53 protein-coding genes and 1 riboswitch (1 of these 54 running past the window's edge) are annotated in these 56,276 nt (G+C 72.2%); of the genes, 22 read left to right on the top strand and 31 right to left on the bottom strand.

All coding sequences use genetic code 11. The features are described 5' to 3' along the window. Positions 1-379: 379 nt before the first annotated feature. The 13 genes from cobC to IE97_RS0132980 all read right to left on the bottom strand — a co-directional run bounded on the left by cobC (position 380) and on the right by IE97_RS0132980 (position 17,773). Positions 380-1,435, bottom strand: a complete 1,056-nt coding sequence (gene cobC / locus IE97_RS0132920; RefSeq protein WP_030248722.1) for an Rv2231c family pyridoxal phosphate-dependent protein CobC — start codon at positions 1,433-1,435, stop codon at positions 380-382. Next, complete coding sequence (locus IE97_RS0132925) at positions 1,425-2,360, bottom strand: sirohydrochlorin chelatase (RefSeq protein ID WP_030248724.1); 936 nt, start codon at positions 2,358-2,360, stop codon at positions 1,425-1,427. The genes cobC and IE97_RS0132925 overlap by 11 nt, the downstream gene beginning before the upstream one ends. A 130-nt stretch (positions 2,361-2,490) precedes the next feature. Next, positions 2,491-4,173 carry a precorrin-3B C(17)-methyltransferase gene (gene cobJ / locus IE97_RS0132930; RefSeq protein ID WP_030248726.1) on the bottom strand — a complete coding sequence of 561 codons (1,683 nt, stop codon included), beginning with the start codon at positions 4,171-4,173 and terminating at the stop codon, positions 2,491-2,493. Then, on the bottom strand, positions 4,170-5,015 hold the full coding sequence (gene cobM / locus IE97_RS0132935) for a precorrin-4 C(11)-methyltransferase (RefSeq protein WP_030248728.1): 846 nt from the start codon (positions 5,013-5,015) through the stop codon (positions 4,170-4,172). Before cobM ends, cobJ begins: the two co-directional genes overlap by 4 nt. A gap of 47 nt (positions 5,016-5,062) precedes the next feature. Further along, entirely contained in the window at positions 5,063-5,794 is a 732-nt protein-coding gene (gene cobI / locus IE97_RS0132940) for a precorrin-2 C(20)-methyltransferase (protein ID WP_030248731.1), read from the bottom strand. After that, positions 5,791-7,203, bottom strand: a complete 1,413-nt coding sequence (locus IE97_RS0132945; protein WP_030248733.1) for a cobyrinate a,c-diamide synthase — start codon at positions 7,201-7,203, stop codon at positions 5,791-5,793. The genes cobI and IE97_RS0132945 overlap by 4 nt, the downstream gene beginning before the upstream one ends. Further along, positions 7,203-7,802, bottom strand: a complete 600-nt coding sequence (cobO, locus tag IE97_RS0132950; RefSeq protein WP_030248735.1) for a cob(I)yrinic acid a,c-diamide adenosyltransferase — start codon at positions 7,800-7,802, stop codon at positions 7,203-7,205. Before cobO ends, IE97_RS0132945 begins: the two co-directional genes overlap by 1 nt. Then, a complete protein-coding gene (locus IE97_RS0132955) occupies positions 7,802-9,823 on the bottom strand; it encodes a putative cobaltochelatase (protein ID WP_030248737.1) in 2,022 nt (673 codons plus the stop codon). The genes cobO and IE97_RS0132955 overlap by 1 nt, the downstream gene beginning before the upstream one ends. After that, entirely contained in the window at positions 9,820-13,476 is a 3,657-nt protein-coding gene (gene cobN, locus IE97_RS0132960; RefSeq protein WP_030248739.1) for a cobaltochelatase subunit CobN, read from the bottom strand. The genes IE97_RS0132955 and cobN overlap by 4 nt, the downstream gene beginning before the upstream one ends. Then, the gene (locus IE97_RS0132965; protein ID WP_030248741.1) at positions 13,473-14,984 is read right to left on the bottom strand and encodes a cobyric acid synthase; all 1,512 of its coding nucleotides are present in this window, start codon (positions 14,982-14,984) and stop codon (positions 13,473-13,475) included. The genes cobN and IE97_RS0132965 overlap by 4 nt, the downstream gene beginning before the upstream one ends. Further along, positions 14,981-15,922, bottom strand: a complete 942-nt coding sequence (locus IE97_RS0132970) for a cobalamin biosynthesis protein (RefSeq protein ID WP_030248744.1) — start codon at positions 15,920-15,922, stop codon at positions 14,981-14,983. Before IE97_RS0132970 ends, IE97_RS0132965 begins: the two co-directional genes overlap by 4 nt. Positions 15,923-16,024: 102 nt before the next feature. Further along, positions 16,025-16,165, bottom strand: a riboswitch (cobalamin riboswitch). Between the two features lie 106 nt (positions 16,166-16,271). Beyond that, a complete protein-coding gene (locus tag IE97_RS0132975) occupies positions 16,272-16,493 on the bottom strand; it encodes a hypothetical protein (protein WP_030248746.1) in 222 nt (73 codons plus the stop codon). A gap of 32 nt (positions 16,494-16,525) precedes the next feature. Beyond that, positions 16,526-17,773, bottom strand: coding sequence for an inorganic phosphate transporter (locus IE97_RS0132980; RefSeq protein WP_030248748.1), 1,248 nt, complete (start codon positions 17,771-17,773; stop codon positions 16,526-16,528). A 253-nt stretch (positions 17,774-18,026) separates the two neighbouring features. On the opposite strand from IE97_RS0132980, the gene IE97_RS0132985 reads away from it, so the two are divergent. The 3 genes from IE97_RS0132985 (at position 18,027) to IE97_RS0132995 (ending at position 21,799) form a co-directional block, all read left to right on the top strand. After that, entirely contained in the window at positions 18,027-18,758 is a 732-nt protein-coding gene (locus tag IE97_RS0132985) for a class II aldolase/adducin family protein (RefSeq protein ID WP_030248750.1), read from the top strand. A gap of 307 nt (positions 18,759-19,065) precedes the next feature. Continuing rightward, positions 19,066-20,193, top strand: coding sequence for an alpha/beta hydrolase (locus tag IE97_RS0132990; protein WP_030248752.1), 1,128 nt, complete (start codon positions 19,066-19,068; stop codon positions 20,191-20,193). A gap of 202 nt (positions 20,194-20,395) precedes the next feature. Then, positions 20,396-21,799, top strand: a complete 1,404-nt coding sequence (locus tag IE97_RS0132995) for a hypothetical protein (protein WP_199807122.1) — start codon at positions 20,396-20,398, stop codon at positions 21,797-21,799. Positions 21,800-21,833: 34 nt separating this feature from the next. Here IE97_RS0132995 and IE97_RS0133000 read toward each other — a convergent pair whose 3' ends face one another. Beyond that, positions 21,834-22,256: a VOC family protein gene (locus IE97_RS0133000; RefSeq protein WP_030248758.1), complete on the bottom strand. Its 423-nt coding sequence runs from the start codon at positions 22,254-22,256 to the stop codon at positions 21,834-21,836. Positions 22,257-22,480: 224 nt separating this feature from the next. Here IE97_RS0133000 and IE97_RS0133005 point away from each other — a divergent pair, with 224 nt between their 5' ends. From IE97_RS0133005 to IE97_RS0133015, 3 genes are all read left to right on the top strand, one after another. Continuing rightward, complete coding sequence (locus IE97_RS0133005; RefSeq protein WP_030248761.1) at positions 22,481-24,079, top strand: ABC-F family ATP-binding cassette domain-containing protein; 1,599 nt, start codon at positions 22,481-22,483, stop codon at positions 24,077-24,079. Positions 24,080-24,431: 352 nt separating this feature from the next. Then, complete coding sequence (locus tag IE97_RS0133010; RefSeq protein WP_010037790.1) at positions 24,432-24,650, top strand: helix-turn-helix domain-containing protein; 219 nt, start codon at positions 24,432-24,434, stop codon at positions 24,648-24,650. Positions 24,651-24,757: 107 nt separating this feature from the next. Next, positions 24,758-25,561 (top strand): enoyl-CoA hydratase/isomerase family protein, encoded by an 804-nt coding sequence (locus IE97_RS0133015; protein ID WP_030248765.1) that lies wholly within the window; start codon positions 24,758-24,760, stop codon positions 25,559-25,561. Between the two features lie 4 nt (positions 25,562-25,565). Here the strand turns inward: IE97_RS0133015 and IE97_RS0133020 are convergent, their stop codons facing one another. Further along, positions 25,566-26,285, bottom strand: coding sequence for a hypothetical protein (locus tag IE97_RS0133020; RefSeq protein WP_030248767.1), 720 nt, complete (start codon positions 26,283-26,285; stop codon positions 25,566-25,568). 87 nt (positions 26,286-26,372) lie between these two features. Here IE97_RS0133020 and IE97_RS0133025 point away from each other — a divergent pair, with 87 nt between their 5' ends. From IE97_RS0133025 to amaP, 5 genes are read left to right on the top strand one after another with little or no spacing between them, the layout of a single operon-like run. Continuing rightward, positions 26,373-26,846, top strand: a complete 474-nt coding sequence (locus IE97_RS0133025; protein ID WP_030248769.1) for an Asp23/Gls24 family envelope stress response protein — start codon at positions 26,373-26,375, stop codon at positions 26,844-26,846. A gap of 49 nt (positions 26,847-26,895) precedes the next feature. Further along, positions 26,896-27,078: a hypothetical protein gene (locus IE97_RS0133030; RefSeq protein ID WP_030248771.1), complete on the top strand. Its 183-nt coding sequence runs from the start codon at positions 26,896-26,898 to the stop codon at positions 27,076-27,078. Between the two features lie 5 nt (positions 27,079-27,083). Next, a complete protein-coding gene (locus tag IE97_RS0133035) occupies positions 27,084-27,458 on the top strand; it encodes a hypothetical protein (protein WP_420706160.1) in 375 nt (124 codons plus the stop codon). Further along, positions 27,455-28,123, top strand: coding sequence for a DUF6286 domain-containing protein (locus IE97_RS0133040; protein WP_030248776.1), 669 nt, complete (start codon positions 27,455-27,457; stop codon positions 28,121-28,123). The genes IE97_RS0133035 and IE97_RS0133040 overlap by 4 nt, the downstream gene beginning before the upstream one ends. A gap of 7 nt (positions 28,124-28,130) precedes the next feature. Beyond that, complete coding sequence (gene amaP / locus IE97_RS0133045) at positions 28,131-28,709, top strand: alkaline shock response membrane anchor protein AmaP (RefSeq protein ID WP_030248779.1); 579 nt, start codon at positions 28,131-28,133, stop codon at positions 28,707-28,709. A gap of 91 nt (positions 28,710-28,800) precedes the next feature. Here amaP and IE97_RS0133050 read toward each other — a convergent pair whose 3' ends face one another. Genes IE97_RS0133050 through IE97_RS0133070 form a run of 5 tightly spaced genes read right to left on the bottom strand, consistent with a single transcriptional unit; the run spans position 28,801 to position 33,864 of the window. After that, positions 28,801-29,556 (bottom strand): SDR family oxidoreductase, encoded by a 756-nt coding sequence (locus IE97_RS0133050; protein WP_030248782.1) that lies wholly within the window; start codon positions 29,554-29,556, stop codon positions 28,801-28,803. A 5-nt stretch (positions 29,557-29,561) separates the two neighbouring features. Then, complete coding sequence (locus IE97_RS0133055) at positions 29,562-31,355, bottom strand: glycoside hydrolase family 15 protein (RefSeq protein WP_030248785.1); 1,794 nt, start codon at positions 31,353-31,355, stop codon at positions 29,562-29,564. Between the two features lie 33 nt (positions 31,356-31,388). Beyond that, positions 31,389-31,721 carry a hypothetical protein gene (locus IE97_RS0133060; protein WP_030248787.1) on the bottom strand — a complete coding sequence of 111 codons (333 nt, stop codon included), beginning with the start codon at positions 31,719-31,721 and terminating at the stop codon, positions 31,389-31,391. After that, positions 31,718-32,305, bottom strand: a complete 588-nt coding sequence (locus IE97_RS0133065; protein ID WP_030248789.1) for a sigma-70 family RNA polymerase sigma factor — start codon at positions 32,303-32,305, stop codon at positions 31,718-31,720. Before IE97_RS0133065 ends, IE97_RS0133060 begins: the two co-directional genes overlap by 4 nt. Continuing rightward, the gene (locus IE97_RS0133070; protein ID WP_030248791.1) at positions 32,302-33,864 is read right to left on the bottom strand and encodes a sodium:solute symporter family protein; all 1,563 of its coding nucleotides are present in this window, start codon (positions 33,862-33,864) and stop codon (positions 32,302-32,304) included. Before IE97_RS0133070 ends, IE97_RS0133065 begins: the two co-directional genes overlap by 4 nt. Before the next feature lie 178 nt (positions 33,865-34,042). Between IE97_RS0133070 and IE97_RS0133075 the strand changes: the two genes are divergently transcribed. The 3 genes from IE97_RS0133075 to IE97_RS38855 all read left to right on the top strand — a co-directional run bounded on the left by IE97_RS0133075 (position 34,043) and on the right by IE97_RS38855 (position 36,719). Then, positions 34,043-34,267 (top strand): DUF3311 domain-containing protein, encoded by a 225-nt coding sequence (locus tag IE97_RS0133075; RefSeq protein ID WP_030248794.1) that lies wholly within the window; start codon positions 34,043-34,045, stop codon positions 34,265-34,267. Positions 34,268-34,359: 92 nt separating this feature from the next. Next, the gene (locus IE97_RS0133080) at positions 34,360-36,531 is read left to right on the top strand and encodes a carbon starvation CstA family protein (protein ID WP_030248797.1); all 2,172 of its coding nucleotides are present in this window, start codon (positions 34,360-34,362) and stop codon (positions 36,529-36,531) included. A 14-nt stretch (positions 36,532-36,545) separates the two neighbouring features. Next, entirely contained in the window at positions 36,546-36,719 is a 174-nt protein-coding gene (locus tag IE97_RS38855; protein WP_078603466.1) for a YbdD/YjiX family protein, read from the top strand. A gap of 309 nt (positions 36,720-37,028) precedes the next feature. Here the strand turns inward: IE97_RS38855 and IE97_RS0133090 are convergent, their stop codons facing one another. The 3 genes from IE97_RS0133090 to IE97_RS0133100 form a co-directional block, all read right to left on the bottom strand. Further along, a complete protein-coding gene (locus IE97_RS0133090; protein WP_030248800.1) occupies positions 37,029-37,826 on the bottom strand; it encodes an SURF1 family protein in 798 nt (265 codons plus the stop codon). A gap of 49 nt (positions 37,827-37,875) precedes the next feature. Beyond that, the gene (locus IE97_RS0133095; RefSeq protein ID WP_030248803.1) at positions 37,876-38,109 is read right to left on the bottom strand and encodes a hypothetical protein; all 234 of its coding nucleotides are present in this window, start codon (positions 38,107-38,109) and stop codon (positions 37,876-37,878) included. Positions 38,110-38,206: 97 nt separating this feature from the next. Then, positions 38,207-39,208, bottom strand: a complete 1,002-nt coding sequence (locus IE97_RS0133100) for a DEDDh family exonuclease (protein WP_030248806.1) — start codon at positions 39,206-39,208, stop codon at positions 38,207-38,209. A gap of 249 nt (positions 39,209-39,457) precedes the next feature. Between IE97_RS0133100 and IE97_RS0133105 the strand changes: the two genes are divergently transcribed. Continuing rightward, positions 39,458-40,390, top strand: coding sequence for a sterol desaturase family protein (locus IE97_RS0133105; protein ID WP_030248808.1), 933 nt, complete (start codon positions 39,458-39,460; stop codon positions 40,388-40,390). Then, the gene (locus tag IE97_RS0133110; RefSeq protein ID WP_078603464.1) at positions 40,387-41,160 is read left to right on the top strand and encodes a lysoplasmalogenase; all 774 of its coding nucleotides are present in this window, start codon (positions 40,387-40,389) and stop codon (positions 41,158-41,160) included. The genes IE97_RS0133105 and IE97_RS0133110 overlap by 4 nt, the downstream gene beginning before the upstream one ends. Positions 41,161-41,242: 82 nt before the next feature. Here IE97_RS0133110 and IE97_RS0133115 read toward each other — a convergent pair whose 3' ends face one another. The 3 genes from IE97_RS0133115 to IE97_RS0133125 form a co-directional block, all read right to left on the bottom strand. Next, positions 41,243-42,268 (bottom strand): CopD family protein, encoded by a 1,026-nt coding sequence (locus tag IE97_RS0133115; protein ID WP_030248813.1) that lies wholly within the window; start codon positions 42,266-42,268, stop codon positions 41,243-41,245. A 180-nt stretch (positions 42,269-42,448) separates the two neighbouring features. Beyond that, positions 42,449-43,969 (bottom strand): S8 family peptidase, encoded by a 1,521-nt coding sequence (locus IE97_RS0133120; protein ID WP_030248816.1) that lies wholly within the window; start codon positions 43,967-43,969, stop codon positions 42,449-42,451. Positions 43,970-44,033: 64 nt separating this feature from the next. Continuing rightward, positions 44,034-45,563 carry a S8 family peptidase gene (locus IE97_RS0133125; RefSeq protein ID WP_030248819.1) on the bottom strand — a complete coding sequence of 510 codons (1,530 nt, stop codon included), beginning with the start codon at positions 45,561-45,563 and terminating at the stop codon, positions 44,034-44,036. 255 nt (positions 45,564-45,818) lie between these two features. On the opposite strand from IE97_RS0133125, the gene IE97_RS0133130 reads away from it, so the two are divergent. The 3 genes from IE97_RS0133130 (at position 45,819) to moaA (ending at position 48,956) form a co-directional block, all read left to right on the top strand. Beyond that, positions 45,819-46,175, top strand: coding sequence for a DUF485 domain-containing protein (locus IE97_RS0133130; RefSeq protein WP_030248822.1), 357 nt, complete (start codon positions 45,819-45,821; stop codon positions 46,173-46,175). After that, positions 46,172-47,797 carry a cation acetate symporter gene (locus IE97_RS0133135; protein ID WP_030248824.1) on the top strand — a complete coding sequence of 542 codons (1,626 nt, stop codon included), beginning with the start codon at positions 46,172-46,174 and terminating at the stop codon, positions 47,795-47,797. The genes IE97_RS0133130 and IE97_RS0133135 overlap by 4 nt, the downstream gene beginning before the upstream one ends. Before the next feature lie 169 nt (positions 47,798-47,966). Then, positions 47,967-48,956 carry a GTP 3',8-cyclase MoaA gene (gene moaA, locus IE97_RS0133140; RefSeq protein WP_030248826.1) on the top strand — a complete coding sequence of 330 codons (990 nt, stop codon included), beginning with the start codon at positions 47,967-47,969 and terminating at the stop codon, positions 48,954-48,956. A gap of 4 nt (positions 48,957-48,960) precedes the next feature. Here the strand turns inward: moaA and IE97_RS0133145 are convergent, their stop codons facing one another. Both IE97_RS0133145 and IE97_RS0133150 read right to left on the bottom strand, forming a co-directional pair. Beyond that, the gene (locus IE97_RS0133145) at positions 48,961-49,179 is read right to left on the bottom strand and encodes a hypothetical protein (RefSeq protein WP_030248829.1); all 219 of its coding nucleotides are present in this window, start codon (positions 49,177-49,179) and stop codon (positions 48,961-48,963) included. Between the two features lie 216 nt (positions 49,180-49,395). Next, entirely contained in the window at positions 49,396-49,791 is a 396-nt protein-coding gene (locus IE97_RS0133150) for a DUF3099 domain-containing protein (protein ID WP_030248831.1), read from the bottom strand. A 243-nt stretch (positions 49,792-50,034) separates the two neighbouring features. Here IE97_RS0133150 and IE97_RS0133155 point away from each other — a divergent pair, with 243 nt between their 5' ends. Next, entirely contained in the window at positions 50,035-50,310 is a 276-nt protein-coding gene (locus tag IE97_RS0133155) for a GlsB/YeaQ/YmgE family stress response membrane protein (protein ID WP_030248833.1), read from the top strand. A gap of 60 nt (positions 50,311-50,370) precedes the next feature. On the opposite strand, the gene tyrS is transcribed toward IE97_RS0133155, so the two are convergent. From tyrS to IE97_RS0133170, 3 genes are read right to left on the bottom strand one after another with little or no spacing between them, the layout of a single operon-like run. Then, positions 50,371-51,639, bottom strand: coding sequence for a tyrosine--tRNA ligase (tyrS, locus tag IE97_RS0133160; protein WP_030248837.1), 1,269 nt, complete (start codon positions 51,637-51,639; stop codon positions 50,371-50,373). Between the two features lie 56 nt (positions 51,640-51,695). Beyond that, the gene (locus IE97_RS0133165; protein ID WP_030248840.1) at positions 51,696-53,090 is read right to left on the bottom strand and encodes a metallopeptidase TldD-related protein; all 1,395 of its coding nucleotides are present in this window, start codon (positions 53,088-53,090) and stop codon (positions 51,696-51,698) included. Then, entirely contained in the window at positions 53,087-54,643 is a 1,557-nt protein-coding gene (locus tag IE97_RS0133170) for a TldD/PmbA family protein (protein ID WP_030248842.1), read from the bottom strand. The genes IE97_RS0133165 and IE97_RS0133170 overlap by 4 nt, the downstream gene beginning before the upstream one ends. 242 nt (positions 54,644-54,885) lie before the next feature. On the opposite strand from IE97_RS0133170, the gene fabG reads away from it, so the two are divergent. Both fabG and fabI read left to right on the top strand, forming a co-directional pair. Further along, on the top strand, positions 54,886-55,605 hold the full coding sequence (gene fabG / locus IE97_RS0133175) for a 3-oxoacyl-[acyl-carrier-protein] reductase (RefSeq protein ID WP_030248845.1): 720 nt from the start codon (positions 54,886-54,888) through the stop codon (positions 55,603-55,605). A gap of 5 nt (positions 55,606-55,610) precedes the next feature. Then, positions 55,611-56,276 carry the 5' portion of an enoyl-ACP reductase FabI gene (fabI, locus tag IE97_RS0133180; protein WP_030248847.1) on the top strand. 102 nt of this gene lie beyond the right edge of the window, so the window shows 666 of its 768 coding nt (coding positions 1-666); its start codon is at positions 55,611-55,613; the stop codon falls past the right edge of the window.

The raw sequence follows: 56,276 nt of genomic DNA on the forward strand, positions 1-56,276 counted from the left end.
GGGCCGGGGCCGGGGCCGGGCGCCTGGTGCTGGCCCTGGCCTTGGGGGGGCCGGCGCATCAGCCGGCTGTGGCGGCCGTGGGGCAGCGTGGCCGTGTGGGGGTGTTCGGGTCGTGGCCTTGGGGTGGCGGTCCGGCGCATTCCGCTGGCTGTGGCGCCCGTCGGGCAGCGTGGTCGTGGTGGGGGTGCTCGGGTCGTGGCCTTGGGGGGGGCGGCGCATTCCGCTGGCTGTGGCGCCCGCGGAGCAGCGTGGTCGTGGTGGGGGTACCCGGATCCGGGCCTCGGGTTGGGCGGTCCGGCGTATCCCGCTCGCGGGCGGCACCCGCCGGCAGCGGTCGTGCCCGGGACCGGCCTCGAGCCGCCCTGCTGTGAGCCGGTGGTCAGTGCACGACCGCTCGGTCCAGCGCCCGCAGGAATCGGTCCACCGTCGTCCGGTCCCGTACCGCCAGCCGCAACCACTCCTCGTCCAGCCCGGGGAACGTGTCTCCGCGCCGCACGGCGAAGCCGAGGTCGCGCAGGCGCCGACGAACGGCAGCCGCGTGCGGCAGACGGACGAGGACGAACGGGCCCTCGGCCGGCTCCACCACCCGCAACCCCGCCGGGGCGAACCCGGCGAGGCCCGCCAGCAGGTGGGCCCGGTCCGCCGCGATGCGGTGGGCCGCGTGGGCCGCCTCGGCGACGGCCCGCGGCCCCACACACGCCCGGGCCGCGGCCAGCGCCGGCGTGGACACCGGCCACAGCGGCTGCGCACGCTCCAGGTCCTCGACGATCTCCGGCGCCGCCAGCACGTACCCGATCCGCAGCCCCGCCAGCCCCCACGTCTTGGTCAGGCTGCGCAGCACCACGAGTCCGGGCACGTCGACGCGGTCCGCCAGGCTCTCCCGCTCGCCCGGCACCGCGTCCATGAAGGCCTCGTCCACCACCAGAACCCGCCCGGGGCGGGCGAGCGAGGCGATCGCGTCCGCGGGGTGCAGTACCGACGTCGGATTGGTCGGATTCCCGATCACCACCAGGTCCGCGGCCTCCGGGACGTCCGCGGGGTCGAGCCGGAAGCCGTCCTCCTCCCGCAGCAGCAGCCGGTCGACCGTGTGCCCGGCGTCCCGGAGCGCCGCCTCCGGCTCCGTGAACTGGGGGTGCACGACGACCGGTCGCCGCGCCTTCAGCGCCCGCGCCAGGAGCACGAACGCCTCCGCCGCCCCCGCCGTCAGCAGCACCCTCTCCACCGGCAGCCCGTGCCGCGCCGCCACCGCCGCGCGCGCGGCCCGCCCGTCCGGGTAGGCCGCGAGCCCGGTCAGCGAGGCGGCTATGTGCTCCCGCAGCCACACCGGCGGGGTGTCCGCTCGGACGTTCACGGCGAGGTCGACGAGCGAACCGCCGTCGTCCCGGACCTCGGCGTCCCCGTGGTGGCGCAGATCGTGCCCGTGCTCAGTGGACATGCGAGTGCGTCCCGTGCTGGTGCCCGTGGCCATGCCCGTGCCCGTGGTGGTGGCCGTCGTCGTCCGGGTGGAAGTGCGGCTGCTGCGGCAGCCCCACCTTGTCCTCGAAGCCCGGCAGGGCGACGCGGTAGACGCAACTGTCGCAGTTCATCCGCAGATCACCCCGAAGGGCCTCCTCGTACCGCTCCCACACCAGGTCCAGCAGCTCCGGCTCCGGCCCGATCACATCGGCCGAGCGCACCTCGACCTCCGGGTGGGCCGCCGCCCAGCCCTCCGTCTGCATCCGGACCCGGTCCGGAAGGACGCCGGTGAACAGGAAGTAGGGGAGCACCACGATCCGGCGGGCGCCGAGCCGCACGCACCGGTCGAGTCCGCTCGGCACGTCGGGCGCCGCCAGGGACACGAACGCCGTCTCGACACCCGCGTACCCGCGCCCCTCCCACAGCAGCCGCGCCGCCTTGTGCACCTCGGCGTTGGCGTCCGGATCCGTCGACCCGCGCCCCACCAGCAGCACCGTCACATCGGCTCGGTCGCCCGGCGTACGCGCCGTACCCCCCAGCGCCTCGTCGAGCCGCCGCTCCAGCACGTTCAGCAGTGCCGGGTGCGGGCCCAGCGGGCGACCGTAGGTGTACGAGATGCCGGGGTGCCGTTCCTTCTCGCGGGCCAGCGCCGCCGGGATGTCCCCCTTGGCGTGCCCGGCGGACACCAGCATCAGCGGCACGGCGGCGAACCGCCGCACCCCCCGCTCCACCAGCTCGGTGACGGCCTCACCCAGCGGCGGCGGGGACAGCTCGATGAAGCCGCCCGCGACGGGCAGTTCGGGATGGCGGCGACCCAGCTCCCTTACGAAGTCGCGGAACGCCTCGGCTCCGGCGTCGTCACGGGTGCCGTGGCCGGCGATCAGCAGGGCGGGCGGCGTGGTCACGGTTTCTCCTCGGCGCGAGTGGGGTGGTACAGGGGGGCGTTGAGCGCGGGTGAGCGGTCCAGGGGAACAACACCCAGGGGAACACCCGGCCGCAGGCCGGGCCCGCACGCGAGCGGGTGGGCCGGGCGGTTCACTCCGCGCCCTCCTGCCAGCGGTAGCCGCGCGGCGTCACCATGCGGCCGGCGATCTCGCGGGTCGCCGTGTTGCCCACGGTCACGACCGTCATCATGTCGACCGTCGCCGGGTCGAGCCCGGCCAGCGTGGTGACGCGGGCGGACTCGTCGCCCCGCGAGGCGTTGCGCACCACACCGACCGGGGTCGTCGGCTCCCGGTGCCCGGCGAGGATCGCCAGCGCCTTGGGCAACTGCCAGTCGCGGCCCCGGCTGCGCGGGTTGTAGAACGTCACGACCAGGTCCGCCTCGGCCGCCGCGCGCACCCGCCGCTCGATGACCTCCCACGGCGTGTGCAGGTCGGACAGGCTGATCGACACGTGGTCGTGGCCTAGCGGCGCCCCCAGGATCGCGCCGGCCGCGAGCGCCGCCGTCACACCGGGCACGCCGACCACATCGAAGTCGTCGGAGGCTTCGGCGAGCGCGGGGGAGGCCATGGCGTACACGCCCGCGTCCCCGCTGCCGATGAGTGCGACGGCCTGCCCCTTGCGGGCCTCCTCGACGGCCGCGCGCGCCCGCTCCTCCTCGGCCCCCAGCCCCGATTCCAGGATCCGGGTGCCGGGCCGCAGCAGATCGCGGATCTGGTCGACGTACTGGTCAAGACCGACGAGTACGGAGGCCCGCCGGAGTTCGGCCTTCGCACGCGGCGTCAGCAGGTCCCGGGCGCCCGGCCCGAGCCCGACCACCGCGAGCCGCCCGCGCCCCGGCCGGCGTACGACGGCGCAGGTGGCCATGGCCGGGTTCGCGGCGGACTTCCGCTTGGGGACGAGGAGTTCGCCGCCCCGCAGCAGCGCCGAGGCCTCCGCGACGGAGGGCGTGCCGACGGCGGCCAGCGGGGCGCCGGACGGGTTGGGCACCTCGACACCGGCCAGTTCCCCGGCGGCGTACGTCACCAGCGGTACGCCCAGCCGCCGCGCGGCCTCGACGATGCCCGGCTCCCCGGCCTTGGCGTCGACGGTGGCCAGCTCGGCCACCGACGCGGCGGACAGCCCGGCCTCCCGCAGGGCGTCCTCGACCAGCCCGAGCACCTCCTCGGCGGGCGCGCCCCGCGACGCCCCGACCCCGACGACCAGGGTCGGCGGCCGCAGCAGCACCTCGCGCTCGGCCGGCTCGACCAGACGGTCGGTCAGCCGGATCGTGTACGCCCCCTCGGCCGCCACCGGCAGCGGCGGCAGCGGCCAGGCCACCTCGGCCCGCAGCGCCACCGCCTCGCCGTCCAGCAACGCCCGCGACACCACGGCGACATCGCCCTCCACCGGCAGGCCGAGGGTGTCCAGGCCGGGCAGCCCCACGGCATCCGTAGCCGTCGTCACCACCGGCTCGGCACCCAGCAACTCTCCGACCGCCACGGCGAGTTCATTGGCGCCGCCCGCGTGCCCGCCCACCAGGGACACCGCGAACCGGCCCGCCTCGTCGACACACACCACACCCGGATCGGATGCCTTGCCCGACAGCAGCGGCGCCACCAGGCGCACCACCGCGCCCGTCGCCAGGAAGCACACGAGCTGCTCGCACTGCGCGAACGCGGCCCGCACGGCGTCCCCGACGGGACCCTCGTACACCCGCGTCCGGTCCGGCCACGCGGCGGCCAGCCGGTCCCGCGCCGCCGCGCCCGCCGCGGTGGCGGAAATGAGGCCGATCACTGGGCGACTCCTTCTTCGGCGGATGTGCTGCCGGCTCCCCGGGCGCGCAGAGCCTTGCGGGCCTCGGGGTCGGCCTTGCGGTAGCCGTGGAAGTGACCCGGGTGGTAGAGGTGCGAGCGCGTGCCGTGCGCGTCGAGGGCCGGGCCGACCAGGAACAGGGTGTGCTTCCAGAGCTTGTGTTCCTTGACCGTCTCCTCCAGCGTGCCGACCGTGCACCGCACGATCAGCTCCTCCGGCCAGGTCGCCTGGTAGGCGACCACGACCGGGGTCGACGTCGGATAGCCGCCCTCCAGCAACTCCCGCACGAGCTGCCCGCTGCGGGCGGCGGACAGGAAGACCGCCATGGTGGTGCCGTGCCGGGCGAACTCGCGCACCTCCTCCCCGGGCGGCATGGGCGTCTTGCCACCGCCGAGCCGGGTGAGGACGACGGACTGCGCGACCTCCGGGATGGTCAGTTCGCGCTGGGCGAGGGCGGCGACGGCGGAGAACGAGGACACACCGGGCACGATCTCGGTGGCGATGCCGATCTCGGCGCACCGGTCGAGCTGCTCCTGGGTGCCGCCCCACAGGGCGGGGTCGCCGGAGTGGATCCGGGCGACGCGCAGCCCCTCCTCCCGCGCCCGCCGGTACACCGCCACGACGTCCTCAAGGGACAGGGGGGCCGAGTCGAGGATCTCCGCGTCCTGGCGCGCGTGTTGCAGGACTTCCTCCTGGACCAGGCTGGCCGCCCAGATCACGACGTCGGCCTCGGCGATGGCGCGCGCGGCGCGGAACGTCAGCAGGTCGGCGGCGCCGGGGCCGGCACCGACGAAGGTCACCTTGCCCGCTGGGGCGTCGGCCATGGGATGGGTCCTCTCGTACGGGGGTGTGACGGTGAAGTGCCGGCGGGTCAGAGCTTTCCGCCCCGCCCGCCGTCCCGCCGCGCGGGGGCGATGAGCGTCGACAGATAGGGCAGGGGAGCGCCGTCGAGTTCGGCGGCCGGCCGGATCGACTCGTCCGCCAGGCCCAGCGCCGACCCCCACACCGCGCCGCCGATCCGCCCGGTCTCGCGCAGCGCCTCGGCGACCTCGTGCGCCTGCCGCCCGAACTTGTAGGCCACGACGGTCCCGGGCCCGGCGAGCGCCTCCTTGAGCACGGTCGCGCCCGCGGTGACGGGCACGAGCGTGAGCGGCTCCGTCCCCTCGGTCAGCACGGCACCCGAGCGTGCCGCGAGATCCTGCATGGCGGTGATCCCGGGCACCGTCTCGACGACGGTCCCCGGCACCAGCTCGGCGATGGTCTGCGCCAGGTACGTGAACGTGGAGTACACGTTGGGGTCCCCGATGGTGGCGAAGGCGACGGCACCGTGCCCGCGCAGCAACTCGGCGACCCGCTGACCGGCCGCGTCCCAGGCGGCCTCACGCCGCGCCCGGTCGGTCCGCTCGTTCAGCGCGAACACGACCCGGACGACCTTCTCCTCGGGCACGTAGTGCAGCACGGTCGCCTCGGCCCGGCCGCGCTCCCCGCCCTCCATCACGGGCACGACGACGACATCCGCCTCCCGCAGGGCGTTGACGCCCTTCACGGTCACCAGCTCCGGATCACCCGGCCCGACCCCGACGCCGATCAACCTGCTGCTCATGACGTCCGGCACCTCTCCACGAACCGACGGGCGACACCGGGCTCGGCGGCCCAGTGCGTGTGCAGATAGCTGGCGTGCACACCGCGCTGTACGAAGCCTTCGACCCGCCGCCGCGGAGTCCGCAGGCCCCAGGCGGGGTCCGCTCCCGAGCCGGGCTCCACGACGGTCCGGTGGAACTCGTGGCCGCGCATCCGTGTCCCGGCCGCCGCGAGCACACTGTCGCCGACGGCGACGGCGTCCCGATAGCCCAGGGTCAGCCGCCCGGTCATCCGCGCCCCGGCATCCAGCACCCCGCACATCGGCTGCCCGTCCAGCTCGCGGCACAGATACAGCAGCCCCGCGCACTCGGCGGCGACGGGAGCGCCGCTGATCGCCAAGTCGGCGACGGCTTTGCGCAGGGTCTCGTTGGCCGACAGCTCGGAGGCATACACCTCCGGGAAGCCCCCTCCGATCACCAACCCGCTCGTCCCTTCGGGCAGTTCCTCGTCCCGCAGGGGATCGAAGGGCACGACGTCGGCACCGGCGGCGGTCAGTAGCTCGGCATGCTCGGCGTAGGAGAAGGTGAACGCGGACCCGCCGGCGACAGCGACCGTCGGCGCGGCTCCGGCGGCTCGGGCCTGTCGGCCCGGCCTCTCGTCCGACCGGGTCGGGTGGTGGGTGGGCAGGGAAACCGCCTCAGCCGCGTCCCAAGCCGCACACGACAACGCACCCGCACTCCGCGCCAGCCCCGCCAACGCGTCCAGATCACACCCGGCGGCCACCTGCGCGGCCATCGCCGCCACGGCCTCGACCGCCTCGGCCCGCCGCTCGGCAACCGGCACCAGCCCCAGATGCCGCGACGGCGTGTCGACCTGCGGAGCCCGGCGCAACACCCCGAGCACCGGCACCCCGACCTGCTCCAGGGCTTCCCGCAACAGCTCCTCGTGCCGATCCGAGGCGACCTTGTTCAGGATCACGCCCCCGACCCGCACCTCGGGATCCCAGGAGACGAACCCGTGCACCAGCGCCGCCACCGACCGCGACTGCGAGGACGCGTCCACGACCAGCACCACCGGCGCCCGCAACAGCTTCGCGACATGGGCCGTGGACGCCAGCTCACCCTCACCCGCGGCCCCGTCGTACATCCCCATGACGCCCTCGACCACGGCGATGTCACACCCCCGCGCCCCGTGCAGGAACAACGGCCCGACCAGCTCCGGCCCGCACAGGTACGCGTCGAGGTTCCGCCCCACCCGCCCGGTCGCGAGCGCGTGGTACCCGGGGTCGATGTAGTCCGGCCCGACCTTGTGCGGGGACACGGCGAGCCCCCGCGCGGCGAACGCGGCCATCAGCCCCGTGGCGACGGTGGTCTTGCCGCTCCGCGACGAGGGCGCGGCGATGACCAGCCGGGGAACGGACGAGGCGGACATCACCACTCGATGCCTCTCTGCCCCTTCTGCCCGGCGTCCATGGGGTGCTTCACCTTGGACATGTCGGTCACGAGGTCGGCGAAGTCCAGCAGCTTCTCGGGGGCGTTGCGCCCGGTGATCACCACATGCTGGGTACCGGGCCGGTTCCGCAGGACGTCCACGACCTCGTCCGTGTCGACCCATCCCCAGTGCATCGGGTAGGCGAACTCGTCCAGCACGTACAGCCGGTACGTCTCAGCCGCCAGATCCCGCTTGACCTGTTCCCAGCCCTCCCGGGCCTTCTCCTCGTTGTCCTGCTGCGCGTCGCGCTGCACCCAGGACCAGCCCTCGCCCATCTTGTGCCAGGCGACGGACCCGCCCTCGCCGGAGGCGCCGAGCACCCGCAGCGCGTTCTCCTCGCCGACCTTCCACTTCGCCGACTTGACGAACTGGAACACCCCGATCGGCCACCCCTGGTTCCAGGCGCGCAGCGCGAGCCCGAAAGCGGCGGTCGACTTGCCCTTGCCGACGCCCGTGTGCACCACGACGAGCGGCCGGTTCCGGCGCTGTCGGGTCGTCAGCCCGTCGTCCGGAACGACACTCGGCTGTCCCTGCGGCATTACGCGGCCCTCCTCGAAGTCCCCTGCACATCCTTGACCAGCCCGGCGATCGAGTCGGCCCGCAGCTCGTCCAGCGTCACGGCGGTGCCGCCCAGCTCACCGGCGAGCTGCCCGGCGAGCCCCAGCCGCACCGGCCCCGACTCGCAGTCCACGACGACGGACGCGACGCCCTCGGCCGCGAACAGCCGTGCCGCCCGCCCGGCCAGGGCGACCGGCTCCGGGCCCCCGGTGGCCCGCCCGTCCGTCACCACCACGACCAGCGGACGCCGCGCCGGATCCCGCAGCCGCTCCACACGCAGCACGTCGTGTGCGCGCAGCAGCCCGGCGGCCAGAGGCGTACGCCCGCCCGTCGGCAGCGACTCCAGCCGGGCCGCCGCCGCGTCCACGGACGAGGTCGGGGGCAGCGCGACGTCCGCGTCCGACCCCCGGAAGGTCACCAGGCCCACCTTGTCCCGCCGCTGGTACGCGTCCAGCAGCAGCGACAGCACGGCCCCCTTCACGGCGCTCATCCGCTGCCGCGCCGCCATCGACCCGGAGGCGTCCACGACGAACAGCACGAGATTGCCCTCGCGCCCCTCGCGGGTGGCCTGCCGCAGGTCGTCCCGGCGCACGACGAGACCCGGCCCTGACCGTCCGCGCGCCCGCTGGTGCGGCGCCGCGGCCCGCACGGTCGCCGCCAGGTGCAACTTGGTGAGCGCGCCCTGCGGCCGCCGGGCCCCCGTGGTCCGCCCGTGCTCGGTCCGCGCCCGGGAACGCCGCCCGGCCGCGCCCTCCCCGAGCCCGGGCACACTCAGCACCTTGGTCCGGAACGGTTCGGCGGCCCGTACGGCCGACTGCTCGCCTGCCCCCGACGGCTGGGGCTGGGGCTGACCGTCCTCCCCGGCCTCGGGCCGGGCCTCGGCGTCGCCGCCCTGGGGCCCCTCGTCGGGCTCCGGCTGTCCACCGCCGCCACCGGGCCCGTCCGGCCCCTGGTCAGGGTCCGGGTCCGGGTCCGGGTCCTGACCGTCGTCCCCGGAGAACTCCTCCAGGGTCTCGTCCAGCTTGTCCTCGTCCAGCCCCGGCGCGTCGAACGGATTGCGCCGCCGCCGGTGCGGCAGCGCGAGCAGCGCCGCCTGCCGTACGTCCTCCGCGAGCACGTCCGTGCGGCCCGCCCAGGCCGCCAGCGCGGTGGCGGTGCGCGCCATCACGATGTCGGCGCGCATGCCGTCCACCTCGAACGCCGCGCAGGTCGCCGCGATCTGCCGCAGCGCCCCGTCGCCCAGCCGCACGGACGGCAGCAGTTCCCGCGCCGCCGCGATCCGGGCCCGCACGGCGGCCTCCTCGTCCGCCCACCGGGCCGCGAAGGCGGCCGGATCGGCGTCGTAGGCGAGGCGCCGCTTGACGACCTCCACCCGCTGATCCGGCTCCCGGGAGGCCGCGACCTCCACGGTCAGGCCGAACCGGTCGAGCAACTGCGGCCGCAGCTCGCCCTCTTCGGGGTTCATGGTGCCGACCAGCAGGAACCGTGCGGCGTGCCGTACGGAGACCCCCTCCCGCTCGACGTACGAGGCACCCATCGCGGCCGCGTCCAGCAGCAGGTCGACCAGGTGGTCGTGGAGGAGGTTGACCTCGTCGACGTAGAGGATCCCGCGGTGCGCGTCGGCGAGCAGCCCGGGCTCGAAGGCCTTCACGCCCTCGGCGAGCGCCCGCTCGATGTCCAGCGCGCCGACGAGCCGGTCCTCGGAGGCACCCACGGGCAGCTCGACCATCCGGGCCGGACGGGAGACGAACGCCCCCGGCTCGTGCGGCCCGTCCGGGCAGCCCGGGTCGGGCGCGCCGGGGTCGCAGGAGAAGCGGCACTCGGAGACGACGTCCACCTCCGGCATGAGCGCCGACAGCGCCCGTACGGCCGTCGACTTGGCCGTGCCCTTCTCACCGCGCACCAGCACACCGCCGACCGCTGGGCTCACCGCGTTCAGCAGCAGCGCGAGCCGTAGATCGTCCTGGCCGACCACGGCCGTGAACGGAAACGGGGTGGTCACTTCTCGTCACCCTCCAAGTCGCCTTCGAGTTCAAGGTAGGTGGCACGCAGCCGCTCGAGCGTCTCCGCGTCCGGCTCCGCCCACAGTCCGCGGTCTGCGGCCTCCAGCAGCCGCTCGGTGATACCGCGCAGCGCCCAGGGGTTGGACGTCTTCATGAAGTCCCGGTTCTCCGGGTCGAAGACGTACTCCGCGCTGAGCTTCTCGTACATCCAGTCGTCCACCACCCCGGCCGTGGCGTCGTAGCCGAACAGGTAGTCCACCGTCGCCGCCATCTCGAAGGCGCCCTTGTAGCCGTGCCGCCGCATGGCCGCCATCCAGCGCGGGTTGACCACCCGGGCCCGGAAGACCCGGTGGGTCTCCTCGCCGAGCGTGCGGGTCCTCACCTGGTCCGGGGTCGCCGAGTCACCCACGTACGCCTCGGGGCTGGCCCCCGTCAGGTGCCGCACCATGGCGACCATGCCGCCGTGGTACTGGAAGTAGTCGTCGGCGTCGACGAGGTCGTGCTCGCGGGTGTCGACGTTCTTCGCGGCGACCGCGATCCGCCGGAACGCCGTCTCCATGTCACCGCGCGCGGCCCGTCCGTCGAGCCCCCGCCCGTAGGCGTAGCCGCCCCACACCGCGTACACCTCGGCGAGGTCCGCGTCGGAGCGCCAGTTGCGGGCGTCGATCAGCGGCAGCAGACCCGCCCCGTACGCCCCCGGCTTGGAGCCGAAGATCCGGGCGGTCGCCCGGCGCCGGTCGCCGTGCTCGGCGGTGTCCGCGTCGGCGTGCGCCCGGACGTAGTTGGACTCCGCCGGTTCGTCCAGCTCGGCCACCTTGCGGACGGCGTCGTCGATCAACCCCACCACGTGCGGGAACGCGTCCCGGAAGAAGCCGGAGATACGCACCGTGACGTCGATGCGCGGCCGGCCCAGCTCCTCCAGGGAGATCACCTCGAACCCGGTCACCCGCCGCGAGGCGTCGTCCCACACCGGACGGCAGCCCAGCAGCGCCAGGATCTCGGCGATGTCGTCGCCCTGGGTGCGCATGGCCGAGGTGCCCCACACGGTCAGGCCGACGGACTTCGGGTAGGCGCCGGTGTCGCTCAGATACCGCTGCACCAGCGAGTCCGCGAGCGACTGCCCGACCTCCCAGCTCAGCCGGGACGGGATCGCCTTGGGGTCGACGGAGTAGAAGTTGCGGCCCGTCGGCAGGACGTTGACGAGCCCGCGGGTCGGTGAACCGGAAGGGCCGGCCGGGACGTAACCGCCGTCCAGCGCCTTCAGGATGTGCCCGATCTCGTCGGTGGTCCGGGCCAGCCGCGGCACGACTTCCGTGCAGGCGAACTCCAGCACCGCCACGGCGTCGGGCAGTTCGGTGCCGAGCACCTCCCGGACCAGCGCCGGGCTCTCGGCGACCGCCCAGCCGCGCTCCTCCATGCCCTCCGCGAGCCGCCGGCACAGCTGCTCCAGCAGGTCGATCGCGTCGGCTCCGGTGCGCGCCGGGCCCCGCACCAGCTCCGTCAGCTCCACCGGCACCTTCACCGGAGCGCCCGGCTCGGCCAGCAGCTCCTTCTCCACCAGCCCGAAGTGCTCCGCGAGCGACGCCCTCAGCCCCGGCAGCGCGTTCGCCTGCCCGCCCCACACCTGCGAGGCGCGCAGCACGGCCAGCACCAGGTTGACGCGCGGCTCACCGACCGGGCCGCCGCCCAGGATGTGCAGGCCGTCCCGGATCTGCACGTCCTTGATCTCGCACAGATAGCCGTCGATGTGCATGACGAACTCGTCGAACGCGTCGTCGTCCGGCTGCTCGTCGACGTGCAGGTCGTGGTGGAGCTCGGCGGACTTGACCAGCGTCCAGATCTGCGCGCGCACCGCCGGGGCCTTCGCCGGGTCCAGGTCGGAGACGAGCGCGTACTCGTCGAGCAGCTGCTCCAGCTTGGCCAGGTCGCCGTAGGTGTCGGCGCGGGCCATCGGCGGCACCAGGTGGTCGACGACGGTGGCGTGCCCGCGGCGCTTGGCCTGGGTGCCCTCGCCGGGGTCGTTGACGATGAACGGGTAGATCAGCGGCAGATCCCCGAGCACGGCGTCCGGGGCGCAGCCGGCGCTGAGCCCGAGGCCCTTGCCGGGCAGCCACTCCATCGTGCCGTGCTTGCCCATGTGCACGATCGCGTCCGCGCCGAAACTGTTCTCCAGCCAGCGGTACGCCGCCAGGTAGTGGTGGGACGGTGGCATGTCCGGGTCGTGGTAGATCGCGATCGGGTTCTCGCCGAAGCCGCGCGGCGGCTGGATCATGACGACGACGTTCCCGAACCGCAGCGACGCCAGCACGATGTCGTCGCCGTCCACGTACAGGCCGCCCGGCGGCTCGCCCCACGCCTCCGTCATGGCGTCCCTGAGCCCGGGATCGAGCGTGTCGAACCAGGCCCGGTAGTCGGCCAGCGGCACCCGCGCCGGCGCGGCGGACAACTGCTCCTCCGTCAGCCACTCCACGTCGTGCCCCCCGGCCTCGATGAGCCGGTGGATCAGCTCGTCGCCGCCCGCGGGGTACCCCTCGACCACGTATCCGGCGTCCCGCAGGGCGTCCAGCACCCGCACCGCCGAGGCCGGGGTGTCCAGACCGACCGCGTTGCCGACCCGGGAGTGCTTGGTCGGGTACGCGGTGAAGACGAGGGCGAGCTTCTTCTCGGCGTTCGCCTTGTGCTTCAACCGCGCGTGCCGCACGGCGATCCCGGCGACCCGGGCGGCGCGCTCCGGGTCGGCCACGTACACGGGCACCTCGTCCGCGCCCTGCTCCTTGAAGGAGAACGGCACGGTGATCAGCCGCCCGTCGAACTCCGGGATGGCCACCTGCATCGCGGCGTCCATGGGGGAGAGGGCGGCGTCGGACTCCTCCCAGGCGCGCCGCGAGGACGTCAGGCACAGACCTTGCAGCACGGGGATGTTCAGCTCGGCGAGGGCGCCGATGTCCCAGGACTCCTCGTCGCCGCCCGCCGAGGCCTGCGAGGCGTGGGTGCCGCCGGCCGCGAGGACGGTGGCCACGAGGGCGTCCGCCCGCCCGAGGATCTCGTACAGCCCCTCGTCCGCCCCGCGCAGGGAACCGCAGTACACGGGAAGCGCGTTGGCCCCCCGCGCCTCGATGGCGTCGCAGAGGGTGTCCACGAACGCGGTGTTGCCGCTCAGCTCGTGCGCCCGGTAGAAGAGCACGCCGACGGTCGGCCGGTCCCCGGCCCGTGCGCGGTCGCCGCGGACGCCGTACTCCGGCATGCGCCGCGGCGCGGCGAAGCCCTCGCCCGTGAGCAGGACGGTGTCGGACAGGAACCGGGCCAGCTCGGTGAGGTTGGCAGGCCCGCCCTCGACGAGGTACTTCAGCGCCTCGGCCACGACACCGGCCGGCACCGACGACTCGGCCATCAGTTCCGCGTCGGGCACGGTCTCGCCGCCGAGCAGCACGGCCGGGACGCCGGACGCTTTCAGCGCGGCCAGCCCGTCCTCCCAGGCCCGCTTGCCACCGAGCAGCCGCACGACGGCGATGTCGGCGCCCTCCAGCAGCGCCGGCAGCTCCTCCTCGACGTCCACCCGGGTCGGGTTGCCGATCCGGTACGAGGCACCGGAGGCGGCGCGGGCCGCCAGCAGGTCCGTGTCGGCGGTCGACAACAACAACACAGTGCTCATGCGGGCGCTCCCGGTGGAATGAAGGGCAGTCCTCGCGGCGCGCCCGACTCGATGAGCCGCCACAGCGCGTCCGTGTCCGCGTGCTGTTCGATCAGGTCGCCGAGCCGGTCGAGCTGCTCCTCGCGCAGCGCGGCGAACGAGGTGTCGGGCGCCGGCACGAAACGGCGGCCGGCGGCGGCCGCCACCTCGCGCAGGAAGGCCCGCCGGAAGCCGTCCGACTCCAGCGAGCCGTGCCAGTGCGTGCCCCAGGTCTGGCCGACCCGGCAACCGTCCAAGAAGGGGGTGCCGCCCTGGACGTCGGCCACCCCGTGGTGGATCTCGTAGCCCTCGACGCGCTCCCCGAGGGCCTCGCCCTCCGGCCGGGTGAGGGTCTTCTCCCGGGCGAACCGCACCCGCACGGGCAGGACCCCGAGCCCGTCGACATGACCCCGGCGGCTCTCCACGTCGTCCTCGATGTGCTCGCCGAGGATCTGGAAACCGCCGCAGACGCCGAGCACGGGCCGCTGTTCGGCGGCCCTGCGCACCAGCGCGTCGGCCAGCCCCCGCTCCCGGAGCCACTCCAGGGCCCGGACGGTGCCGCGCGTCCCGGGCACGATGACGAGGTCGGCGTCCGCCAGCTCCTCCGGCCGGTCCACGAACCGCACCACGACACCGGGTTCGGCGGCGAGGGCGTCCACGTCGGTGAAGTTGGACATGAGCGGCACGGCACAGACCGCGACCCGCAGCACGTCCTCACCGAGGGGCGGGGCGACGACGGACTCCCGCACCGCCCCCCGCAGCGACACGCGCAGCCCGTCCTCCTCATCGATCCCGAGCCCGTGCCGGAAGGGCAGCACACCGTACGTGCGCCGCCCGGTGAGGCCGTGCAGCATGTCGAGGCCGGGCTCCAGCAGGGAGACGTCGCCGCGGAACTTGTTGACGAGGAACCCCGCGACGCACTCCTGGTCCTCGGGCGACAGCAGCGCGACGGTCCCGAAGAAGGACGCGAACACCCCGCCCCGGTCGATGTCGCCGACGACGAGCACGGGGAGCCCGGCACCCCGGGCGATCCCCATGTTGACGATGTCGGTCCGCCTGAGGTTGATCTCAGCCGGGCTCCCGGCCCCCTCACAGATCACCGCGTCATACGTGCCCCGCAACTGCTCCAGGCAGTCCAGCACGGTCCCGAGCAGCTTCTGCTGCCGCCCGCCGTGGTAGCCGCGCGCAGTCATCTCCCCGACCGGCTTGCCCAGCAGCACGACCTGACTGCTCCGCTCGCCACCGGGCTTGAGCAGCACCGGGTTCATCAGCGCGGTCGGCTCGACGCGACAGGCCTGCGCCTGCATGGCCTGCGCCCGCCCGATCTCCGCGCCCTCCCTCGTCACGAACGAGTTGAGGGACATGTTCTGCGCCTTGAAGGGCGCGACCTTGACGCCCTGCCGCACCAGCCACCGGCAGATCCCGGCGGTCACGACGCTCTTGCCGGCGTCCGAGGTGGTACCGGCGACCAGAAGCCCACCGCCCGTCATGACGTACGCCCCTTCACGATGCGGCGCGCGGCGACACAGACGCCGAGCGCGAGCCAACTCACCCGCCTGGACAGCCGTACGGCCCGGTCGACGTCCCGGGTGCCGACGCTCCGCCCCGCCCCGTTGAGCACGGGCCGGTGCTCGACGCGCCCGCCGTACGACAGGGTCCCGCCGAGCCGCACCCCCAGCGCCCCCGCGAACGAGGCCTCCACGGGCCCGGCGTTGGGACTGGGATGCCGGGCGGCATCGGCACGCCAGGCGCGCACGGCTCCTCGTGGATCGTCCCCGGCGAGGGCGGCGAGCACGGCCGTCACCCGAGACCCGGGCCAGCCCGCGAGGTCGTCCAGCCGAGCCGAGGCCCACCCGAACCGCCGGTACCGAGGCGACTTGTGCCCGACCATGGCGTCCAGGGTGTTCACGGCCCGGAAGCCGAGCAGCCCCGGCACGCCGCCGACGGCCCCCCACACCAGGGCCCCCACCACGGCGTCGGAGGTGTTCTCGGCAACGGACTCGACGACGGCCCGGGCGATCCCGTCGGCGTCGAGCGCCTGCGGATCCCGCCCGCACAGATGCGGCAACCGCGCCCGGGCCGCCTCGACGTCGCCCGCCTCCAGAGCCCGGCCGATCGCCCGCGCCTCGCGCGCGAGCGAAGTCCCCCCGACCACGGCCCAGGTGGCGGCGCCGGTCAGCGCGACGGAGGCGGCGGCGGAGCCGCGCACGGCACGTGTGGCGGCGGCCCCGAGCGCGACGGCGCTCCCGGCACACACCACGGCGTGCAGTGCGCCCCACCCCCGGTGGTCCCGCCACAACATCTGTTCCACGGCACCCGCGGCCCGTCCGAACGCGGCGACCGGATGCCCTCGGCGAGGATCGCCGAGCAGCAGGTCACCGATCAGACCGGCGGCGGCGCCGTACGCGAAAGCGCGCCCGGCACCCATGGGCTCAGCCGGCCGACGGGGCAGGCAGGGGCGGGGTGCTGAACCTCGAACGGCAGCCGCGCATGGCGATACGTGTCCTCACTCAGGGTGTCCGCGCCCTGGTTCGACGAGACCGGCGGTGAGAGTTCCTGGCTCCCGGGGATGTGCTACCCCGGTGACAGTGGCGGGACCGCGCCGGACTTCCACCGGCTTCCTCTCCTGCCGCCGTACTGGCCCCGGCAGTCCACCACGGCCACGAACAGTCGTCAACTTGCCGTTGACCTGCGCGGGGAGAGTGTGGAGAACCCCACACGACAGCCGGGCGGCACCGGGCCGAAAGCCCCGTACCGCCCGGCACAAGTGACCGTGGTCAGGCCACGATCAGATAGATCCCGTATCCCACGGCCGCCGCACACGCCGCGAAACACGCGTACGCGCCGGTGACCGCGAGCCCCGCGGATCCGCCCTGCGCCACCGCCCGCTCCTGCCGCGACAGGCCGACGATGCCGAGGGTGAACAGGCCCACCAGGGCCACCGTGACCACGAGGCTGACGCCGAAGACGGAGCCGAGGGCCGCCCAGTCGATCTTCATCTCAGAGACTCTTCCTTGTAACCCGGTGGGCTTCAGACCGTGGTGGTCGTGGACGGGGCCCGTTCGGATGTGGCCTGGGCGGGGAACGCGGGGACCGGCTCGTCCGTGGCCGTGCCACCCGCGGGCGGCGGGGTCACCGCGGCCATCGCCGTGGTCACCACACCGGCCGGCTCCGTCTCCTCGGTGTCGTTGACGTTGGTGTGGTCGACGACCTCACGCCGCGAGAGCTTCCAGATCACCGCGCTGGACGCGACGAGGAAGACCGCCACTGCCGCCGTACCCCAGTCGCCGAAGTCGGTGACGTACTCCGCGAGCGCGCCCACCAGGGCCGCCGCCGGCAGCGTCAGGCCCCAGGCGACGAACATCCGGGTCGCCGTCGACCAGCGGACGACACCGCCCTTGCGGCCGAGGCCCGCGCCCATCACCGCGCCGGAGACGGAGTGGGTGGTGGAGAGGGAGAAGCCGAGGTGGGAGGAGGCCAGGATGACCGTCGCCGCACTGGTCTGGGCGGCGAAGCCCTGCTGCGGCTGGAGGTCGGTCAGGCCCTTGCCCATGGTGCGGATGATGCGCCAGCCACCGAGGTACGTGCCGAGCGCGATCGCGATGCCCGCCGACAGGATGACCCACATGGGCGGGTCGGAGTCGGGCGCGACGGCGCCGCCGGCGACCAGGGCGAGGGTGATGACACCCATCGTCTTCTGGGCGTCGTTGGTGCCGTGCGCCAGGGAGACCAGGCCGGCCGAGGCGATCTGGCCGGCCCGGTAGCCCTTCTCGGACGCCTTGCCGTCGGCCTTCTTCCCCAGGGAGTACGTCAGCCGCGTGGCCAGCATCGCCGCGATGCCCGCCACCAGCGGGGCGGCGATCGCCGGGATCAGGACCTTGGTCACCAGCACGTCACCGTGCACCGCGCCGACGCCCGCCGAGGCGATCGTGGCGCCGATCAGGCCGCCCATGAGGGCGTGCGAGGAACTGGACGGCAGACCGACCAGCCAGGTCAGCAGGTTCCAGAGGATCGCTCCGACCAGGGCGGCGAAGATGACCTCGGGTCGTATACCGGCCTCGTCGACGAGGCCCTTGGAGATCGTGTTGGCGACTTCGACGGACAGGAAGGCGCCGACCAGGTTCAGGACCGCGGACATGGCCACCGCGACCTTGGGCCTCATGGCGCCCGTGGAAATGGTCGTGGCCATCGCGTTCGCGGTGTCGTGGAAACCGTTCGTGAAATCGAACGCGAGTGCGGTTACCACCACAATCGCGAGGATCAGCGAGAAGCTTTCCATTTACCCAGGCAATCGTTCGAGGTCGTTGGTCGGACGAACGTAGGTAACCCGAGTGAACGGAAGATGAACTGGGAGGGGCGCAGGGGTGTCCACAAACGAGGGTTGGTGTTCCGCCCTGCCGTCAGGCCTCCCATGTGCCCGTGAACGGGGCGCCTCGCACGGACAGTTTCAGTCGATCGAGTGACCCTGCAGAGGGTTCTGATCACCCGACAGGGTGATGCTGTGGGGCGCGCCCGACTGGCAGGATCGCCGCATGGCTGAGCAGCGAGGCGAGGAACCGGACACCGGCGGCGTCCTGGACGGCGGAGGGGACGTGGGGGAGTCGCGGCGGAGGGAGGCGCACCCCGAGGAGGCGCGTGCCTGGGAGGACCTCGTCACCACGGCCCGCCGGACCGTCTCCGAGGGCCTCGTCGTGGGCACGTCCGGCAACGTCTCCGTGCGGGTCGGGGACACGGTCCTGGTCACGCCGTCGGGCGTCCCCTACGACCGGCTGGCACCGGACGACGTCACCGGCGTCGGCCTCGACGGACGGCAGGTCCTCGGCACACTCGTCCCGACCAGCGAGCTGCCCATGCACCTCGCGGTCTACGCCACGACCGACGCCCGTGCCGTCGTGCACACCCACGCCGTGCACGCGACGGCCGTCTCGACGCTCGTGAGCGAGCTGCCACTGATCCACTACATGGCCGCCGCGCTCGGTGGCCCCGTCCGGGTGGCCCCGTACGCCACCTACGGCACCGACGAGTTGGCCGAAAACATGCTGAACGCCCTCGCCGGCCGCTCCGGGTGCCTCCTCCAGAACCACGGCACCGTCGCCTACGGCACCTCATTGGACCAGGCCTTCGACCGCACGGCCCAGCTGGAGTGGATGTGCCGCCTGTGGCTGACCGCCACGTCGGTACCGGGCCTGTCCCCGAGCCTGCTGTCCCGGGAGCAACTGGCCGAGGTGGAGGAGCGGCTGCGCGGCTACGGCCAGCGCCGCTGACCCTCAGGGGTCCTTTCACTGTGAGCGCCCGGGTCGCGCGGCCTGGCACCGCGCCTCGCCGCGTTGCCGAAAAGCCCTGGTAGCTCCTCCCCCGAGCTCTCGGCTCCGCTCGAGCAGGGGGCACCCCCATCGAGGGCTCTCCGGCGCCTTGCGATGCACGGCACCAGACCACGCGACCTGATCGAGCGCTCACAGTGAAAGGACCCCACCGCCACACCCCTCGCGGCTGACCACCGGGAGCCTCGCGCCCTCACCCCGCCGCCCCCTCCCACTGGTCGCCCGCCCGGTCCGCCAGGACACTGGAGGGATGCGCACCGCCACAGCGACGGCCGCCGCCGTCTCCGCCGTGATAGGAGCCGGCGCGGTCGCCGTGGCGGCCGGCCGACTGGCCAGCGACGCCGCGCTCAAGGCACCTCCGGGCAGGCCACTGCCCACCGAACCCCGGCTGACCGTGCACGCCACGGCAGGCGGGCGGATCAGCCTCACCCGTGACCTGGCCGCCCTCCGGCCCGGCCGCTACGGCCTCTCGGGCGACGGCTCACACGCGGTCGTCGGCCCCGTCCTGTCCGACGCGCCGGGCACCGCCGACACCGTCGTACGCCGCCTCGAACGCGTCACCCACGGCACCCTGGAGCCCGGCGACAAGGTCTGGCTGACCCCGAACGTGTACGTCGGCAACCCGAGTTCCGCCCTCGGCATCGAACACGCCGACATCGACATCCCCGGCGAACTCGGTGCCCTGCCCGCGTGGTTCGTGCCCGGCGCCCGGGACACCTGGGTGATCGCCGTGCACGGCCTGGGCACCACCCGCGAAGTCGCCATGAACGTCATGGGGTTCCTGCACCGCAGCCACTTCCCGGTGCTCGCCCTCGCCTACCGCGGCGACCTGGGCGCGCCCCGCCCGCCCGACGGCCTGAACCACTTCGGCGAGACCGAGTGGCGCGACCTGGACGCGGCGATCCGCTACGCGGTGCGGTACGGCGCCCGGCAGGTCGTCCTGCACGGCTGGTCCACCGGCGCCACCATGGCCCTGCGCGCCGCGGAGCGGTCCGGGCTGCGCGACCGCGTCTCCGGGCTGGTCCTGGACTCCCCGGTGCTCAGCTGGGAGACCACCCTGCGCGCCCTCGCCGCAGCCCGCCGTGTCCCGGCCCCCCTGCTGCCGCTGGCCGTCCGCGCCGCACAGGGCCGCACCGGCCTGTACGGCGACCGCGCCGCGGCCACCGCCCCCGCCGACGGGCTCCGCGTCCCCGCGCTCCTCGTCCACGGGCCGGACGACACGGTGGCCCCCTGGCGGCTCTCCCGCCGGCTCGCCGACGCCCGCCCGGACATGGTCACCTTCCACCGCGTCGCCGGCGCTCCCCACGGAGCGATGTGGAACGCCGCCCCACAGGCCTACGAGGAGGCACTGCGACGCTTCCTGACGCCTCTGATGTGACGCCCCACAGGGACACCGCCCTGCCGCAAACCACGATCTCTCGCGCTCACCGGCGACCGGTCGCGATGATTCCGTTTAGCGTCGTATCACTGGCTTGTTCCCGGCCCTCGGCCACTCCGGGGAACCTGTGCGTTGGCCATCCCCGTCGCCCGCCGTGACATTCCGTTTGGGTTTTCGGACCGTCAACCGGAAGACTGCCCCCGTGACGTCCCGTATCCCGCGCGACTCCAGGCTCCGACTCGTCCGCCCGCGACCCCTGGCCGCCGCCCCCAGAGCGATGAACCAGCGGCGCTCGCGCCGACCCGCCCCGCGCCCTCCGGAGGGCACCCCGGCACCGGCGGAACTGGCGAGAATGGCACGCTCAGGTCTGGCCGGCGCGGCCCGCGTCGCCCGCTGGGCCGACACGGCACTCGGCCCCGGCCGCGGCAGCGCCACCGCCGACGGCAAGGCCACCCTCTCCGACGCGACCGCCGAACAGGCCGCGCGCGAGCTGGGCCTGACCCCGGCTCAGGTCAGAGCCGACTGGGACACCGCCCGCCTCGCCGGGCTCGTCGAGGTGCACGGCGGCAGCGCCCGCCCCGGCTGGCGTCTGCGCGCCTGGGACCGCGACGACAGCGCCGTCCTGCGCGGCTGGGTCGCCCTCTTCGACGCCTGGTCGCTCGCCTACCCGGAGCCCGGGGACCACGAGCCCGCCGCCGTCGCCGAGGTCGTCTCGGCCATGCCGCAGACGCTCTCCTTCCTCCAGCTGTCCGCAGGCCCCGTCCCCGTGGAGCAGCTCCTCGACCTGCTGGAGCAGCGCGTCACCGAGCTGCGCACCGCACGCTGCGAGATCCCCTACGGCCCACAGCCCGAGCCGCGAGCGGCCGAGCCCGAGCCCACCGACGCCCCGCTGGCGCCCCTCCTCGACTGGGCCCTGCGCGCCCTCGCCTCCGTCGGCGCCCTCACCTACGGCGACGGCCAGGCCACGCTCACCCCGCTCGGCAACTGGGCCGTCTGGGTCAAGCTGGAGCAGATCTGCGTCGCCGCGCAGAGCCCCGCCGGGAACATCGAGCAGGCCGCCGAGGACATGCTCCGCGGCTGCGCCCAGCTGCGCCCGAACGCGGCCCGCGCCGAGTACCGCGCCTGGCTCGCCGCCCGCCCCGTCGGCAGCGCCGTCACGGAACTCCTCGGCGCCGCCCGCGGTGAGGACGCCCTGCTGCGCGGCCTGGCCTTCGAGGCCCTGCGCGTGGTCGGCGCCCCCGCCGAGCCGGACGTCCGTGCCGTGCTGGACGAGCCCACGCTCAGGCCCTACGCGCTGCTGTGGCTGGCCGAGCACGACGGGGCCGACCCGGAGGACGCCCACGAGGTGCTCACCCGGGAGGAGGCGACCTGGCTCTGGGTGGACACCGCGGCCGCCGTCGCCGACCACGGGGAGGCCCCGCTGCTCGTCCGCCACCTGGAGTCCGCGGTGCAGCCGACCATCCCGATGCTCCTGGACGAGGTCCGTGCCGTGGGCCACCCGCGCACCGTGCAGGTCCTGGTCGCCCTGGCCGCGGCCCACCCCGACCCGGCGCTGGCCAAGGCCGTCCGCCGGGCCGCCTTCCAGGTGCACACCGGCGGCAGCTGACCCGGGGCCGGCCGTCCGCCGGCCCAGGGGGGCGTCAGCCCGTCATCTCGGGCGCGTACGTCCCGAAGCTCCACACGTTGCCCTCGAGGTCCCGGGCCATGTAGTCCCGCGAGCCGTACTCCTGGTCCGTCGGGGGCATGAGGATCTCCGCGCCCTGGTCCACGGCGCGGCGGTGGTGCGCGTCCACGTCGTCCACCACGACGTACACCCCGGTCGTGCCCGCGCCCTTCATCGCCCGGTCGAAGACGCTGCCGGTGCCCTTGGAGCCGACCATCACCGCGCCGTTGCCCTGCGCCAGCTCGGCGTGCATGACCGCGCCGTCCTCGCCCTCGAACACCGACAGCTCCGTGAAACCGAAGGCCTCAGTGAGCTGCCGGATCGCCGCCTTCGCGTCGGCGTACAGCAACGTGGGGTAGATGCTCGGACGCCCGCCTGACGTGCCTGCCACACCGATCACTCCCTTGTGCTCGGTCGCCGGAAAACCGATGGTCCTGATCTGCTGCTCAGTCTCGCACCCACCACGGACAAGGACCCGACGAGACGAACCGAACACCCGCGCGCAGAAAAAGTGGTTGCACGTCCCCGTTAGACTGTCCCCCATGGCCATTCTCCTCGCGCATTAGACGGCGGGAACGTCCTCAGCCGCCCATCCCGCCCCCGTATCCGCCCTGGAGTCTGTCCGTGATCTCCGCCTCCGGTATCGAGCTGCGCGCCGGTGCCCGTGTCCTCCTCGAGAACGCCACTTTCCGTGTCGCCAAGGGCGACCGCATCGGCCTGGTCGGCCGCAACGGCGCGGGGAAGACCACCCTCACCAAGTGCCTCGCGGGCCAGGGCATGCCCGCCGGCGGCACCATCACCCGCTCGGGCGAGGTCGGCTACCTCCCGCAGGACCCCCGCACCGGCGACCTCGACGTGCTCGCCCGCGACCGCATCCTCTCCGCGCGCGGCCTGGACGTCCTGATCCGCAAGATGCGTGACAACGAACAGCGCATCGCCACCGGCAAGGGCTCCACCCGCGAGAAGGCCCTCAAGCAGTACGAGCGCCAGGAGACCGAGTTCCTCACCAAGGGCGGGTACGCCGCCGAGGCCGAGGCAGCCACCATCGCCGCCGCGCTCAACCTGCCCGACCGGGTGCTCGGCCAGCCCCTGCACACGCTCTCCGGCGGTCAGCGCCGCCGTATCGAGCTGGCCCGCATCCTGTTCTCCGACGCGGACACGCTGCTGCTCGACGAGCCGACCAACCACCTCGACGCCGACTCGATCACCTGGCTGCGCGACTACCTCAAGACCTACCGCGGCGGCTTCATCGTGATCTCCCACGACGTCGACCTGGTCGAGACGGTCGTCAACAAGGTGTTCTACCTGGACGCCAACCGCTCCCAGATCGACATCTACAACATGGGCTGGAAGCTCTACCAGCAGCAGCGCGAGGCCGACGAGAAGCGCCGCAAGCGCGAGCGCGCCAACGCCGAGAAGAAGGCCGCCGCCCTGCATTCGCAGGCCGACAAGATGCGCGCGAAGGCCACCAAGACGGTCGCCGCGCAGAACATGGCCCGCCGCGCCGACAAGCTGCTGTCCGGTCTGGAGGCGGTCCGCCAGTCCGACAAGGTCGCCAAGCTGCGCTTCCCGGAGCCCGCGCCCTGCGGCAAGACCCCGCTCATGGCCGAGGGCCTGTCGAAGTCGTACGGCTCGCTGGAGATCTTCACCGACGTCGACCTGGCCATCGACAAGGGCAGCCGGGTCGTCATCCTCGGCCTCAACGGTGCCGGCAAGACCACCCTGCTGCGGCTGCTGGGCGGCGTCGAGCAGCCCGACACCGGCGCGGTCGTCCCCGGCCACGGCCTGAAGCTCGGCTACTACGCGCAGGAGCACGAGACCCTCGACCCGGACCGCACGGTCCTGGAGAACATGCGGTCCGCCGCACCCGACATGGACCTGGTCGAGGTCCGCAAGGTGCTCGGCTCGTTCCTGTTCTCCGGCGACGACGTCGACAAGCCCGCCGGCGTCCTCTCCGGCGGCGAGAAGACCCGCCTGGCGCTCGCCACGCTCGTGGTGTCCTCGGCGAACGTGCTGCTGCTCGACGAGCCGACCAACAACCTCGACCCGGCCAGCCGCGAGGAGATCCTCGGCGCGCTGCGCACCTACAAGGGCGCGGTCGTCCTCGTCACCCACGACGAGGGCGCGGTCGAGGCGCTCCAGCCGGAGCGGATCATCCTGCTGCCCGACGGCATCGAGGACCTGTGGGGCGCGGACTACGCGGACCTCGTCGCCCTGGCCTGAGCGTCAGCGCCGCTTGATCGAATAGGTGATCAACGGCGTATCGATCATTCGGCCCAGCGGTGATCCATCATCTGTGTGAGATCTCCTCGTACCGAGGTGTGTCCTACATCGATTTCGCGGCCGAGCCCCCGATTCTTCGCGGCTCGGCCGCTGCGCCTTTCTGACCAGGCATTTCCCGGAACAATCCGTTCGGCCGTACGGGGGCCATCCTTCGGAATTCTTCATTCCGCTTGTGGGGGTGTGCTCCCGTCGTCACAACCTTGTCTCACGGACCTTGCCGAATGGGTGGCCATCGAGGCCCAGAGGGGTGATCATGAGGAGACCAGAGCGCACTTCCCATGAGGAGGCACGGGTGGCCGAGACTCTGAAGAAGGGCAGCCGGGTGACCGGCGCCGCGCGCGACAAGCTCGCGGCAGACCTGAAGAAGAAGTACGACGCCGGTGCGAGCATCCGGGCGTTGGCCGAGGAAACCGGCCGCTCGTATGGCTTCGTTCACCGCATGCTCAGTGAGTCGGGCGTCACGCTGCGAGGGCGTGGCGGGGCGACCCGGGGCAAGAAGGCCACGGCCTGACCCCGGGTGGCCCCACGGCTCCGATGGTGGCCACCCGGTCGGCAAGCTGATCGGCCGGGTGGTTACTGTGCAGTCACTTAGCTGACCGCACGCATCGGAGGCGTCCCATGGCTTCGCCCGACCAGGACCTCGTTCCCGTACTCGACAAGGACGGCGTACGGCTCACCGTCGACGACGCGATCGCCACGGTGACGCTGACCAACCCGGCCAAGCGCAACGCGCAGAGCCCCGCTCTGTGGCGGGCGCTGACCGAGGCCGGGCGGCAGCTGCCGGGCTCCGTCCGCGTCGTGGTGCTGCGGGCCGAGGGCAAGTCCTTCTCGGCCGGGCTCGACCGGCAGGCGTTCACGCCCGAGGGCTTCGACGGGGAACCGTCGTTCATCGACCTCGCGCGTGGCGACGACGCCGAGTTGGACGCGACCATCGCCGGATACCAGGAGGCGTTCACCTGGTGGCGGCGCAGCGACATCGTTTCCGTCGCCGCTGTCCAGGGGCATGCCATCGGGGCGGGCTTCCAGCTCGCCCTCGCCTGCGACCTGCGCGTCGTCGCCGACGACGTGCAGTTCGCCATGCGCGAGACCAGCCTCGGACTCGTGCCCGACCTGACGGGCACCCACCCCCTGGTGGGCCTCGTCGGCTACGCCCGCGCGCTGGAGATCTGCGTGACCGGGCGCTTCGTCACGGCCGACGAGGCCGTGAACACCGGGCTGGCCAACCTCGCCGTACCGGCCGACCAGCTCGACGACGCCGTACGGGACCTCACCTCGGCCGTGCTCGCCGCGCCCCGTGACGCGGTCATCGAGACCAAGGCCCTGCTGCGCGGCGCCCAGGACCGCACGTACGAGGAACAGCGCGCCGCGGAACGCCAGTCCCAGGCCCGCAGGCTGCGGGACCTGGCGGGAGCCGGGGACTGAGCCCTCAGCCGATCCCGCTCACCAGGACCGCCACCGTCGGATGGTCCGGCAGCGACCTTCTCACGGCCCTGCGGACCTCGCGGGCCACGTCCCGGGCCCGGTGGTCCGCGGCGACCGCCAGTTCCAGCCGGATGTGACGGTGCGCCAGTGCGGCGTCGCCCGGCAGCTCCTCGATGTGCACGGGGTGACCCAGCGTGCCGGTCAGATGCAGCACGCCCGGGACCGCCAGCGCGGCGGCGGCGACGCGGCCCTTCTCGCCGCCGCCCTCGCCGTCGGCCCGCACGGGCCCTGGCGGCTCGGGCAGAGGGACGGACGGCCCGGGTTCCGTCTCCTCGTCCAGCAGGCCCGTCACGAGCAGGTCGATCTCCGTCACGGTCAGACCGAGCCGCTGCGCCGCCGCCGTCGCCAGCGTCGCCCGCAGCAGGGACGCCGTCGTCGGCAGCGGCTGCGCGGACGTGGCCTCGGCCTCCGCCGTCACCCGCAGCGGCCCGGGCGGCAGAGCGCTCGGGGGAGCCGGTACGGCCGGCTCCCGGCGGTCCGCCGGGTCGGCGAGCGTGACCCGGAGCGCACCGAGGCGCACACCGGGAGTGTCCCCGGCCGCGCTCCGCAGCACCGCCTCGGCCGCCCGCTCGGCGATCCACGCGCCGTCCCGCTCATCACCCAGGGGCAGCAGACTGCCCAGGCCCAGCTGATGTCTCACTGTCTGCATCCGGTCGGAGGTCATTCCCCCAGCCTGCCGCATCAGAGGCGCGCGACCACGTAACCGTGCTTACGGTGGTCGCAGGACGACGACCGAAAAGGACGTACGGCGATGACTGACATGACCGAGAACCGGGGTGGGGAGAGCGAGACGCCGGCGGCGCGCAGGAGCCCGCTGGTCAAGCGCAGCGGGGGAGACCCGGGCTCCCGCGGGCGGACGACCATCGCGGACGGCGTCGTGGAGAAGATCGCCGGGCTCGCCGCCCGGGACGTCGACGGCGTGCACGCCATGGGCAGCGGTATCTCCCGCACCTTCGGAGCCGTGCGCGATAGGGTCCCCGGCGGTGCCAAGTCGGTGACGCGTGGCGTGAAGGCCGAGGTCGGCGAGGTGCAGGCCGCCCTCGACCTGGAGATCGTCGTCGTCTACGGCGTGTCGATCGCCGATGTGGCCCGGGACGTACGGGAGAACGTCATCACCGCCGTCGAGCGGATGACCGGTCTCGAGGTCGTCGAGGTCAACATCGCGGTGAGCGACGTGAAGCTGCCGGACGAAGAGGAAGAGGAACCGGAGCGCCGGATCCAGTGAGGGACCGGCCACCCCACAACGCAGCGGCTGATGAGCTGAGGAGCGCAGCATGAGCATGGCCGTGGCCGGCATGATCGCCGGCATGGCACTGGCATTCGCCGGATACTTCGGCGGGTTCGGCGCCTTTCTGCTGGTGGCGGCGCTCGGCGCCGTCGGCTTCGTCGTCGGCCGGTTCCTGGAAGGGGACATGGACCTCGGCGACTTCTTCCGCTCCCGTGAACGGCGGCGGTGACACCCATGAGCGCGGCGGCCGGTGAACTCGACAGACCCTTGACCGTCGTCCCGCCCGGCGAGCGGGGCGAGACCCGGATCGCCGACCGGGTGGTCGCCAAGGTGGCCTCGCAGGCGGCCCGCGAGGCCGTCGGAACCCTGCCGCCCGACGCCGGCCGGCCGTCCGCCACCGTCGTCGTACACCACCAGATCGCCCACGTCCGGATCCACGTCGAACTCGACTATCCCTGCGACGTCGGCGCCCGCTGCCGCCAGGTCCGTCGCCAGGTCGTCGACCGGGTGGGCGACCTGGTGGGAATGAAGGTGCCGGAGGTCGTCGTCCAGGTGGAGCGGCTGCACCTGATCGCGGCACCCGGCGCGGTGGAGGGGAGGATCCGATGAGCGAACCCCAGGGCACGGAACCCACCGACGGCACCACACAGCGCCTGCCGGTCCTCGACAAGTCGGAGCCCGGCACCCAGCCGGACCCGTCCGCGCCTGACCCGTCTGCGCCGGAGGCCGGCCGCGCCGGCCGCTTCTGGTCGGCGCGCCGCATCCCCGCCGGCATCGTCGCCCTGCTGCTCCTGGGCCTCGTCGGGCTGTTCCTCTACGACATCGTCTCCGTACGGGCCGGCCGGCCCGGCATGCAGTGGCGGCGCGAACTCGCCCATCAGCTCGCCGAACGGCCCCTCGACGACACGTGGGTCCTCGTCGGGGCCGGGGTCGCCGCCCTCCTCGGGCTGTGGCTGCTGGTCCTGGCCGCCACCCCCGGCCTGCGGGACGTGCTCCCGATGCGGCGCACCCACGCCGACGTACGTGCCGGACTGCAGCGCGACGCCGCCGCGACCGCGCTGCGCGACCGGGCCATGGAAGTGCCCGGCGTCCAGACGGCACGGGTGAAGGTGCGCCGGAGACGGGCGAGAGTCCGCGCCATGTCCCACTTCCGCGAACTGGACGACGTACGAACCGACCTGGACGCCGTGCTCGCCGACGCGGTCCACGGCCTGGGACTCTCCCGGCCGCCCTCGCTGTCGGTGCGCGTCCGGCGGCCGGGCCGGAAGGGATGAGACAGCCATGCTGAGGGTCGTCAACCGCGTGTTCCTCGGACTCGTCGGACTCGTCCTGCTGGTGCTGGGCGGCTCCGTACTCGCCGTCGGCCTCGGCGCTACGGCGCCCTCGTGGTGGATCCACGACAGCAAGCACGACGTGCTGCTGAACGACGCCGAACGCACCCGCTGGCAGGACGACGGCTGGTGGTGGCCGGTCGTCATCGCCGTCCTGGCGGTCCTCCTGCTGCTCGCGCTCTGGTGGCTGGTCGCGGTCCTCCGCCGGCGCCGCCTCTCCGAGATCCTCGTCGACACCGGGGACGGCGAGGGCGCCCTGTTGCGCGGCCGGGCCGTGGAGAACGTCCTCACCCAGGAGGCGGGCCAGGTGGACGGTGTGGATGGAGCCCGTGTTCACCTGACGGGCCGCCGCACCGCCCCCGAGGCCCGGGTACGACTCGCACTCGCGCCCCATGTGGACCCGGGAAGGGCCCTGACCGACTTCACGACCGGCGCGCTGACCCATGCCAGGACCTCGGCGGGCCTGGAGTCCCTCCCGGCGGAGGTGAGACTGCGGGGCGTCAAGCACGGCGCGGAGAGAGTGACTTGAGTGCAACGCCCCAGGGGGCGCGGGGCTGCATCGATATGCGGCTCCGCCGCGTGGGCGCGACCAGCCCACGACCACCCGCAGACGGCCATGCTCAGAACCCGTGCCGCGCTCCACCGTCGACCGGCACCATGACCCCGGTCAGATAAGACGCAGCCGGCGACAACAGAAACGCCGCCACCCGCCCGAACTCCTCGGGCGCCCCGTACCGCCGCAACGGAATCCGCGACTCCGACGCCGCCCTGGTCGCCTCCGGATCCGCCGACAACGCGTCCAGCTCCCGCACCCGGTCCGTGTCGATCCGCCCGGGCAGCACACCGACCACCCGGACACCCCGCGGCCCCAGTTCGTCGGACAACGACTTGGCGAAGCCCGCGAGCCCCGGCCGCAGCCCGTTCGAGATGGTCAGCCCGGGGATCGGCTCGTACACCGACCCCGACAGCACGAACCCGATGACACCCCCGGCCTCCAACTCGGCCGCCGCGGCACGGGCCAGACGCACCGCACCGAGGAACACCGACTCGAACGCGGCCTGCCACTGCTCGTCCGTGTTGTCCGCGACGAACCCGGCCGGCGGCCCGCCCACGCTGATGAGGACACCGTTGAAACGGCCGAAGTGCTCCCGCGCCGCCCCGATCAGCCGGGCAGCCGCCTCTGGGTCGGCGTTGTCGACGGCCACCCCGACCGCGTTCGGGCCCAGCGCGGCCGCCGCCTCCGCGACGCTCTTCTCGTCCCGCCCCGACACGACCACTTTCGCCCCGTCCGCGACGAGCTCACGCGCGGTGGCGTGGCCGAGGCCGCGCGTGGCCCCGGTGACGACGTACACCCGGTCCTTCAGTCCAAGATCCATGGTCCCTATCCTGCCCCGTCCTCCCCGAACAGGGCGAGGGCGGTGTTCACCAGGCCGATGTGGCTGAACGCCTGCGGGAAGTTGCCGAGCTGCCGGCCGGCCACCGGGTCGAACTCCTCGGACAGCAGACCGACGTCGTTGGCGAGCCCCGCCAGCCGCTCGAACAACTCCCGGGCCTCCTTCGTGCGGCCCGTCATGTGCAGGGCGTCCGCGAGCCAGAACGAGCACACCAGGAAGGTGCCCTCGCTGCCGGGCAGCCCGTCGACCTCCCTGAGGTCCGAGTCGCTGGTGCTGTAGCGGCGCAGCAAGCCGCCGTGCTCCAGCTCCTCACGGACCGCGTCGATCGTGCCGAGCACCCGGGGGTCGTCCGGCGGCAGGAAACCGACACGCGGGATGAGCAGCAGCGCGGCGTCCAGTTCGCGTGAGCCGTAGGACTGCGTGAAGGTGTTGCGGTCGGGGTCGTACCCCTTCTCGCACACCTCCCGGTGCACGTCGTCGCGCAGCGTGCGCCAGCCGTCCAGGTCGCCGTCCAGCTCAGGATGGCGCTCCAGGGTGCGCACGGCCCGGTCGGCGGCCACCCACACCATCACCTTCGAGTGCACGAACTGGCGCCGGCCGCCGCGCACCTCCCACAGTCCCTCGTCCGGCTGCCGCCAATGGTCGCGCAGGAAGTCCATCAGGGCGGTCTGCAGCGCCCACACGTCCGGCTGGGCGGACAGGCCCGACTCGCGGGCCAGCGACAGGGAGTCCATGACCTCGCCGTAGACGTCCAGCTGGAGCTGGTTCACGGCATCGTTGCCGATGCGTACGGGGGAGGACCCGGCGAAGCCGGACAGCCAGGGCAGCTCGAACTCGGGCAGCCGTCGCTCGCCCGCCAGACCGTACATGATCTGCAGGTCCGCCGGGTCACCCGCGACCGCGCGCAGCAGCCAGTTCCGCCAGGCCTCGGCCTCCTCCTGGTATCCCGCCGCCAGCAGCGCGCCCAGGGTGAGGGTGGAGTCGCGCAGCCAGCAGTAGCGGTAGTCCCAGTTGCGCACCCCGCCCAGCTCCTCGGGCAGTGAGGTGGTGGCGGCGGCGACGATGCCGCCGGTCGGGGCGTAGGTGAGCGCCTTGAGGGTGATCAGGGAGCGGACCACGGCGTCCCGGTACGGCCCGTCGTAGCGGCAGCGCGACGCCCAGAGCTGCCAGTCCTCGACGCTGTGGCGCAGCGACTCGTAGGGGTCGACGAGCGGAGGGCGTGGCTCGTGGGAGGGATGCCAGGTCAGGACGAAGGCGACCTTCTCGCCCCGCTTGACCGTGAACTCCGCGTGGGTGCCGTAGTCCTCGCCCCAGCTGGTCACCTCCGGCTCGCTGCGCAGCCAGGTCGAGTCCGGGCCGGCGACGGCGACGCGGTGGCCGTCGGTCCGGCGTACCCAGGGGACGACCGAGCCGTAGTCGAAGCGCAGCTTGAGGACGCTGTGCAGCGTCACCTCGCCGTCCAGGCCCTCGACGATGCGGACGAGGTCGGGGGCCTGGTCGCGCTGGGGCATCAGGTCGGTGACCCGGACCGTCCCCTGCCCGGTCTCCCACTCGGTGTCCAGGACGAGGGTGTCGCGGCGGTAGGCGCGCCGGGTGCAGCGGTCCGCCCCCACGGGGGCGATGCGCCAGTAGCCGTTGTCCTCGTCACCGAGCAGTCTGGCGAAGCAGGCGGCCGAGTCGAAACGGGGCAGACACAACCAGTCGACGGATCCGTCCGTGCCGACCAGGGCCGCGGTCTGTTCGTCACCGATGAGCGCGTAGTCCTCGATGCTGTTATGCACGGAGTGCGGGTTCCCGGCAAGCAGGCGCGGCAATCAGGGCAGGTGCCGGGGGAGTGACGTGCCGTCGGCGGCCGGGGCCGAGGTGCCCGAGAAGATCACACCCGGATCCGACGGGGCCTGGTTGAGGACCCACAGGCCGATCAGGGTGGCCAGCGTGAAGACCACGGTGATCAGCACGGCGAGCACGAGCCGCCGCCGGCGTTCGCGCCGCAGCCAGTCGCCGCGTGCCGTGCGGTACGCGTCGGGGTCGGGCAGCACCCCGCCGGCCATGGCACGCAGCGCCTCGCGCAGTTCCTGCTCGGTACGGTCGTGGCCGGTCCGGTCCGGGCCGGTGTCCCGCGACCCGGTCGCGTCTCTGTGCGTCATCGCCTGGCCTCCATCGCCTGAGTGAGGGCGGCGATGCCGCGTGCCGTGTGCGTCTTGACGGAGCCGCCCGATATGCCCATGGCGGCGGCTATCTCGCTCTCCTTGAGCCCGAGCCAGTGCCGCAGCACCAGCGCCTCGCGCTGCCGGGCCGGCAGTCGCTGGAGCGCGTCGATCAGTACGCGCTGGTCGTCGCGGAGCAGCGCCGCGTTCTCGGCGGACGCGGCCAGCTCCTCGGACGGATGCTCCGTGTGCCTGCGGGCGACCTGGAGGTGGCGGATCCGCATCCGGGTCAGATTGCAGACCGTGGAGCGCAGATACGCCTCCGCCGCGGCGATGTCCTTCAGCCGCCGCCACTTGCGGTAGATCTGGTAGTACGCCTCGGCCACCACGTTCTCCGGATCGTCGGCGCCGAGCAGCACGGCGAGGCGCAGCATCGAGGAGTAGTGCAGCTCGAAGAGGCGGGCGACGCCGGCCTCCCGCTCCAGGTCGTCCGGATCGCTCACCGCGGGGGCGAGCGGCTCGGCGGGGGCGGCCGGTGCGGGGACCGGTGGCAGGGTGGCAGGGGTGATCTGTCTGCGTCTCACGGAGTGTTCGCTCCCGTCTCCGGGCGCCGCCTGGCGGTCAGGCGGGACGGCAGGTCTGTCGAGTCGGCGCCGCGCGGGACGCCGAGGCGTTCGAGCACCGCGGTGCCGGCCACCGCGACCGTCAGATTGAGCAGCAGGGCGGCGAGTCCGGCGTAGATCTCCAGCGGTCCGGCGCCGGTGCCGAGCGGCACGATCGACGAGAACCCCTCACGCACCACCAGGTACGTCCCGCAGACCATGCCGACCGTCCATCCGGCGAGCAGTGCCCGCGGGTGCAGCCGCCCGGTGAACAGCCCGACGGCGACGGCCGGGAAGATCTGCAGGATCCACACGCCGCCGAGCAGCTGGAGATTGATGGCGTCCTGGTCGCGCAGCCCGAACACGAACGCCACGGCCCCCACCTTCGCGGTGAGCGACACCGCCTTGGCGATGCGTACCTGCCGCTTCGGCGTGGCCGTCGGATGGACGTACTCGACGTACACGTTCCGCACGAAGCTCGTGGCGGCCGCGATGGACATCACGGCGGCCGGGACCAGCGCGCCCACGGTGATCGCTCCGAACACCAGTCCCGCCAGCGGCGCCGGCATCAGCCGGTCGACCAGCATCGGCACGGCGGACTCGGCCCCGCCCTCGGGCGCTCGCACCCCCGTGGCGAGCGCCGCGATGCCGAGGAACCCGAAGAGGGCGAGCAGCGCCGTCCAGGCGGGCAGCGCCACGGCGGCCTTGCGTACGGTGCGCGGACTGTCGGCGGCGAACCCGGCGGTGAGCACGTGCGGGTACATCAGCAGCGCCAGCGCCGAGCCCAGCGCGAGCGTGGCGTAGGCGGGCTGCTGCTCGGGGGAGAGCAACAGGGCGGAACCGGCCGTGTCCGTCCCGCCCAGCCGCCGCGCCGCTCCCTCGAACACCGCGCCCGGCCCGCCGAGCCGTTCCAGGACCAGCCAGCACACGGCGGTGAGCGAGACGAACACGGCCACCGCCTTGAGTGCGGAGATCACGGCCGGGGCGCGCAGCCCGTGCCGGTACGTGGCCACGGCCAGCCCCGCGAAGAGCGCCACCATCACCAGGTCGCCGGCCGCGCCCCGGGGGTAGAGGCCCCCGGCCGTGAGCACGGCCCGTATACCGAGCAGTTGCAGCGCCAGGTACGGCATCGTCGCGAGAATCCCGGTCAGTGCCACCACGAGCGCCAGCGGCGGTGAACCGTACCGCCCGCGCACGAAGTCGGCGGCCGTGACGTACCCGTGGCGGCGGGCCACCGACCACAGCCGGGTCAGCAGAACGAAGGCGAGCGGACAGACGATCACCGTGTACGGCACCGCGAAGAACGCGGGCGCGCCGTTGCCGTACGCCAGTCCGGGGACGGCGGTGAACGTGTACGCGGTGAAGATCGTGCCGCCCAGCAGCAGCCAGGTCCACACGGGGCCGAGCCCGCGGTCGGCGAGCGCCCAGCCCTCCAGGGAAGGCAGCCGGTCGACGGGGCGCAGACGGCGCGCGGTGACGGCGAGCAGCGACGCTCCGCCTATCACGGCGAGAAACGTCGTGGTCATGGCGCCATCCGCCATGGGTCACCGTCCTTGGTGTGCCTGGGCCTTCGCTTGCTGGTTGCGCGGGCGGCCGGTTCGGAGGACAGAGGAGGACAGAAAACCGGCGGGAAATCTTCTGGAAATCCGCTGTCAACCGTTCTCAGCGGCTGCGCAACTCTTGCACAGACCGACAGCCAACGGGAGAGGAGCGCAGGTCATGGCACGGACCGGGCATCCACGGCTACGACGTGCAGCCGCCGCCCTCCTGCTGCTCGCTCCCGCCGCGGGACTGCTGTGGGTTCCCTGGTACGCCGGTGAGAGCCCAGGGCTGGCGGGAACGCCGTTCTTCTACTGGTACCAGCTCGCCTGGGTACCGGGGTGCGGCCTCTGCCTGCTCGCGGCCTATGCGCTGACCCGGCACGACGACCGTCACGGCCCCTGAGCCACGCCGCCGCCCGTACCTGTATCGCTCCGCGTACACCTCCGCAACACCTCGCGCACCACCCCACACACCTTTTTAGGTGAGGAGTCGCCATGTCTACGTCAGCCATGCCCGGATCCGCTCTGCCGGCGCCGGACGGCCCACCGCCCCGGCGGTCCCGCATGACCGCACGATCGATCCTCATCTGGACGGCCGTCGCGCTGGCCGGCGCGGTCGGCTGGGGCGTCCTCGCGCTCTCCCGCGGCGAGGAGATCTCCGCCGTGTGGCTGGTGATGGCGGCCCTCGGCTCCTACGCCATCGGCTACCGCTTCTACTCGCGGTTCATCGCCCGCCGGGTCCTGGAGGTCGACGACACCCGCGCCACCCCGGCCGAGCGGCTGGAGGACGGAGTCGACTACCACCCGACCGACCGCCGGGTGCTGTTCGGCCACCACTTCGCGGCGATCGCCGGCGCCGGTCCGCTGGTGGGGCCGGTGCTGGCCGCGCAGATGGGCTATCTGCCGGGCACGATCTGGATCATCGTCGGCGTGATCTTCGCCGGCGCGGTCCAGGACATGATCGTCCTGTTCCTCTCCATGCGCCGGGACGGCAAGAGCCTCGGCCAGATGGCCCGGGACGAGATCGGCAGGGTGGGCGGTGCGGCGGCACTGATCGGTGTCTTCGCCATCATGATCATCCTGCTCGCGGTCCTGGCCATGGTCGTCGTCAACGCACTGGCCGAGTCGCCCTGGGGCACCTTCTCGGTCGCCATGACCATCCCCATCGCCCTCTTCATGGGCTTCTACCTGCGCTACCTGCGACCGGGTCAGGTCGTGGAGACCAGCCTCATCGGCGTGGCACTGCTGCTGCTCGCCATCCTCGGCGGCGGCTGGATCCAGGAGTCCTCACTGGCCCAGTACTTCGTCTGGAGTCCCGAGACCCTGGTCTTCTGCCTCATCGGCTACGGCTTCGTGGCCTCCGTGCTCCCGGTGTGGATGCTGCTGGCGCCCCGTGACTACCTGTCGACGTTCATGAAGGTCGGCACCATCGCCCTGATGGCCGTGGGTGTGGTGATCGCCGCTCCGGACCTCAGGGCCGAGCCGGTGACCGAGTTCGCCTCGACGGGCGCCGGGCCGGTCTTCGCCGGATCCCTGTTTCCCTTCCTGTTCATCACCATCGCCTGCGGCGCCCTGTCGGGCTTCCACGCGCTGGTCTCCTCCGGCACCACCCCCAAGCTGATCCAGAAGGAGTCCCAGGTCCGGCTGATCGGGTACGGCTCCATGCTCACGGAGTCCTTCGTCGCCGTCATGGCGCTGATCGCCGCCTGCGTGCTGGAACCGGGCCTGTTCTACGCGATGAACTCCCCTGCCGCGCTGCTCGGCCCGACGGTGGAGACCGCGTCGGAAGCCGTGAAGAACCTCGGCTTCAGCATCACCCCGGACCAGCTCGCCGCCGCTGCCAAGGCCGTCGAGGAGGAGACGCTGGTCGGCCGCTCCGGTGGCGCGCCCACGCTGGCCGTCGGGATGTCGGAGATCTTCGCCGGGGTGTTCGGCGGGGCGGGGATGAAGGCCTTCTGGTACCACTTCGCCATCATGTTCGAGGCCCTGTTCATCCTGACCACGGTGGACGCGGGCACCCGCGTGGGCCGCTTCATGCTCCAGGACATGCTGGGCAACATCTGGAAGCCGATCGGGCGTGTCACCTGGAAGCCGGGCATCTGGATCACCAGCGCTCTGGTCGTCGGAGCCTGGGGCTACTTCCTGTACGCCGGTGTCACCGACCCGCTCGGCGGCATCAAGCAGCTCTTCCCCCTGTTCGGCATCGCCAACCAGCTGCTGGCCGCGGTCGCCCTGGCCGTCACCACCACCATGCTGATCAAGGCGGGCAAGCTGCGCTGGGCGTGGGTCACCGGCATCCCGCTGGCCTGGGACGTCGCCGTCACCTACACCGCCGGCTGGCAGAAGATCTTCTCCGACGACCCGAAGATCGGCTTCTTCGCCCAGCGGGACGTCTACGCGGACGCCATCGACGCGGGTCAGCTGCTGCCTGGTGCCACGACCATGGACGACATGCACACCATCGTCCTCAACAACACCGTCAACGGTGTGATCATGGCGGTCTTCCTGCTGCTGGTCCTCATCGTCCTGGTCAACTGCGCGGTGGTGTGCGTCCGCGCGGTGCGTGCCCCCGAGCCCCTGCCGACGACCGAGGCCCCGTACGTCGCCTCCCGCATCGACGTCCCCGAGCAGCGGAGCACCGAGCCGCTGGTGGGGGCAGGCCCGTGAGCACCGTACGCAAGATGCTGGACACCGTGCTCTGGTACGCGCGCGAGCTGACCGGCGAGACGGAGTACGACCGCTACTGCGAGCGCCGGCGACGCCACCACCCGCACGCCCCGCTGCCCACCCGGCGCGAGTACCAGCGGATGCGCACCAGGCAACGCGAGTGCGAGTCGCCCGGCCGCTGCTGCTGATGCCGCACGGCGTTCCTCGCCGCGCGTTTCCCGGCCGCGCGCCCCGACCTCGCTCCGCTCCACCTCCGCCGAGACCGAGATGTTCAGACCGAGATGTTCAGACCGAGATGTTCAAGCGCCGTCCTTCGCTGCTGATCAGCCCCGCCTCGACGACGACCTCGTGCACGCGACTCACCGAACCCGCGGCCGACCCCGCAGCTGCACGGGGCGCAGGTGTCCCGTCCGGGACGGCCGCGGTCGGCTGCCGCGCGCCGCGGGACGGGACTGGGATCGCGGGGCGCACCGGGTGTCGGTCCTTCGCCCGCGCCGTCACGCCGTGGCCGGCTCCGACTCCCTGTCCTCCGCCGAGGCGGCGGCCGCCTGGGCCCGCTCCCGGGCCTCCCGGCGGGCCAGCACCACCCAGCCGACCGGCACGGCGGCGGCGAACAGCCACCACTGGACGGCGTACGCGTAGTTCAGCGCCGCGTCCTCCTTGCCGGGGTTGCCCAGCAGCTCGGGGGTGTCGCCCTCGGGCTCGGGCGCCGTCTGCGCGATGTAGCCGCCGAGCACCCGGGCGTCCAGGCGCCGCGCCTCCTGCTCACTGTTGATCAGCATGATCTGCCGGTCCGGCAGGCCCTGGAGGTTCTTGATGCCGCTCGCCTCGGTCGTCTCGTCCGGCATCAGCCGCCCCTTGATCGTCACCGTGCCGCCGGGCGGTGCGGGGACCTTCGGGAACGCGGTCTGGCTCGGGCCGTCCGAGGGGATCCAGCCCCGGTTGACCAGCAGGACCTTGCCGTCCTCCAGGACGAACGGGGTCAGGACGTGGTAGCCGACCTCGTCGTCGGCGTTGGTCCGGCGGCGGACGACGACCTCGTCCTCGGTGTCGAAGCGCCCCTTCGCCGTCACGGTCCGGTACCGCTCGGCGCTGGTGACGGTGTGCCCGGGCGCGGTCAGCTTCTCCACGGGCACCGGTTCGGCCGCCAGCGCGTCCGTGACCAGCTGGTTCCGGGCGGTGCGCTCCTCGTAGCGATGCATCTGCCAGAAGCCCAGCCTGATCATCGTGGGGATGAGAAGCAGGGCGACCAGTGTGAGGATCACCCACTGCCGGGACATCAGGAAGCGGTACACCCCACGACCGTACAACTCGGTCGTGGGGTGTTTTCAGGCGGGTACAGGTTCATACCTTGTCGACGATCCCCACCTTTCCCTCCGCGCGGGCGCAGTGGGCGCCGCAGTACCACTGGCCCTCGACCTCGACGCCCTGGCCGATGATCTGTACCCGGCAGTGCTCGCAGATGGGGGCCATGCGGTGGATCGCGCAGGCGAAGCAGTCGAAGACGTGCACCGCTCCCTGCGCGTGCACCTCGAAGGTCATTCCGTACTGATTGCCACATACCTCACAGGTCGCCATGGGCCACAGGGTGAGCCGTCACCCCGGCCCGGGCGAGCGGCCACCGGGCGAGTCGTCCGCCATTCACCCGTCCGTACGGTCGCTCCCGCGCATACGGTCACGCCTCCGACGCCGGCTCCACATCCGCCAGGAGCTGCCCGAAAGCGGCCTCGTCCACGACCGGCGTACCGAACTGCCGGGCCTTGACCGCCTTGGACGTGCCCGAGTCGGGGTCGTTCGTGACGAGCAGGCTGGTCAGCCGGGACAGGCTGGAGGCCACGTGCAGCCCGGCCTCGGTCGCCCGGTCCTCCAGCAACTCGCGTTCGACCGAGGTGTCACCGGAGAAGGCGACCCGCATGCCCTGCTTGAGCCGCTTGCCCGCCTCGTAGCGCCCCGGGTTGGGGTAGGGGCAGGCGGGCCGCTTCCGGGACGGCCGCCAACTGCCGGGGCGGTAGCCGCCGTAGCCACCGCTGCCCGCCTGCTGTCCGATGCGGGGCGCGGCAGGACGGTCCGACCACTCCGTCAGTGGCCGGCACTCGAGCAGCGGCAGCCGCACGCCGCCGGCCGCCGCGGCCCTGAGGCTGGGCCGGAACGCCTCCGCCAGCACGCGCGCGTCGTCGAGTGCGTGGTGCGCGCGCCGCTGGACGACTCCGTAGTGCGCGGCGAGGGACTCCAGCTTGTGGTTGGGCAGCGGAAGTCCGAGCTCCTTGGAGAGGGCGATGGTGCACAGCCGCTGCCGGACCGGAGCCTCGCGCTTCGCGCGCGCGTACTCGCGGGCGATCATCTGCCAGTCGAAGACGGCGTTGTGGGCGACGAGTACGCGCCCCTCCAGTCGCGTCGTGAACTCCTCGGCGATGTCCTGGAAGAGGGGGGCGCCCTCGAGTGCCTCGCTCGTCAGTCCGTGGATCCACACCGGGCCGGGGTCCCGCTCCGGATTGACCATCGTGTACCAGTGGTCCTCGACCTCGCCGCGCGCGTCCAGCCGGTAGACGGCCGCGGAGATGATGCGGTCGTCCCGGGCCAGGCCCGTGGTCTCCACGTCAACGACCGCGTATCCCTGGGGATACGCGGCCGGCCACGACGTGGAAGAGGGCACTGCGGTCGTCAGGTCTTCGAGCATGGTTCCTGAGGATACGGGCCACGACTGACACCGCGGTCCGAGAGGTGCGCCCACCCGCCCCTTCCGACGCCCCCTCAGGCGTCTTGTCCGGTCTGTCCGTTCGCGCGGCGTACGTCTGATCGATGCTCAGCTGTGCCGCAGCCGGTCCCGGGATTGGCGGAGATCGCCAAGAAGCAAGCGCGTACCGTCGGTAATACTTGTGGGTAACAACGTCTGGCCGTGGCAGGGCGGCGGTCCTACGGTGCAGTCATGCCGAACCTGCCCGATGTCGTGCTGTGGTCGATACCCGCCTTCGTGCTGCTCACCGTGGTCGAGATGGTGAGCTACCGTCTCCACCCGGACGAGGACGCGGAGGGCTACGAGGCGAAGGACGCCGCGACGAGTGTCGGCATGGGGCTCGGAAGCCTCGTCTTCGACTTCCTCTGGAAGATCCCGATCGTCGCCGTCTACACGGCCCTCTACGAACTGACGCCCCTGCGCGTGCCCGTTCTGTGGTGGACCGTCCCGCTGATGCTGCTGGCGCAGGACTTCTTCTACTACTGGTCCCACCGCGGCCACCACGTCATCCGCATCCTGTGGGCCTGTCATGTCGTCCACCACTCCAGCCGGAAGTTCAACTTCACCACCGCGCTGCGTCAGCCCTGGACGTCCCTGACCGTGTGGCCGTTCTACGTACCCCTCATCGCCGCCGGCGTGCACCCGGCCGCGCTCGCGTTCTGCTCCTCCGCGAACCTCGTCTACCAGTTCTGGATCCACACCGAGCGGATCGACAAGATGCCCCGCTGGTTCGAGTTCGTCTTCAACACCCCGTCGCACCACCGGGTCCACCACGCATCCCAGGGCGGCTACCTCGACCGCAACTTCGGCGGCATCCTCATCGTCTGGGACCGGCTGTTCGGATCGTTCGTCGCCGAGACCGTGCGGCCCCGGTACGGGCTGACCAAGAACATCGACACGTACAACCTGCTGAAAGTGGCAACACACGAATACGTGTCCATCGCGAAGGACCTGAGGGCGGCGCGCAGTTGGCGGGAGCGCGCGGGGCGCGTGTTCCGGGGGCCGGGCTGGGGGCCCGCACCGGCACCGGCTCCCGTCCAGCCGGCGGCCTCGGGCACCGCTCCGGCTCCGGCCGGCGCGCCCGGTGAGAAACGCGCGCAGGTCGGCGAGAGCACCTCCGCATGAGCCCCTCCCGTCTCCTCCTCGCCGCCTTCGCTCTCGCCGCCGCCGTCGACCTCGTCTCCCTCGCGGCCGGCTTCGACGCCGGGCACCTCGTGACAAAGCCCCTGCTGATGCCGCTCCTCGCCTCCTGGGCCGTCCTGCGCAAAGCGCCCCGGCCGCTGGTCGCCGCCCTGCTGTTCGGCTGGGGCGGGGACGTCCTGCTGCTCTTCGAGGCCGAGCCGGCCTTCCTCGCCGGCATGGCCTCCTTCGCCGCGGGGCACGTCTGCTATCTGGTCCTCTTCGCGAGGTACGGCAGCCGTCACGCCGTCCCGGCACGCTCCCCCAAGCGCCTCGAGCAAGAGGAACCCCCACACCGGACGCCGCTCCTCAACGGGCAAACCCGGGCCGCCGCGGCACCAGCCCTCGGCTACGCCGCCGCCCTCGTCACGACCGTCGCGCTGCTGTGGCCGGACCTGCCGGCGGACCTGCGCCTTCCGGTCGCCGCGTACAGCCTCCTGCTCACGGCCATGGCGTACCGGGCGGGCGTCCGGCTCGGCCTCGTCGCCGGACTCGGCGGCGCGCTCTTCCTGCTCTCCGACACACTCATCGCGACCGGTGTCGCCGAGTGGCCGCAGCCGCCCAGGCCCGACTTCTGGATCATGCTCACGTACATCGCGGCGCAGGCCCTGCTCGCCGCCGGCACCCTGGGCGCCCTCAGGGGTCCTTGCACTGTGCCCGTCCGGGGCGCGCGACCTGGCACCGTGCATCGCAAGGCGCCGGACCACGCGCCCTGATCGGACGCTCATGGTGCAAGGACCCCTCGACGCTCGGCGGACACCGGCCGCGACGTACGGCGAGATGCGCGCCGCACGGGACTCACCAGCGGATGGGCACCGGAAGGGCGGTCAGCAGCCCGGACACCGCGACCGCCAGGCCCAGTGCGACGACCTCCGCCCGCGCCGGCGCGACCGCGGTCAGCGGGTCGGCCGCCCGGCGCACCCGGTGCCGCGCCCACCCGGCGAGGACGGCGGCGACGGCCACGAGCACCACCTTGGCGAGCAGGACACGCCCGTACGCCGTCGCCGTCAGCTGCTCCAGGACCGTCTCTGGCGGCATCCGGCGCAGTGAACTCCACACGCCGGTCGCGGTGATGGCGGCGAGCAGAACGACTGCCACCCGCGCGTAGCGGCCCAGCAGGGCGGCGCCCGCCTCGGGGTCGTACCGGCCGTGCCACAGCCGCAAGGTTCGCAGGGCGTGCAGCAGGCCGCCCGCCCACAGCGCCGCGCAGGTCAGGTGGACGAGCGTCAGCACCGAGCCGGTCAGTGGGCTGTGCTCGGTCGCCGGGTGCGCGCGCAGGGCCTCCGCGACGACCACGACGGCCAGCGGCCAGATCTGGGTGGCGGGCCGGCGCGTCACCGCGCACAGCCCCGCCACGAGGAACGCGTTGACCTCGAGCAGGGCCAGCTTGCCGTCCCGGGACGCGTAGAGCCCGCCGATGTCGATGTCCGCCAGACCGTCCGGGACGAGATTGCCCGTGGCCACCACCGAGGCCAGTGCGAGGGCGGCGAGGAAACCGGCGGCCGCCGCGAAGGGCGACCAACCGCGGGGGACACCGGGATCACCGGCCCCGGCGCCCGGCAGGGACCGCGCCAGCCGGTTCACGAACAACTCGCCGACGGGCACGCACAGCGCCGCGAACAGCACCGTGCGCAGCAGGGCTGTGCCACCGGCGCCGGGCGCTTCGGCCTCCCCGGTGCCGTGCAGCGCGGTCGGCGGGCCGAGCAGCGGGATCGACGCGGCCAGCGCCACCAGCACCAGGACGGCGACGGACCGGCCCGCACCGGCGCGCCGCACGGGCCCGAGCCCCTCGGCCGCCCCGGGGGTGGGTCTTGTCAAGGTCACCCCGAGATCTTCACCGGCCTTCACGCGAACGGGCAAGCCGGACCGACGAAGCCGGTACCGAACGCCGACACCGCGGTAGTCCCGCGGCGGTACCGCACACCGACCGAGGGAACCCTGTCGCAGACACGAAGCAGGCCGGGCAGGTGTCCCCGCCCGGCCCGGACCGCCTTCACGCGAGCTTTACTCGGTCACCGCGTCCAGCGCGTCCGCGATGCCCCAGCCGTAGAAGCCGTTGCGGTTCTTCGTGCCCTCGCACACCGCGTCGACCTTGCCGTCGGCGTCGATGTCGTACGGGTCCGTGCACGCCCTGGCGTCCGCCTGCGCGTACAGCATCGCCTTCACCAGCGCCGGAGGGGCGTACGGGTGCGTCGACTTGATGAGCGCGGCGACACCCGCGACGTGCGGGGACGCCATCGACGTACCGGCCATGTAGCCCCACTTGCCACCCGGCAGCGTGCCCAGGATCAGCCCGCTCGTGGCCGGCGGCTCCGGCTTCTGGTAGGCCGTCGAGTCGCCGCCCGGCGCGGCTATGTCTGCCACGCCCAGACCGTAGTTGGAGAAGGACGACTTGATGCCCTTCGCGCCTGTCGAGGCGACCGTGACGACACCCGGCAGCTGGGTCGGGATGTCGAGGCACTCCGAGGGGTCGACGACCCGGTCGCCGGGCGTGGAGTCGTTCGGGGACGCCGGGTCGGTGATCTCGTCGGACGCCAGGTCGTAGTTCTCGTTGCCGGCCGCCGCGACGTTGACCGCGCCCTTCTTCTCCGCGTACCGCGAGGCCCGCTTGACGGCCTCCAGGAGCGCCTTCTGGTCCGGGTCGTTCTTGCAGTTGAAGTACCAGGGGTCCGTGTAATAGCTGTTGTTCGTCACGTCGACCCCGTGCTCGGCCGCCCACACGAACCCGCAGACCACGGCCTCGGTGTAGAAGAAACCGTCCGGGTTGGACACCTTGATGCCGGAGACCTTCACACCGGGCGCGACACCGGTCATGCCGACGCCGTTCTTGGCGGCGGCGATCTCCCCGGCCACATGCGTGCCGTGCGGGCTCTCCGAGGCGGCGGGACGCCACGCCCCGTCGGCGGTGTCCGGCTTGCCCGAGACGCAGTTGACCGACGCCTCGCGGTCGAAGTTGGGCGCGATGTCCGGGTGGGTGTCGTCCACGCCGGTGTCGATCACGGCGACCGTGACCTTGGAGCTGCCCAGCGACTTCTTGTGCGCCTGGTCCGCCTTGATGGCGGGCAGGTCCCACTGCTGCGGCTCCAGCGGGTCCTGTCCGGCGGGGGCCTCGGCCCCGGCGACCTCCGCCGCGCTCAGCGCCTTCGGTGTGCCCAGGTCGGTCGTCGCCGCCGAGGGCAGCGGCGCGGTGCGGGTGGCCCCGGCCGACTGCACGCCGCGCACCGTGCGGATGGTCTTGGCGAAGTCGGGGTCCGAGGAGTGGACGACGATGACGCCGATCTGGTCGTACGACGTCACGATCGTGCCACCGGCCTTGCCGACGGCCTTCTTCACGGACGCCGAAGTGCCGTGGCCCGGCTTGACGTTGACGACGTAGCTGAGCGACGTGGCGTCGGCCGCGACCGCCGCGGGGGAGTCCTCGGCGGCTGTGGCGCTGCTGTTCGGCAGGAACGCCAGGGCCGTGGCCATGGCCATCCCGGCCGGGATCGCGACGGCGCGGCGGTAGCGCGCGTGCGGCGCAGTCATGGTGTCTCCAGTTCGTTCACGGTACGAGCTGATGGTGCGGAAGGTCTGGGAGCCGCGGGCCGGGTCACTTGACCGCGCGCAGCGCGTTGACGATGCCGTACCCGTAGAAGCCGTTGACGCGCTCGCCGCCCTCGCACACCGCGTCCTGCGTGCCGTCGCCGTCCTGGTCGTAGGACGTGGGGCAGGCGGTCCGGTCGGCCTGCGCCTTCAGCAGCGCCTGCAGCTGTGCCGGGGACGCCCAGGGGTGCTTGGACTTCAGCAGCGCGGCGACACCGGAGGCGTGCGGCGCGGCCATCGAGGTGCCCTGCAGGAAGGCGTACCCGCCGTTCGGCATGGTGGACAGGATGCGCCCGTCCTTGGAGGGCGTGTCCGGGATCTGGTAGCGGCGGTCACCACCCGGCGCGGCGACGTCGACGACGCCCTTGCCGTACGTCGAGTAGTACGACTTGACGTTGCTGACGCCGGTCGCGCTGACGGTGACGACACCCGGCAGCTGGGTCGGGACGTCGAGGCACTCGTGCGGGTCGATGGTGCGCTCGGCCGGCGTGGTGTCGTTCGGGCTGGAGTCGTCGACGATCGCGTCCGCGTCCAGGTCGTGGTTGGAGTTGCCGGCCGACGCGACGTTGAGCGTGCCCTTCTTCTGCGCGTAGAGCTGCGCCCTGTTGACCGCGTCGACGATGGCCCGCTGGTCCGGGTCGTCCATGCAGTTGTACAGCCACGGGTCGACGTAGTAGCTGTTGTTCGTGATCTCGACGCCGTGGTCGGCGGCGAACACGAAGGCGCACACGACGCTCTCCGGGTAGAAGAGGCCGCTGGTCCGGTCGGTCACGTTGATGCTGGAGACCTTCACACCGGGAGCGACGCCCGCCACGCCGGCCCCGTTGCGGGCGGCGGCTATCGAACCGGCGACATGCGTGCCGTGGTAGTCCTCGGCCGTGTACGGCCGCCAGGCGCCCTCGCTGGTGTCGGGCTTGCCGCCGGCGCAGTTGGCGGACTGGGACGCCGAGAAGTTCGGTGCGATGTCGGGGTGGGTGTCGTCCACGCCGGTGTCGATCACGGCGACGGTCACCTTGCGGCTGCCCGGGTTGATCTTCGCGGCCTGATCGGCGCCGATCGCCCGCAGGTCCCACTGGTCCGCCTCGAGGGGCTCGCTCTCGGGCGTCTGCGCCGAGGCCGCCTCGGCCCGCTGGGCCTGGGAAGCCGTCAGGTACTGCGCCGCCCCCTCCTCGTTCGTCCCCGCGGCGGTCAGCGGCGCGGTCCGCGTCGCACCCGCCGACTGGACCCCGCGCACCGTGCGTATGGACTCGGCGAAGTCGGCGTTCGAGGAGTGGACGACGATCACGCCGATCCGCTCGTACGTGGCCACGACCGAGCCGCCGGCCTTCCCGATCGCCTTCTTCACCGACGCGATCGTGTGTCGGTCCGCCTTGGTGTTGACGACGTACGCCAGCTTCGGCGCGTCAGCCGACTCCGCGGCCGCCTCCACGTGCGGGGACGCCGACGCGGCGGCGGGCAGGAAGCCGAGCGAGGCCGTCAGCGACAGCACGACGGGGACCGCGAGAGCGAGTCGACGTCTGGAACGCGGCTGGGACATGGGGTCTCCACATCATCCGGAAACGAAACCGGCCCGAGGCACAGGTGGTGCTCGGGCAGGTACATGACGGGGTGGTGCAGGGCGAAGCTATCCCGGGCTCTCGCTGGCCAGCAACGTTTTGCCGAAATCGGCTTCGGAAAGAAAGCCCGGCGGTTGAACCGCTCCTCGCGTGCCGCCGTGACGTTGAACAAGGAGCGCGAGGACACTCGCCCCCGTCCCCGTACCAACCGCTTCCGTCATTCCGAGGAGACTGTCGTGGCCACCGACGCACCGCCCCCCTCGAAAGAGCAACACAAACTCCCCTCACCCGAGGAGTTCACCGAGGTGCAGGAGAGCGCGGAGTTCGGTGAACTGCGCCGCTCCTACCGCTCCTTCGCCTTTCCGCTGACCGTCGCCTTCATCGCCTGGTACCTGCTGTACGTCCTGCTGTCGAACTACGCGGGCGGCTTCATGGGCACCAAGCTGTTCGGCAACATCAACGTCGCCTTCGTCCTCGGCGTCGCCCAGTTCGTCACCACGTTCCTCATCGCCTGGTGGTACTCGCGGCACGCCGCCGCGAAGCTCGACCCCAAGGCCGAGGCCATCAAGTCCCGGATGGAGGGCGGCGCATGAGCCCCGCACAGCAGACCCTTCTCGCCGCGAACGAGGCCAGCGAGCACCGCCCGCTGATCATCACCCTGTTCGCGCTCTTCGTCCTCGCGACCCTCGGCATCACCATCTGGGCCGGCCGCCAGACCAAGGACGCCGCCGACTTCTACGCCGGCGGACGCCAGTTCAGCGCCTTCCAGAATGGTCTCGCCGTCTCCGGCGACTACATGTCCGCCGCGTCGTTCCTCGGCATCGCGGGCGCGATCGCCCTCTTCGGCTACGACGGCTTCCTGTACTCCATCGGCTTCCTGGTCGCCTGGCTGGTCGCCCTGCTCCTGGTGGCCGAGCCGCTGAGGAACTCCGGCCGCTACACCATGGGCGACGTCCTCGCCTACCGCATGCGCCAGCGCCCGGTGCGCACCGCCGCCGGTACGTCCACGATCGTCGTGTCGATCTTCTACCTGCTGGCCCAGATGGCCGGCGCGGGCGTCCTCGTCTCGCTGCTGCTCGGCATCACCTCCGACGCGGGCAAGATCCTCATCGTCGCCCTCGTCGGCGTCCTGATGATCGTGTACGTGTCCATCGGCGGCATGAAGGGCACCACCTGGGTCCAGATGGTCAAGGCCGTGCTGCTCATCGGCGGCACCCTCCTGATCACCTTCCTGGTGCTGCTGAAGTTCAACTTCAACATCTCCGACCTGCTCGGCACGGCCGCCGAGAACAGCGGCAAGGGCGCCGCCTTCCTGGAGCCCGGCCTCCAGTACGGCATGACCGGCACCTCCAAGCTGGACTTCATCTCCCTGGGCATCGCCCTGGTGCTCGGCACGGCGGGCCTGCCGCACATCCTGATCCGCTTCTACACGGTGCCCGACGCCAAGGCCGCCCGGAAGTCCGTGAACTGGGCGATCGGCATCATCGGCGGCTTCTACCTGATGACCATCGCGCTCGGCTTCGGCGCCGCCGCGCTCATCTCGCAGGAAGAGATCATCGCGTCCAACCCGTCGGGCAACACCGCGGCACCCCTGCTCGCCCTGCACCTGGGCGGCGTCGACTCGACCTGGGGCGCGATCCTGCTCGCCACGATCTCGGCCGTGGCCTTCGCGACGATCCTCGCCGTCGTCGCCGGCCTCACCCTCGCCTCGTCCTCCTCCTTCGCGCACGACATCTACGCCAACGTCATCCGCAAGGGGAAGGCCTCCGGCGCCGAGGAGGTCCGCGCGGCCCGCTGGGCGACCGTGCTCATCGGTGTCGTCTCCATCGGCCTGGGCGCCCTCGCCCGAGACCTGAACGTGGCCGGCCTGGTCGCGCTCGCCTTCGCGGTCGCGGCCTCCGCCAACCTGCCGACGATCCTCTACAGCCTGTTCTGGAAGCGGTTCACCACCCAGGGCGCCCTGTGGTCGATCTACGGCGGTCTGATCGTCGCCGTCGGCCTGGTGCTGTTCTCGCCGGTCGTCTCGGGCGACCCCAAGGCGATGTTCCCCGAGGTCGACTTCGCCTGGTTCCCGCTGAAGAACCCGGGCATCATCTCCATCCCGTTCGGCTTCCTCATGGGCTGGCTCGGCACGGTCCTGTCCAAGGAGGAGCCCGACGCCAAGAAGTACGCGGAGCTGGAGGTCCGGTCCCTGACCGGCACCGGCGCCCACTGATCACGAACCCACGCCGCGGCCGCGCCGCAGGAACCTCCGGGCCCCTGCGGCGCGGCCGCGTTCCACGACATGGGATCGGGCCTGTGGAGTTGTCGGTGGCGTCACGTAGGCTCACAGGTGTCGGAGAACAGTGCTCCGGGCACGATCCGCGTCGAGGGAGGGGGCCCACGTGCTCATCGACACCTACGGCCGAGTGGCAACCGACCTGAGGGTCTCGCTGACCGACCGGTGCAACCTGCGCTGCACGTACTGCATGCCCGAGGAGGGACTGCAGTGGCTGGCCAAGCCGGACCTGCTCACGGATGACGAGATCGTCCGCCTGATCGACATCGCGGTCACGTCCCTCGGGATCGAGGAGATCCGCTTCACCGGCGGCGAGCCCTTGCTGCGCCCCGGCTTGGTCGGCATCGTCGAGCGCGTCGCGGCACTCGAGCCCCGCCCCCAGATGTCCCTCACGACCAACGGCATCGGCCTGGGGCGCACGGCGGCGGCGCTGAAGGCGGCCGGCCTGGACCGGGTCAACGTCTCCCTCGACACCCTCCGCCCGGACGTCTTCAAGACCCTCACCCGCCGCGACCGCCACAAGGACGTCATCCAGGGCCTGCACGCCGCGCGGGAGGCGGGCCTGACCCCGGTCAAGGTCAACTCGGTCCTGATGCCGGGGCTCAACGACGACGAGGCCCCCGACCTCCTCGCCTGGGCCGTGGAACACGACTACGAGCTGCGCTTCATCGAGCAGATGCCCCTGGACGCCCAGCACGGCTGGAAGCGCGACGGCATGATCACGGCGGGTGAGATCCTGGCCTCCCTGCGCACGCGCTTCGAGCTGACTCCCGAGGGTGAGGAGAAGCGCGGCTCGGCCCCGGCGGAGCGCTGGCTGGTCGACGGCGGCCCGCACGTGGTCGGTGTCATCGCCTCCGTCACCCGCCCCTTCTGCGCGGCCTGCGACCGCACCCGCCTCACGGCCGACGGCCAGATACGGACCTGCCTCTTCGCCCAGGAGGAGACCGACCTCCGCGCCGCCCTCCGCTCCGGCGCCCCGGACGAGGAGATCGCCCGCCTCTGGCGCCTGGCGATGTGGGGCAAGAAGGCGGGCGCGGGACTGGACGACCCGACGTTCGTGCAGCCGGACCGTCCCATGTCGGCGATCGGCGGCTGAGAGGTCAAGAGGTTTCCGGGGACTCCCACTCCTTGAGCAGGACGACGTCCTTGAGGAATCCCCGGACACCGAGGAACTGCGACAGATGCTCGCGATGCTCCTCGCAGGCCAGCCAGGTCTTCCGCCGCTCCGGCGTATGGATCTTGGGGTTGTTCCACGCAAGCACCCATACCGCGTCGACACGGCAGCCCTTCGCGGAACAGACGGGCGTCTCGTCACTCACAGGTTCGTCTCACCACTGCACACAGAAAAGGCGACGCCGAGCAGCCACGGGGGGAGCTGCCCGGCGTCGGTCCGTCGCTCCGACGGGGGATGCGGAGCGCCTACGAAGTATGTCACGGGTAACCCCGGGCCCGGCACCTGAACAACATGATTGATCTGAGCTTTTCTTGAGCTTGGCGGGAAGCCGACTTCCGTTTGTGATCAGTCCCCGGCAGCCCTACCGCTCGGACGACTCGCTCGGTGCTCCCCGTACGGGCCCCGGCGCGGTGTCTTCCGCGGCGGATTCCGCCCGGGCGTCGTCCGGCCCCGGCGGCGCGATCATCGGCCGCACCGGAGGCACCACGAACGTCGACGGCAGGGACGGCGCGTTCTCGCGCCCCGCGTTCGCGATCACCACCGCGATGTACGGCAGCACCAGCCCGAGCACCAACGCCACGATGGCGACGTGCCGTTCGATGTTCCACAGGGTGGCCGCGAGGATCACGGAGATCGTGCGAACCGTCATCGAGATCACGTACCGGCGCTGCCGCCCGCGTACGTCCTCCTGAAGTCCCGCCCGGGCGCCGGTGATCCGGAAAACCTGGACGTGTCCACCGCCATGCTGCTTCCGCATCGCATTCCACCATCCGCCCGTATCGCACTCTCCCCGCCCCGTGACAGCCCCGGCCGGCCGGGGAACCTGCCCAGGGCAGCTTCCACGTTACGCCGCGCCTGCGTCGGCCACGAGACCGGGGCCGCTCCGCCCGGGGCGGCCGGTCCGAGCCGTGCCGGGGACGGCCATCCCCGGCATGCGGCGTAGGGCACCTGGGCCGACACTGGGCGTAGTGGCCACGTCGAGCCGTACGAGGAGGCAGCGATGGGCTGGTTGTGGGCGATCATCGTGGGATTCGTACTCGGCCTTCTCGCCAAGGCGATCATCCCGGGCAAACAGCACATTCCTCTGTGGCTGACCACCATCCTGGGCATCCTCGGCGCCGTCGGCGGCAACGCGGTCGCCCGGGCGGCCGGCGTCGACGCGACCGCGGGCATCGACTGGTGGCGCCACATCTTCCAGCTGGTCGCCGCGGTGGCTCTCGTCGCCATCGGTGACCGGGCCTACATGTCGTTCAAGGGGAGACAGCGCAGGGCATGACGCGCGAGACGGCGAAGGGGGCGGCCTCCGGCACCGGAGGCCGCCCCCTTCCTCGTACGCTCAGGCGCCGGTGACCTCCACCGCCGCCAGGTTCTTCTTGCCCCGGCGCAGCACCAGCCAGCGGCCGTGCAGCAGGTCCTCCTTGGCGGGGACCGCGTCCTCACCGGTGACCTTGACGTTGTTCACGTAGGCGCCGCCCTCCTTGACCGTGCGGCGCGCGGCCGACTTGCTGGCGACCAGGCCGACCTCGGCGAACAGGTCCACGACCGGGCCGAGCTCGGCGACCTGGACGTGCGGCACCTCCGACAGGGCCGCGGCCAGCGTCCTGTCGTCGAGCTCCGCCAGCTCACCCTGCCCGAACAGGGCCTTCGACGCGGCGATCACGGCGGCCGTCTGGTCGGCGCCGTGCACCAGCGTCGTCAGCTCCTCGGCCAGCGCACGCTGCGCGGCACGGGCCTGCGGACGCTCCTGCGTCTGCTGCTCCAGCTCCTCCAGCTCCGCACGGGACCGGAAGGACAGGATGCGCATGTACTTCGAGATGTCCCGGTCGTCCACGTTCAGCCAGAACTGGTAGAACGCGTACGGCGTCGTCATCTCCGGGTCGAGCCAGACGGCGCCGCCCTCGGTCTTGCCGAACTTGGTGCCGTCCGCCTTGGTCATCAGCGGCGTCGCCATGGCGTGCACCGCGGCGTCCGGCTCCAGCCGGTGGATCAGATCCAGGCCCGCCGTGAGGTTGCCCCACTGGTCGCTGCCGCCCTGCTGGAGCGTGCAGCCGTACCTCCGGTACAGCTGCAGGAAGTCCATGCCCTGGAGAAGCTGGTAGCTGAACTCCGTGTAGCTGATGCCCTCGGAGGACTCCAGGCGCCGGGCCACCGAGTCCTTCGTCAGCATCTTGTTGACGCGGAAGTGCTTGCCGATGTCCCGCAGGAACTCGATCGCGGAGAGGTTCTCCGTCCAGTCGAGGTTGTTGACCATGACGGCCGCGTTCTCGCCCTCGAAGGTCAGGAACGGCTCGATCTGGGCGCGCAACTTGGCGACCCAGCCGGTGACCGTCTCCGGGTCGTTCAGCGTCCGCTCGGCGGTCGGACGCGGGTCGCCGATCAGACCCGTGGCACCGCCGACCAGCGCCAGCGGCCGGTGACCGGCCTGCTGGAGCCGGCGCACCGTGAGCACCTGTACCAGGTGGCCCACGTGCAGTGACGGCGCCGTCGGGTCGAAGCCGCAATAGAACGTGACGGGACCGTCCGCGAGCGCCTTGCGCAAAGCGTCCTCGTCAGTGGACAGGGCGAACAGCCCGCGCCACTTCAGCTCGTCGACGATGTCCGTCACGGTTCTCGTGTCTCCTTGGTGATCCTCGGGCAGTCGGGTGACAGCCGACTACGAGGTTATACGCCCTGACTGACTGAGCTCATATTGAAATCCGGGACCCGCAGCGCGGGCATGGCCGCCCTGGTGAACCAGTCGCCCCACTCCCTGGGCAGCGTCTTCTCGGTCCGTCCCGCCTCGGTGGCCCGGCCCAGCAGGCCGACCGGCGACTCGTTGAACCGGAAATTGTTCACCTCGCCGGTCACCTCGCCGTTCTCCACGAGGTAGACACCGTCCCGGGTCAGACCCGTCAGCAGCAGCGTCGCCGGATCGACCTCCCGGATGTACCACAGGCAGGTCAGCAGCAGTCCGCGCCCCGTGTTCGCGACCATCTCGTCCAGGGAGCGGTCCTCGCCGCCGTCCAGGACGAGGTTGTCGATGCCCGGCGCCACCGGCAGCCCGGTCAGACCCGCGCTGTGGCGGCTGGTCGTCAGGTGCCGCAGCTCGCCCTCGCGCATCCAGTCGGTGGACGTGAGCGGCAGCCCGTTGTCGAACACCGACTGGTCGCCCCCCGAGGAGTGGGCGATCACGAAGGGCGCCGACTCCAGACCGGGCTCCTTCGGATCGCTGCGCAGGGTGAGCGGCAGGTCGGTCAGCTTCTCGCCGACCCGGGTGCCGCCGCCCGGCTTGGAGAACACCGTGCGGCCCTCCACCGCGTCCCGGCCCGACGCCGACCACATCTGGTAGACCAGCAGGTCCGCCACGGCCGTCGGCGGCAGCAGCGTCTCGTACCGCCCCGCGGGCAGCTCCAGGCGCCGCTCGGCCCACCCGAGACGCACGGCCAGTTCCGCGTCCATGGCGGCCGGGTCGACGTCCTTGAAGTCCCGTGTGGAGCGCCCGGCCCACGCGGACCTGGTGCGGTCGGGGGACTTGGCGTTGAGCTCCAGCGTCCCGTTCGGCTGGTCGTGCCGCAGCCGCAGCCCCGTCGACGTGCCCACGTACGTCGACACCAGTTCGTGGTTGGCGAAGCCGTACAGTTCACGGCCACCCGCACGCGCGCGGGCGAAGGCCTCGCCGAGCGCCGGAGCGAAGTCGGCGAACACGGCGGAGGAGGTCTCGGCCGGCGCCTCCGTGAACTCCGGCGACCGCGCCACACCCGTGACCAGCGGCTGCGCGTCCTCGGCGGGTCCGGCACCGCGAGCGGCGGCCTCGGCGGCCCGCACCAGGGGCTCCAGCTCGTCGGCGGTCACGGCGGACCGGGACACCACTCCCGAGGCCGTGCCCTCCTTGCCGTCGACCGTGGCGACGACGGTGAGGGTGCGCCCGCGCGTGACACCGTTCGTGGTCAGCGCGTTGCCCGCCCAGCGCAGATTGGCGGTGGACTGCTCGTCGGCGATGACCACACACCCGTCCGCCCGGGACAGTTCGAGGGCGCGCTCGACGACCTCGTGCGGCTTGCTGGGACGCGCGCTCATCGACCGGCCTCCTGGGTCGTGTTGAGGATGTTGACGCCCTTGAACAGGGCCGACGGGCAGCCGTGGGACACGGACGCCACCTGGCCCGGCTGGGCCTTGCCGCAGTTGAAGGCGCCGCCCAGGACATAGGTCTGCGGACCGCCCACCGCGGCCATGGAGCCCCAGAAGTCGGTGGTCGTCGCCTGGTAGGCCACGTCCCGCAGCTGCCCGGCGAGCCGTCCGTTCTCGATCCGGTAGAAGCGCTGCCCCGTGAACTGGAAGTTGTAGCGCTGCATGTCGATCGACCAGGACCGGTCACCGACGACGTAGACGCCCCGCTCCACACCCCCGATCAGATCCTCGGTCGACATACCGGCCGGATCCGGCCGCAACGACACGTTGGCCATGCGCTGCACGGGCACGTGCCCGGGGGAGTCGGCGTAGGCGCACCCGTTGGACCGCTCGAAACCGGTCAGCCTGGCGATCCGCCGGTCCAGCTGGTAGCCGACCAGCGTGCCGTCCTTCACCAGGTCCCAGGACTGTGCCTCGACGCCCTCGTCGTCGTACCCGATCGTGGCGAGCCCGTGCTCGGCGGTGCGGTCGCCGGTGACGTTCATCAGCTCCGAGCCGTACCGCAACGTGCCCAGCTGGTCGAACGTGGCGAAGGACGTACCGGCGTACGCGGCCTCGTAACCGAGCGCCCGGTCCAGCTCGGTGGCGTGCCCGATGGACTCGTGGATGGTCAGCCACAGGTTGGACGGGTCGACGACCAGGTCGTACAGACCCGCCTCGACGCTCGGCGCCCGCATCTTCTCGGCGAGCAGCTCCGGGATCTGCTCCAGCTCGGCCTCCCAGTCCCAGCCGGTCCCCCGCAGGTACTCCCAACCGCGTCCCACGGGCGGCGCGAGCGTGCGCATCGAGTCGAACTCGCCGCTCGACTCGTCCACCGACACCGCGTTGAACACCGGGTGCAGCCGCACCCGCTGCTGCGTGGTCACGGTCCCGGCGGTGTCGGCGTAGAACTTGTTCTCGTGAACGGTGAGCAGCGAGGCGTCGACGTGATCGACCCCGTCCGCCGCGAGGAGCCGCGCGCTCCACTCCGCGAGGAGCCCGGCCTTCTCCTCGTCGGGCACGGTGAACGGATCGATCTCGTACGACGAGACCCACGTCTTCTCGGCGTGCACCGGCTCGTCGGCCAGCTCGACCCTCCCCCACTGCCCGAAAGGCGTGGGAGGTGCCCCCACGTCCGATCCGGCCGCCCTGATCACCTGTGCGGACAGCTTGGCCATCGCCACCGCCTGCCCGGCGACCTTCGCGGCGGCGTCCAGGCTGAGGTCGACACCGGACGCGAAACCCCACGTACCGCCGTGCACCACGCGCACCGCGTACCCGAGGTCGGTGGTGTCCGACGACCCGGCGGGCCTGGCGTCCCGGAACCGCCAGGAGGCGCCTCGCACCCGCTCGAACCGGAAGTCCGCGTGCTCCGCGCCCAGCGCACGCGCGCGGGCGAGGGCCGCGTCGGCGAGGGCGCGTAGAGGAAGCGCGAGGAACGATTGATCGATCTCATGGGCCACGGGCGGCCTCTCCTTCGGTCATGGCGCGGTCCGGGTGAGTGAAGCATGTCGCCAAGGGCGATGGTGTGGCCACACCGCCATGGTCGCCGCACTGACTGTAGGAACCCGACAGGAGGTCACGGGAGCCACTGTCGGTGCCTGAATGTTCCGGGACGGACTCGGACCGATAGGTTTTCGGAGAAGCCGCCTGTCATCCTGGTGTCCGGGCGGGTGAACCAGACCGCTACCGAAAGGGTGATCCGTTGAGCCGCTCGGTTCTCGTCACCGGAGGCAACCGGGGCATCGGCCTCGCCATCGCCCGCGCTTTCGCCGACGCCGGCGACAAGGTCGCCATCACGTACCGCTCGGGCGAGCCGCCCGCGGCCCTGACGGAATTGGGCTGCCTGGCCGTCAAGTGCGACATCACCGACGCCGAGCAGGTGGAGCAGGCCTACAAGGAGGTCGAGGAGGTCCACGGCCCCGTCGAGGTCCTCGTCGCCAACGCCGGCGTCACCAAGGACCAGCTCCTGATGCGCATGTCCGAGGAGGACTTCACGTCCGTCCTCGAGACGAACCTCACCGGCACCTTCCGGGTCGTCAAGCGCGCCAACCGCGGGATGCTGCGGGCCAAGAAGGGCCGCGTCGTGCTGATCTCCTCGGTCGTCGGGCTGCTCGGCTCCGCGGGGCAGGCCAACTACGCCGCCTCCAAGGCCGGCCTGGTCGGCTTCGCGCGCTCCCTCGCCCGTGAGCTGGGCTCGCGCAACATCACCTTCAACGTCGTCGCGCCCGGCTTCGTCGAGACCGACATGACCGCGGTGCTCTCCGACGAGCAGCGCGCCGGCATCGTGAAGCAGGTCCCGCTCGGCCGGTACGCGCAGCCCGAGGAGATCGCCGCGACGGTGCGGTTCCTCGCCTCGGACGACGCCTCGTACATCACTGGAGCCGTCATTCCCGTTGACGGCGGACTGGGAATGGGTCACTGATCACCATGAGCGGAATTCTCGAGGGCAAGCGCGTCCTGATCACCGGTGTGCTGACGGAGGCGTCCATCGCCTTCCACGCCGCCAAGCTGGCCCAGGAGCAGGGCGCCGAGGTCATCCTGACCGCCTACCCGCGGCCCACGCTGACCGAGCGCATCGCCAAGAAGCTCCCCAAGCCGACCAAGGTCATCGAGCTCGACGTGACCAACGACGAGCACCTCGGGCGCCTGGCCGACATCGTCGGCGAGGAGCTCGGCGGCCTCGACGGTGTGGTGCACTCCATCGGGTTCGCGCCGCAGGACGCCCTCGGCGGCAACTTCCTGAACACTCCGTTCGAGTCGGTCGCCACGGCCATGCACGTCTCGGCGTACTCCCTGAAGTCGCTGACCATGGCCTGCCTGCCGCTGATGCAGAACGGCGGCTCCGTCGTCGGCCTGACCTTCGACGCGCAGTTCGCCTGGCCGCAGTACGACTGGATGGGCCCGGCCAAGGCCGCTCTGGAGGCCACCAGCCGTTACATGGCCCGTGACCTCGGCAAGCAGAACATCCGCTGCAACCTGGTCTCGGCCGGCCCGCTCGGTTCCATGGCCGCCAAGTCCATCCCGGGCTTCAGCGAGCTGGCCTCCGTCTGGGACAACCGCTCCCCGCTCGAGTGGGACCTCAAGGACCCGGAG

The sequence above is a fragment of the Streptomyces sp. NRRL S-455 genome, from assembly GCF_000717875.1.
Classification (GTDB): domain Bacteria; phylum Actinomycetota; class Actinomycetes; order Streptomycetales; family Streptomycetaceae; genus Streptomyces.

Excerpts from the sequence above, each read along its gene's own strand:
- cobC (WP_030248722.1), bottom strand. The coding sequence starts at position 1,435 with ATGTCCACTGAGCACGGGCACGATCTGCGCCACCACGGGGACGCCGAG.
- cobM (WP_030248728.1), bottom strand. The coding sequence starts at position 5,015 with ATGGCCGACGCCCCAGCGGGCAAGGTGACCTTCGTCGGTGCCGGCCCC.
- cobI (WP_030248731.1), bottom strand. The coding sequence starts at position 5,794 with ATGAGCAGCAGGTTGATCGGCGTCGGGGTCGGGCCGGGTGATCCGGAG.
- IE97_RS0132945 (WP_030248733.1), bottom strand. The coding sequence starts at position 7,203 with ATGTCCGCCTCGTCCGTTCCCCGGCTGGTCATCGCCGCGCCCTCGTCG.
- cobO (WP_030248735.1), bottom strand. The coding sequence starts at position 7,802 with ATGCCGCAGGGACAGCCGAGTGTCGTTCCGGACGACGGGCTGACGACC.
- cobN (WP_030248739.1), bottom strand. The coding sequence starts at position 13,476 with ATGAGCACTGTGTTGTTGTTGTCGACCGCCGACACGGACCTGCTGGCG.
- IE97_RS0132965 (WP_030248741.1), bottom strand. The coding sequence starts at position 14,984 with ATGACGGGCGGTGGGCTTCTGGTCGCCGGTACCACCTCGGACGCCGGC.
- IE97_RS0132970 (WP_030248744.1), bottom strand. The coding sequence starts at position 15,922 with ATGGGTGCCGGGCGCGCTTTCGCGTACGGCGCCGCCGCCGGTCTGATC.
- IE97_RS0132975 (WP_030248746.1), bottom strand. The coding sequence starts at position 16,493 with ATGAAGATCGACTGGGCGGCCCTCGGCTCCGTCTTCGGCGTCAGCCTC.
- IE97_RS0132980 (WP_030248748.1), bottom strand. The coding sequence starts at position 17,773 with ATGGAAAGCTTCTCGCTGATCCTCGCGATTGTGGTGGTAACCGCACTC.
- IE97_RS0132985 (WP_030248750.1), top strand. The coding sequence starts at position 18,027 with ATGGCTGAGCAGCGAGGCGAGGAACCGGACACCGGCGGCGTCCTGGAC.
- IE97_RS0132990 (WP_030248752.1), top strand. The coding sequence starts at position 19,066 with ATGCGCACCGCCACAGCGACGGCCGCCGCCGTCTCCGCCGTGATAGGA.
- IE97_RS0133015 (WP_030248765.1), top strand. The coding sequence starts at position 24,758 with ATGGCTTCGCCCGACCAGGACCTCGTTCCCGTACTCGACAAGGACGGC.
- IE97_RS0133020 (WP_030248767.1), bottom strand. The coding sequence starts at position 26,285 with ATGACCTCCGACCGGATGCAGACAGTGAGACATCAGCTGGGCCTGGGC.
- IE97_RS0133025 (WP_030248769.1), top strand. The coding sequence starts at position 26,373 with ATGACTGACATGACCGAGAACCGGGGTGGGGAGAGCGAGACGCCGGCG.
- IE97_RS0133030 (WP_030248771.1), top strand. The coding sequence starts at position 26,896 with ATGAGCATGGCCGTGGCCGGCATGATCGCCGGCATGGCACTGGCATTC.
- IE97_RS0133035 (WP_420706160.1), top strand. The coding sequence starts at position 27,084 with ATGAGCGCGGCGGCCGGTGAACTCGACAGACCCTTGACCGTCGTCCCG.
- IE97_RS0133040 (WP_030248776.1), top strand. The coding sequence starts at position 27,455 with ATGAGCGAACCCCAGGGCACGGAACCCACCGACGGCACCACACAGCGC.
- amaP (WP_030248779.1), top strand. The coding sequence starts at position 28,131 with ATGCTGAGGGTCGTCAACCGCGTGTTCCTCGGACTCGTCGGACTCGTC.
- IE97_RS0133050 (WP_030248782.1), bottom strand. The coding sequence starts at position 29,556 with ATGGATCTTGGACTGAAGGACCGGGTGTACGTCGTCACCGGGGCCACG.
- IE97_RS0133060 (WP_030248787.1), bottom strand. The coding sequence starts at position 31,721 with ATGACGCACAGAGACGCGACCGGGTCGCGGGACACCGGCCCGGACCGG.
- IE97_RS0133070 (WP_030248791.1), bottom strand. The coding sequence starts at position 33,864 with ATGGCGGATGGCGCCATGACCACGACGTTTCTCGCCGTGATAGGCGGA.
- IE97_RS0133075 (WP_030248794.1), top strand. The coding sequence starts at position 34,043 with ATGGCACGGACCGGGCATCCACGGCTACGACGTGCAGCCGCCGCCCTC.
- IE97_RS0133080 (WP_030248797.1), top strand. The coding sequence starts at position 34,360 with ATGTCTACGTCAGCCATGCCCGGATCCGCTCTGCCGGCGCCGGACGGC.
- IE97_RS38855 (WP_078603466.1), top strand. The coding sequence starts at position 36,546 with ATGCTGGACACCGTGCTCTGGTACGCGCGCGAGCTGACCGGCGAGACG.
- IE97_RS0133095 (WP_030248803.1), bottom strand. The coding sequence starts at position 38,109 with ATGGCGACCTGTGAGGTATGTGGCAATCAGTACGGAATGACCTTCGAG.
- IE97_RS0133100 (WP_030248806.1), bottom strand. The coding sequence starts at position 39,208 with ATGCTCGAAGACCTGACGACCGCAGTGCCCTCTTCCACGTCGTGGCCG.
- IE97_RS0133105 (WP_030248808.1), top strand. The coding sequence starts at position 39,458 with ATGCCGAACCTGCCCGATGTCGTGCTGTGGTCGATACCCGCCTTCGTG.
- IE97_RS0133110 (WP_078603464.1), top strand. The coding sequence starts at position 40,387 with ATGAGCCCCTCCCGTCTCCTCCTCGCCGCCTTCGCTCTCGCCGCCGCC.
- IE97_RS0133120 (WP_030248816.1), bottom strand. The coding sequence starts at position 43,969 with ATGACTGCGCCGCACGCGCGCTACCGCCGCGCCGTCGCGATCCCGGCC.
- IE97_RS0133125 (WP_030248819.1), bottom strand. The coding sequence starts at position 45,563 with ATGTCCCAGCCGCGTTCCAGACGTCGACTCGCTCTCGCGGTCCCCGTC.
- IE97_RS0133135 (WP_030248824.1), top strand. The coding sequence starts at position 46,172 with ATGAGCCCCGCACAGCAGACCCTTCTCGCCGCGAACGAGGCCAGCGAG.
- IE97_RS0133150 (WP_030248831.1), bottom strand. The coding sequence starts at position 49,791 with ATGCGGAAGCAGCATGGCGGTGGACACGTCCAGGTTTTCCGGATCACC.
- IE97_RS0133155 (WP_030248833.1), top strand. The coding sequence starts at position 50,035 with ATGGGCTGGTTGTGGGCGATCATCGTGGGATTCGTACTCGGCCTTCTC.
- IE97_RS0133165 (WP_030248840.1), bottom strand. The coding sequence starts at position 53,090 with ATGAGCGCGCGTCCCAGCAAGCCGCACGAGGTCGTCGAGCGCGCCCTC.